This window comes from Arthrobacter sp. Edens01 (assembly GCF_001307035.1).
Lineage (GTDB): Bacteria > Actinomycetota > Actinomycetes > Actinomycetales > Micrococcaceae > Arthrobacter_B.
On record NZ_LKIU01000002.1, the window covers coordinates 681,919 to 737,557 of the forward strand.

General features: G+C 63.0%; 59 protein-coding genes and 1 other RNA gene (2 of these 60 running past the window's edge). 39 read left to right on the plus strand and 21 right to left on the minus strand.

The window, feature by feature from the left end; all coding sequences use genetic code 11:
* From AO716_RS03565 to AO716_RS17880, 6 genes are all read left to right on the plus strand, one after another.
* Positions 1-1,005: the 3' portion of a glycosyltransferase gene (locus AO716_RS03565; RefSeq protein WP_055239757.1), read on the plus strand. The gene continues 927 nt to the left of window position 1, outside the view; only the last 1,005 of its 1,932 coding nucleotides appear in the window; its start codon lies beyond the left edge, outside the window; its stop codon occupies positions 1,003-1,005.
* Between the two features lie 2 nt (positions 1,006-1,007).
* A complete protein-coding gene (locus AO716_RS03570) occupies positions 1,008-1,880 on the plus strand; it encodes an ABC transporter permease (protein ID WP_055239555.1) in 873 nt (290 codons plus the stop codon).
* A gap of 3 nt (positions 1,881-1,883) precedes the next feature.
* Positions 1,884-2,612: an ABC transporter ATP-binding protein gene (locus tag AO716_RS03575; RefSeq protein WP_055239556.1), complete on the plus strand. Its 729-nt coding sequence runs from the start codon at positions 1,884-1,886 to the stop codon at positions 2,610-2,612.
* Between the two features lie 320 nt (positions 2,613-2,932).
* Positions 2,933-3,133, plus strand: coding sequence for a helix-turn-helix domain-containing protein (locus AO716_RS17875; RefSeq protein ID WP_414826575.1), 201 nt, complete (start codon positions 2,933-2,935; stop codon positions 3,131-3,133).
* A 25-nt stretch (positions 3,134-3,158) separates the two neighbouring features.
* Positions 3,159-3,419, plus strand: coding sequence for an IS3 family transposase (locus AO716_RS16910; RefSeq protein WP_160317904.1), 261 nt, complete (start codon positions 3,159-3,161; stop codon positions 3,417-3,419).
* 113 nt (positions 3,420-3,532) lie between these two features.
* Positions 3,533-3,616 (plus strand): IS3 family transposase, encoded by an 84-nt coding sequence (locus AO716_RS17880; protein WP_082413282.1) that lies wholly within the window; start codon positions 3,533-3,535, stop codon positions 3,614-3,616.
* A gap of 89 nt (positions 3,617-3,705) precedes the next feature.
* Here the strand turns inward: AO716_RS17880 and AO716_RS03590 are convergent, their stop codons facing one another.
* A complete protein-coding gene (locus AO716_RS03590; protein ID WP_321164360.1) occupies positions 3,706-5,667 on the minus strand; it encodes a DUF6541 family protein in 1,962 nt (653 codons plus the stop codon).
* Positions 5,668-5,798: 131 nt separating this feature from the next.
* Positions 5,799-6,668, minus strand: coding sequence for a glucose-1-phosphate thymidylyltransferase RfbA (rfbA, locus tag AO716_RS03595; protein WP_055239559.1), 870 nt, complete (start codon positions 6,666-6,668; stop codon positions 5,799-5,801).
* 94 nt (positions 6,669-6,762) lie between these two features.
* Between rfbA and AO716_RS03600 the strand changes: the two genes are divergently transcribed.
* From AO716_RS03600 to AO716_RS03625, 6 genes are all read left to right on the plus strand, one after another.
* Complete coding sequence (locus AO716_RS03600) at positions 6,763-8,034, plus strand: hypothetical protein (protein ID WP_055239560.1); 1,272 nt, start codon at positions 6,763-6,765, stop codon at positions 8,032-8,034.
* A 57-nt stretch (positions 8,035-8,091) separates the two neighbouring features.
* Complete coding sequence (gene rfbB / locus AO716_RS03605) at positions 8,092-9,090, plus strand: dTDP-glucose 4,6-dehydratase (RefSeq protein WP_055239561.1); 999 nt, start codon at positions 8,092-8,094, stop codon at positions 9,088-9,090.
* 5 nt (positions 9,091-9,095) lie between these two features.
* Positions 9,096-10,517 (plus strand): sugar nucleotide-binding protein, encoded by a 1,422-nt coding sequence (locus tag AO716_RS03610; protein WP_055239562.1) that lies wholly within the window; start codon positions 9,096-9,098, stop codon positions 10,515-10,517.
* On the plus strand, positions 10,504-11,406 hold the full coding sequence (locus AO716_RS03615; RefSeq protein WP_055239563.1) for a glycosyltransferase family 2 protein: 903 nt from the start codon (positions 10,504-10,506) through the stop codon (positions 11,404-11,406). The genes AO716_RS03610 and AO716_RS03615 overlap by 14 nt, the downstream gene beginning before the upstream one ends.
* A 310-nt stretch (positions 11,407-11,716) precedes the next feature.
* On the plus strand, positions 11,717-12,424 hold the full coding sequence (locus tag AO716_RS03620) for a glycosyltransferase family 2 protein (RefSeq protein WP_055239758.1): 708 nt from the start codon (positions 11,717-11,719) through the stop codon (positions 12,422-12,424).
* Positions 12,421-12,861 (plus strand): DUF2304 domain-containing protein, encoded by a 441-nt coding sequence (locus tag AO716_RS03625; protein WP_055239564.1) that lies wholly within the window; start codon positions 12,421-12,423, stop codon positions 12,859-12,861. The genes AO716_RS03620 and AO716_RS03625 overlap by 4 nt, the downstream gene beginning before the upstream one ends.
* A gap of 134 nt (positions 12,862-12,995) precedes the next feature.
* Here AO716_RS03625 and AO716_RS17495 read toward each other — a convergent pair whose 3' ends face one another.
* Both AO716_RS17495 and AO716_RS03635 read right to left on the minus strand, forming a co-directional pair.
* Complete coding sequence (locus AO716_RS17495) at positions 12,996-14,720, minus strand: GH25 family lysozyme (RefSeq protein WP_055239565.1); 1,725 nt, start codon at positions 14,718-14,720, stop codon at positions 12,996-12,998.
* A gap of 337 nt (positions 14,721-15,057) precedes the next feature.
* Entirely contained in the window at positions 15,058-15,945 is an 888-nt protein-coding gene (locus AO716_RS03635) for a glycosyltransferase family 2 protein (RefSeq protein ID WP_055239566.1), read from the minus strand.
* 342 nt (positions 15,946-16,287) lie between these two features.
* Between AO716_RS03635 and AO716_RS03640 the strand changes: the two genes are divergently transcribed.
* Genes AO716_RS03640 through AO716_RS03670 form a run of 7 tightly spaced genes read left to right on the plus strand, consistent with a single transcriptional unit; the run spans position 16,288 to position 20,866 of the window.
* Positions 16,288-17,514 carry a CpaF family protein gene (locus tag AO716_RS03640; protein WP_055239567.1) on the plus strand — a complete coding sequence of 409 codons (1,227 nt, stop codon included), beginning with the start codon at positions 16,288-16,290 and terminating at the stop codon, positions 17,512-17,514.
* Entirely contained in the window at positions 17,511-18,365 is an 855-nt protein-coding gene (locus AO716_RS03645) for a type II secretion system F family protein (protein WP_055239568.1), read from the plus strand. Before AO716_RS03640 ends, AO716_RS03645 begins: the two co-directional genes overlap by 4 nt.
* Positions 18,362-19,297, plus strand: coding sequence for a type II secretion system F family protein (locus AO716_RS03650; RefSeq protein WP_235471984.1), 936 nt, complete (start codon positions 18,362-18,364; stop codon positions 19,295-19,297). The genes AO716_RS03645 and AO716_RS03650 overlap by 4 nt, the downstream gene beginning before the upstream one ends.
* A 56-nt stretch (positions 19,298-19,353) precedes the next feature.
* Complete coding sequence (locus tag AO716_RS03655) at positions 19,354-19,584, plus strand: hypothetical protein (RefSeq protein ID WP_055239760.1); 231 nt, start codon at positions 19,354-19,356, stop codon at positions 19,582-19,584.
* Between the two features lie 46 nt (positions 19,585-19,630).
* A complete protein-coding gene (locus AO716_RS03660; RefSeq protein WP_055239569.1) occupies positions 19,631-19,963 on the plus strand; it encodes a TadE family protein in 333 nt (110 codons plus the stop codon).
* A complete protein-coding gene (locus AO716_RS03665; RefSeq protein ID WP_055239570.1) occupies positions 19,944-20,399 on the plus strand; it encodes a hypothetical protein in 456 nt (151 codons plus the stop codon). Before AO716_RS03660 ends, AO716_RS03665 begins: the two co-directional genes overlap by 20 nt.
* On the plus strand, positions 20,396-20,866 hold the full coding sequence (locus AO716_RS03670; RefSeq protein WP_152969840.1) for a pilus assembly protein TadG-related protein: 471 nt from the start codon (positions 20,396-20,398) through the stop codon (positions 20,864-20,866). The genes AO716_RS03665 and AO716_RS03670 overlap by 4 nt, the downstream gene beginning before the upstream one ends.
* Positions 20,867-20,908: 42 nt before the next feature.
* Here AO716_RS03670 and AO716_RS03675 read toward each other — a convergent pair whose 3' ends face one another.
* Positions 20,909-21,223, minus strand: a complete 315-nt coding sequence (locus AO716_RS03675; RefSeq protein ID WP_055239571.1) for a hypothetical protein — start codon at positions 21,221-21,223, stop codon at positions 20,909-20,911.
* A 157-nt stretch (positions 21,224-21,380) separates the two neighbouring features.
* On the opposite strand from AO716_RS03675, the gene prfB reads away from it, so the two are divergent.
* From prfB to ssrA, 8 genes are all read left to right on the plus strand, one after another.
* Positions 21,381-22,499, plus strand: coding sequence for a peptide chain release factor 2 (prfB, locus tag AO716_RS03680; protein WP_055239572.1), 1,119 nt, complete (start codon positions 21,381-21,383; stop codon positions 22,497-22,499).
* 227 nt (positions 22,500-22,726) lie between these two features.
* Positions 22,727-23,494 (plus strand): SDR family oxidoreductase, encoded by a 768-nt coding sequence (locus tag AO716_RS03685; protein ID WP_055239573.1) that lies wholly within the window; start codon positions 22,727-22,729, stop codon positions 23,492-23,494.
* 255 nt (positions 23,495-23,749) lie between these two features.
* Positions 23,750-24,553 (plus strand): cell division ATP-binding protein FtsE, encoded by an 804-nt coding sequence (ftsE, locus tag AO716_RS03690; protein ID WP_055239574.1) that lies wholly within the window; start codon positions 23,750-23,752, stop codon positions 24,551-24,553.
* Positions 24,550-25,461: a permease-like cell division protein FtsX gene (gene ftsX / locus AO716_RS03695; protein WP_055239575.1), complete on the plus strand. Its 912-nt coding sequence runs from the start codon at positions 24,550-24,552 to the stop codon at positions 25,459-25,461. The genes ftsE and ftsX overlap by 4 nt, the downstream gene beginning before the upstream one ends.
* 52 nt (positions 25,462-25,513) lie before the next feature.
* On the plus strand, positions 25,514-26,935 hold the full coding sequence (locus tag AO716_RS03700; protein WP_055239576.1) for a M23 family metallopeptidase: 1,422 nt from the start codon (positions 25,514-25,516) through the stop codon (positions 26,933-26,935).
* A gap of 82 nt (positions 26,936-27,017) precedes the next feature.
* Positions 27,018-27,491 carry an SsrA-binding protein SmpB gene (gene smpB / locus AO716_RS03705; RefSeq protein WP_055239577.1) on the plus strand — a complete coding sequence of 158 codons (474 nt, stop codon included), beginning with the start codon at positions 27,018-27,020 and terminating at the stop codon, positions 27,489-27,491.
* Positions 27,492-27,493: 2 nt separating this feature from the next.
* On the plus strand, positions 27,494-27,853 hold the full coding sequence (locus AO716_RS03710; RefSeq protein WP_055239578.1) for a hypothetical protein: 360 nt from the start codon (positions 27,494-27,496) through the stop codon (positions 27,851-27,853).
* A 67-nt stretch (positions 27,854-27,920) separates the two neighbouring features.
* Positions 27,921-28,290, plus strand: a transfer-messenger RNA (tmRNA) gene (gene ssrA, locus AO716_RS16920).
* A 69-nt stretch (positions 28,291-28,359) separates the two neighbouring features.
* On the opposite strand, the gene AO716_RS17810 is transcribed toward ssrA, so the two are convergent.
* From AO716_RS17810 to AO716_RS03725, 3 genes are read right to left on the minus strand one after another with little or no spacing between them, the layout of a single operon-like run.
* Positions 28,360-28,491 (minus strand): hypothetical protein, encoded by a 132-nt coding sequence (locus tag AO716_RS17810; protein WP_268753548.1) that lies wholly within the window; start codon positions 28,489-28,491, stop codon positions 28,360-28,362.
* A gap of 19 nt (positions 28,492-28,510) precedes the next feature.
* Positions 28,511-28,951 (minus strand): hypothetical protein, encoded by a 441-nt coding sequence (locus AO716_RS03720; RefSeq protein ID WP_152969841.1) that lies wholly within the window; start codon positions 28,949-28,951, stop codon positions 28,511-28,513.
* The gene (locus AO716_RS03725; protein WP_055239581.1) at positions 28,948-29,496 is read right to left on the minus strand and encodes a hypothetical protein; all 549 of its coding nucleotides are present in this window, start codon (positions 29,494-29,496) and stop codon (positions 28,948-28,950) included. Before AO716_RS03725 ends, AO716_RS03720 begins: the two co-directional genes overlap by 4 nt.
* Before the next feature lie 581 nt (positions 29,497-30,077).
* On the opposite strand from AO716_RS03725, the gene AO716_RS03735 reads away from it, so the two are divergent.
* Positions 30,078-30,773, plus strand: a complete 696-nt coding sequence (locus tag AO716_RS03735; protein WP_235471985.1) for a uracil-DNA glycosylase — start codon at positions 30,078-30,080, stop codon at positions 30,771-30,773.
* A 4-nt stretch (positions 30,774-30,777) separates the two neighbouring features.
* Here the strand turns inward: AO716_RS03735 and AO716_RS03740 are convergent, their stop codons facing one another.
* A complete protein-coding gene (locus AO716_RS03740) occupies positions 30,778-31,152 on the minus strand; it encodes a hypothetical protein (RefSeq protein WP_055239583.1) in 375 nt (124 codons plus the stop codon).
* 83 nt (positions 31,153-31,235) lie between these two features.
* A complete protein-coding gene (locus tag AO716_RS03745; RefSeq protein WP_055239584.1) occupies positions 31,236-31,733 on the minus strand; it encodes a DUF1269 domain-containing protein in 498 nt (165 codons plus the stop codon).
* 226 nt (positions 31,734-31,959) lie between these two features.
* Between AO716_RS03745 and AO716_RS03750 the strand changes: the two genes are divergently transcribed.
* Entirely contained in the window at positions 31,960-33,663 is a 1,704-nt protein-coding gene (locus AO716_RS03750) for an alpha-glucosidase (RefSeq protein WP_055239585.1), read from the plus strand.
* Positions 33,664-33,682: 19 nt separating this feature from the next.
* On the opposite strand, the gene AO716_RS03755 is transcribed toward AO716_RS03750, so the two are convergent.
* The 7 genes from AO716_RS03755 to AO716_RS03785 form a co-directional block, all read right to left on the minus strand.
* Positions 33,683-34,780, minus strand: a complete 1,098-nt coding sequence (locus AO716_RS03755) for a glutamate--cysteine ligase (protein ID WP_055239763.1) — start codon at positions 34,778-34,780, stop codon at positions 33,683-33,685.
* A 118-nt stretch (positions 34,781-34,898) separates the two neighbouring features.
* Entirely contained in the window at positions 34,899-35,996 is a 1,098-nt protein-coding gene (locus AO716_RS03760) for a YbdK family carboxylate-amine ligase (protein ID WP_055239586.1), read from the minus strand.
* 106 nt (positions 35,997-36,102) lie between these two features.
* Positions 36,103-36,885, minus strand: coding sequence for a class I SAM-dependent methyltransferase (locus AO716_RS03765; protein WP_055239587.1), 783 nt, complete (start codon positions 36,883-36,885; stop codon positions 36,103-36,105).
* Positions 36,886-36,893: 8 nt separating this feature from the next.
* Positions 36,894-37,703 (minus strand): histidinol-phosphatase, encoded by an 810-nt coding sequence (hisN, locus tag AO716_RS03770; protein ID WP_055239588.1) that lies wholly within the window; start codon positions 37,701-37,703, stop codon positions 36,894-36,896.
* A gap of 88 nt (positions 37,704-37,791) precedes the next feature.
* A complete protein-coding gene (locus tag AO716_RS03775) occupies positions 37,792-38,910 on the minus strand; it encodes a ribosome small subunit-dependent GTPase A (RefSeq protein ID WP_055239589.1) in 1,119 nt (372 codons plus the stop codon).
* A gap of 2 nt (positions 38,911-38,912) precedes the next feature.
* Positions 38,913-40,250, minus strand: coding sequence for a 3-phosphoshikimate 1-carboxyvinyltransferase (gene aroA, locus AO716_RS03780; protein ID WP_055239590.1), 1,338 nt, complete (start codon positions 40,248-40,250; stop codon positions 38,913-38,915).
* Between the two features lie 5 nt (positions 40,251-40,255).
* Positions 40,256-40,837 carry a DoxX family membrane protein gene (locus tag AO716_RS03785; protein WP_055239591.1) on the minus strand — a complete coding sequence of 194 codons (582 nt, stop codon included), beginning with the start codon at positions 40,835-40,837 and terminating at the stop codon, positions 40,256-40,258.
* A gap of 258 nt (positions 40,838-41,095) precedes the next feature.
* Between AO716_RS03785 and AO716_RS03790 the strand changes: the two genes are divergently transcribed.
* Together AO716_RS03790 and rsrA are read left to right on the plus strand one after the other, a co-directional pair.
* A complete protein-coding gene (locus AO716_RS03790) occupies positions 41,096-41,869 on the plus strand; it encodes a sigma-70 family RNA polymerase sigma factor (RefSeq protein WP_082413284.1) in 774 nt (257 codons plus the stop codon).
* Positions 41,866-42,126 (plus strand): mycothiol system anti-sigma-R factor, encoded by a 261-nt coding sequence (rsrA, locus tag AO716_RS03795; RefSeq protein ID WP_055239592.1) that lies wholly within the window; start codon positions 41,866-41,868, stop codon positions 42,124-42,126. Before AO716_RS03790 ends, rsrA begins: the two co-directional genes overlap by 4 nt.
* A 90-nt stretch (positions 42,127-42,216) precedes the next feature.
* Here the strand turns inward: rsrA and AO716_RS17885 are convergent, their stop codons facing one another.
* Entirely contained in the window at positions 42,217-42,291 is a 75-nt protein-coding gene (locus AO716_RS17885) for a 50S ribosomal protein bL37 (protein WP_369299106.1), read from the minus strand.
* Positions 42,292-42,440: 149 nt separating this feature from the next.
* Here AO716_RS17885 and AO716_RS03800 point away from each other — a divergent pair, with 149 nt between their 5' ends.
* Positions 42,441-43,406 carry a zinc-binding dehydrogenase gene (locus AO716_RS03800; RefSeq protein ID WP_055239593.1) on the plus strand — a complete coding sequence of 322 codons (966 nt, stop codon included), beginning with the start codon at positions 42,441-42,443 and terminating at the stop codon, positions 43,404-43,406.
* A gap of 71 nt (positions 43,407-43,477) precedes the next feature.
* On the opposite strand, the gene AO716_RS03805 is transcribed toward AO716_RS03800, so the two are convergent.
* Positions 43,478-44,077, minus strand: a complete 600-nt coding sequence (locus AO716_RS03805; protein ID WP_055239594.1) for a GDSL-type esterase/lipase family protein — start codon at positions 44,075-44,077, stop codon at positions 43,478-43,480.
* Between the two features lie 81 nt (positions 44,078-44,158).
* Positions 44,159-47,977: a multifunctional oxoglutarate decarboxylase/oxoglutarate dehydrogenase thiamine pyrophosphate-binding subunit/dihydrolipoyllysine-residue succinyltransferase subunit gene (locus AO716_RS03810; RefSeq protein ID WP_055239595.1), complete on the minus strand. Its 3,819-nt coding sequence runs from the start codon at positions 47,975-47,977 to the stop codon at positions 44,159-44,161.
* 493 nt (positions 47,978-48,470) lie between these two features.
* On the opposite strand from AO716_RS03810, the gene AO716_RS03815 reads away from it, so the two are divergent.
* The 5 genes from AO716_RS03815 to AO716_RS03835 all read left to right on the plus strand — a co-directional run bounded on the left by AO716_RS03815 (position 48,471) and on the right by AO716_RS03835 (position 53,728).
* Positions 48,471-49,925, plus strand: a complete 1,455-nt coding sequence (locus AO716_RS03815; RefSeq protein ID WP_082413285.1) for a hemolysin family protein — start codon at positions 48,471-48,473, stop codon at positions 49,923-49,925.
* Positions 49,922-50,992: a hemolysin family protein gene (locus tag AO716_RS03820; RefSeq protein WP_055239596.1), complete on the plus strand. Its 1,071-nt coding sequence runs from the start codon at positions 49,922-49,924 to the stop codon at positions 50,990-50,992. The genes AO716_RS03815 and AO716_RS03820 overlap by 4 nt, the downstream gene beginning before the upstream one ends.
* Positions 50,993-51,097: 105 nt before the next feature.
* Positions 51,098-52,063: a metal ABC transporter solute-binding protein, Zn/Mn family gene (locus AO716_RS03825; protein ID WP_055239597.1), complete on the plus strand. Its 966-nt coding sequence runs from the start codon at positions 51,098-51,100 to the stop codon at positions 52,061-52,063.
* A gap of 32 nt (positions 52,064-52,095) precedes the next feature.
* Positions 52,096-52,875, plus strand: coding sequence for a metal ABC transporter ATP-binding protein (locus AO716_RS03830; protein ID WP_200907587.1), 780 nt, complete (start codon positions 52,096-52,098; stop codon positions 52,873-52,875).
* Positions 52,862-53,728, plus strand: a complete 867-nt coding sequence (locus AO716_RS03835) for a metal ABC transporter permease (RefSeq protein WP_055239598.1) — start codon at positions 52,862-52,864, stop codon at positions 53,726-53,728. Before AO716_RS03830 ends, AO716_RS03835 begins: the two co-directional genes overlap by 14 nt.
* A 19-nt stretch (positions 53,729-53,747) precedes the next feature.
* On the opposite strand, the gene AO716_RS03840 is transcribed toward AO716_RS03835, so the two are convergent.
* Positions 53,748-54,167, minus strand: a complete 420-nt coding sequence (locus tag AO716_RS03840) for a Fur family transcriptional regulator (protein WP_055239599.1) — start codon at positions 54,165-54,167, stop codon at positions 53,748-53,750.
* Positions 54,168-54,272: 105 nt separating this feature from the next.
* On the opposite strand from AO716_RS03840, the gene AO716_RS03845 reads away from it, so the two are divergent.
* Positions 54,273-54,932, plus strand: coding sequence for an MBL fold metallo-hydrolase (locus tag AO716_RS03845; RefSeq protein WP_055239600.1), 660 nt, complete (start codon positions 54,273-54,275; stop codon positions 54,930-54,932).
* A protein-coding gene (locus AO716_RS03850) for a sulfurtransferase (protein ID WP_055239601.1) crosses the window boundary here: on the plus strand, positions 54,929-55,639 show its 5' portion. 129 nt of this gene lie beyond the right edge of the window; 711 of the gene's 840 nt are visible here — the first part of the coding sequence; it begins with the start codon at positions 54,929-54,931; its stop codon lies off the right edge, out of view. Before AO716_RS03845 ends, AO716_RS03850 begins: the two co-directional genes overlap by 4 nt.

Here is a 55,639-nt window from a genome sequence, read left to right on the forward strand (position 1 = left end):
ACGGTCAATCCTTACCGTTTCCAGCCCGACCATCCGATTAAGGATCAGGTTCTTGGGCACGACTTCGCCATGACGAACCTGAGGACAACCCCCTGGATGCACCGCCGCGTCGACGTGGACTACAACGGATGGTGGATGTGCCTCATCCCGACGAAGGTCATTCGGGACATCGGGCTCTCCCTTCCGGTTTTCATCAAGTGGGATGATGCAGAGTACGGCCTGCGCGCGAGGGCCGCCGGCTACAACACCGTTTCGCTTCCAGGTTCCGCCGTATGGCACATCACCTGGGCTGACAAAGACGACGCCGTGGACTGGCAGGCCTACTTCCATAGCCGCAACCGCATTATTACTGCACTTCTGCACAGCCCGTACCCTCACGGCGGACGCGTAGTCCGGGAAGGCAGCTTCATCGATGTGAAGCACCTGATCTCCATGCAGTACTTCACTGCCCAGACAAGGGTTATGGCCCTGCGGGACCTGCTGGCGGGACCTGAGAACCTGCACGGGATCCTCGCCCACAAGCTGCCCGAGATCCAATCAATGAGGAATGATTACTCAGAGGCCAAATTTGAGCCGGACCCCGACGCATTCCCCACACCCGGGGTTAGCAAGCCTCCGCGGCGAGGGCGTGGTTTCCAGGCACCTTCTTACGTAACGCTGGTCCCATGGGCAGCTAAAACGCTCGTTCGGCAGCTAACGAAGCCTGTCTCCAGCAGCAGTGTGGAGCGACCTGAAGCCCGGGTGGCTCACGTAGACAACAAGTGGTGGCGCATGTCGCAGTACGACAGTGCAATAGTCACCAACGCAGACGGAACGGCCGCATCCTGGTACCACCGGGATCCCGCGAAGCTCAGGGAACTGCTCGTTGAGGGCATGCGCCTGAACGCGATCGTTCTGAAGGACTGGCAGAAACTCAGCGAGATCTACCGTCAGGCGCTTCCTTCGATAACCTCACTGGAAGCCTGGGGCAAGACATTCGATGAATACTCGGAAGAGAGCAAATAAGGTTGTCTTCTGAACGGCTGGAGACTCCCGGTCGCGGAGCGGGTTTCGTTGACCTGGTCCGCTCCCGGTTTCTCCTCAAGCTCCTAGTCTCCAAGGAACTGAAAGTACGCTACCGCGGGTCCGTGCTGGGCTTGTTGTGGTCCTACGTCAAACCGGGCGTTCAGTTCGTTGTGTTCTACGTTGCCCTTGGGGTTTTCTTGAACCTCGAGCAGAGCGACAGTAATCCCAGAGGGCTGCCGAACTATGCCATCTACCTTTTCTCCGGCATCGTACTGATCAACTTCTTCACTGAAGCACTGGGCAACGCCTCCCGGTCAATCGTCGGTAACGGCGGCCTGATAAAGAAGATCTACCTTCCCCGCCAGCTGTTTCCCGTGGCATCTGTCTGGGTCTCGGGCGTGCATTTCGTGCCGCAGATACTGATCCTGTTGGTGGCATGCCTGTTTAACGGATGGCGTCCGGGAGTGCTGGAAGTGGCTGCTGCCCTTGGCGGGTTTGTGATCGTTGGTCTGCTGGCTACGGGTCTTGGCTTGTTGTTCGGTGCGGTCAACGTGTACTTCCGTGATGCGGAAAACCTTGTCGACATGCTGCTCATGATCGCCACCTGGGCATCCCCGGTTTTGTACTCATGGGTGATGGTACGGAACAAGCTGGGAGAGACCGCCTTCAACCTCTACCAGTTGAATCCCATAACCGTAGGTGTGGAGACTTTCCACTTCGCTTTCTGGCTGCCAACTACGGATGGGGCAGAGCAAATCCCTCCTCACCTCCTCTCCGTTTGGCTGCCCGTTGGGCTGGCCATTTCTGCAGCCGTGCTGCTCTTTGGCCAGTTCGTTTTCCGCCGCCTTGAAGGCCGATTCGCGCAGGAGCTCTAAGCCTTGGTCAATGCCATTGAAGTACGAAACGTCAACAAGCAGTTTGTCCTGCGGCATACGCGTTCCATGAAGGAAGCCTTCGTCTGGCTGGTCAAAGGACGCAAGGGGGACCTGTCAGAGAAGTTCCATGCGCTCAAAGGCGTGTCCCTTGATGTTGAACAGGGAGAGACCGTTGCCCTGCTGGGACTCAACGGTTCCGGCAAGTCCACCCTCCTGAAGCACATCTCAGGAGTTATGCGCCCTGATAGCGGGACCGTGGGCACCCGGGGGAGGGTCGCCGGACTCATCGAGGTGGGAGCAGGCTTTCACCACGATCTGAGCGGACGTGACAATGTGTACCTGAACGGGGCGATCCTTGGCATGTCTGAGGAAGAAATCAACGAGAAGTTCGATTCCATCGTTGAATTCTCCGAGATCGGTCAGTTCATCGACACGGAGGTGAAGTTCTATTCCTCCGGCATGTACCTTCGGCTGGCTTTCTCGGTGGCGGTGCATACGGATCCTGAGGTGTTTCTCGTCGACGAAATTCTTGCGGTCGGCGATGAACCGTTTCAGAAAAAGTGCATCAACAAGATCAAGGAGCTCGCCGCAGAGGGGAAAACCCTGGTGGTAGTCAGCCACGACCTAGACTTGGTGTCCCGCATCTGTGAGCGGGGAGTGCTGCTAGAGCACGGTGAAGTGATCATGGACGGTCCGGTTCATGACGTCGTTAGCCGGATGCGAGCAAACTGACGGAAGCTGCCTGGTCAGCCACTAACCGCAGACACAAAAAGAGCCCGGCCGGGTCAATCTGAACTGCTCCCCGAAGGTTGGACTGAGAAATCTGTTCACTCTCGGGGAGCAGTTCTATGTATGGCAGCTGTTCGTTATCGGAGGAGCAGCGTGAGGCAGCGGTAGCCCTGTTTGAGCTGGGTTGGGGGTACAAGGTAGCGACGAAGCTCGGCGTGGGCAAGAAGGCTATAGGCGGGTTATACGACAGGTGGAGAGTGCGCGGAGGGACAACACTATTGGCCAAGCCAACCGAGCGTAGGTTTTCGTTTGAGTTCAAGCTCATGTTTGTTCAGCGTTTCCTGGCAGGCGAAACGAAGGTCGCCTTGGCGCAGGAGTTTCAGCTGTCGTCACCGATTCTCATTAAGACGTGGGCCGGCCAGTACCGCAGTGACGGTGAAGAGGGCCTGCGCCCGAAACCCAAGGCCGCCCGAAAGCACCTGCCCGGGCCACGGAGTCCGCGCCGTCATTGCACTAAAGGCTGAGCACCGTCTGGATCTGCTCCTGGACGTGGCCGGCTTGGCTCGTTCAACGTTTTTCTGCCACCAGGCCCGCTTCCAGGACCCGGACCCGCAAGCGGAGCTCAAAGCCGCGGTCCGGGAAATCTTCGTGAAGAACCATGCCCGGTACGGGCACCGCCGTATCCACACGGTGCTGGTCAAGCAGGGCTGGACCGTGGCGAAGAAGACCATGTTGAAGCTGATGCGCTCTCTTCAGCTGGTCTGCAAGGTTCGACGCAGGAAACGCTACGCCTCTTACCGCGGTGAGTAGGGTGAAGTGGCACCGAATCTGCTGAACCGGGAATTCGAAGCTGCGGCACCAAACCAGAAATGGGTTACGGACGTGACCGAGTTCCGCGTCGGTGACCGCAAAACACCGATGCCTTGGCAACGCAGCTCAGCGCGTACATCGGCTGGTACAACCATGAACGCATCTCGACAAAGCTCGAGGGCCTGAGCCCGGTGTAATACCGTGCCCAAGCCCTCGCGGCTTAGGATCTTATTTGGCCAGTCCAACTTTCGGGGACCAGTTCAATCCGGACGGGCTCTTCCGTGTGTTAGTCACACCCGGTGATCCTGTAGAGGTTGGCATCGGGGCCTGTGGACTTGACCAGTTCAAAGCCGGGCTTTCCGGCGAGATCCATCACCCCGGCGTACTCAGGTCCGGTGTCGGACAGGGCACGGGTACCAAAGTCCAGAACGTACTCGACATCCTCATCCTGGAGGGCGGCACAGACATCGGCGTCGAATTCAGGAAGCTCCGCCGAGATGAGGATTCGTTCCGGGTCGGTGCTGGCAAACATGTGGGGTGTAAGGACTTCACGGCCGCCGAAGGCATAGGCCATGGAGCTGCCGTTCCAGGGGTTGTTCGCAATGACTGCGTCTTCCGGCACGTACTCGTCAATCACCTCGACCAGCTCGAGTTCCGTCGGGGTCAGCAGCGGCGAGGACTCATCGAAGGAGTACAAGGACATAGTGAACTGAATATAGGCCTTCACCGGGCCGAAGTAACCGAATAGAGCCAACGATGCCGTGAGGATAGTCAATGCCAGGACACGGAGTGACTGCGCATTCGCCCAGCGTACTTCCAACCGGCGGGCCGTACGCTCCGGCATGGCTTTGAGGATCCACTGCAGGATCGCCCAGGCTCCGACGGCGCCAAGGATAGTGGCGAATACGGGCAGGAACGCTGCCAGACGGTTGGTGTCCTGATACCAGTTGCCCGTAAGGAAGTTGCGGAGGAAACCGCGTTCCTGTGATGCGTCGACTACATAGAACCAGACGGCGAGCGCATAGCTGGCAATAAGCCAGCGGTTCGTCTTTGTCTGGAACAGGTAAACAGCGCCGGCAAGCACCAGTATGGTGACAAACCAGTTGGCGGGGGTGCCCATTGGGCTGTTGGTCAAGGCTTCACCTATGGCGCCGCCAGTGGTGTCGTGAGGTCCCCAGGAGTCATAGAACGCCGGACGCAGATAGAGCCAGACAAGAGTTGCGACTACCGCCCCCGCAGCAGTCAAGATACCGAAAAGTACCAGACTGGAGGGGGCCTCGGCACGATTCGTCCACCGCTGCTTGGCCACGCGCCACCATACGGTCAGGATGAGCGGAAGAGAGAACACCAGCAAGGCATTCACCACGCTCATGTGGGCTGTTGACGCGCCGGCAAGGGCGAGCAGGAAAGCTAACCACCACGACCGCTGGAGATGCTGGTCCTGATCGAGATCTGCCCCGCGGAACAGCCTGACTACTATGCCCAGGAGCAAGGGAAGCATGGCGGTGGCCAGCGTGTTGGGGAACAGCGGTCCCCAAACGAGCAGGAGGTACGGAAACGCGATCTGCGATGCGGACAGTATTCCGGCAGCCAAAGTGATCAGTGGATTGTTGCCAAAAACGCTGCGGGCGAAGAAAACGCACGCGAGAGTCCACACCACGCTGGCGGAAACGATGTTGATCGCGTTTTCAGCCAGGGGAACGCTGGCATCGGTCAGCTGGACCGTCAGCGCCGCAAATGAATGCCAAACAGCGGGATAGACGCCGACGCCGCCCTCACCCTGCAGCTCGCCAAGAGTCAGCGAAGAAGCATTCCCCGTCTCCAGCACATGGCGGATTGCGTTGAGATGGAACACATTGTCGAAGTTCTGGGCGAAATGCTCGGGCTGGCCGATGAGCTGCATAACGCGCCGGGAGATCATTGCGGCAGCCACTGCCACAGCCGCGAAGGGCACCAGGATCGTCCGCCAGCTGCTGGGAGCGGACTGGTTCACCGACCGCGCGCTCTTGACGTTCCTGGTCCAGAACGCCGTGGCGGCCCATGCAGCCGCACAAGTCAGAACGGTCCCCGCGGCGTAGACCCAAATCGACCACTCAACACCGAGGATTCCTCCAATGACGCCGAAGACGCCCACGACGGCGGCGGAGAAAGCGGGTGCGAGGGCAAGGACAGAGAACCCCCGAAATCGCAGCGTCAAGGCGACAATTAGTCCTGGTATAACCACCAGCCCGGCAGTCACCAAAAGCACGGGTAGTACGGGTATCCAGGACAAGTGGTCTCCTCAGAAGGGTTAAACGTTATGGCCGGGTAGGCCAATAAGAGTTTACTCGGAAGCAAATACCACTGTGCCCCGAGGGGCCGTCACGGGTCGGGCAGGCTCTAACGGCCGTGCTGCAAGAGTCCGGAAAGGTAGTTTCCGTACCCGCTCTTCGCAAGTTTTTCAGCACGTACCAAAAGTTCATCATCCGTAAGGAAGCCCATCCGCCACGCCACTTCCTCGGGAGAGCCGATCTTGAGTCCCTGGCGGTTCTCCACTGTGCGGATAAAGTTGGACGCTTCATTTAGTGAGTCGAAGGTCCCGGTGTCCAGCCAAGCAGTGCCGCGGGGGAGGATTTCCACTTGGAGCTTGCCGCGTTCGAGGTAGACCCGGTTGACGTCAGTGATCTCGAGTTCGCCGCGGGGCGAGGGCTTGAGGGACTTTGCTATCTCCAGAACCTCGTTGTCATAGAAATAGAGTCCCGGAACGGCAAAGTTGCTCTTGGGCTGCGCAGGCTTTTCCTCAAGCGAGAGCGCACGCCCTTCGCCGTCAAATTCGACGACGCCGTAGGCAGTCGGGTCCTGAACCCAGTAGCCGAAGATCGCTCCGCCGTCGACTTCGGAAAAGCGCCGCAACTGAGCGCCCATTCCGGGACCGTAGAAGATGTTGTCTCCCAGGACGAGTGCCACCGGACCGTCACCAATGTGGTCTGCTCCCAGGATGAAGGCCTGTGCCAGCCCATCAGGTGAAGGTTGTTCGACGTAGCTCAGCGATACCCCGAACTGGCTGCCATCCCCCAGCAGGCGCTGGAACTGTTCAGTGTCCTGGGGTGTTGTGACAATGAGGATGTCCTTGATGCCCGCTAGGATGAGTGTGGATAGCGGGTAGTAGATCATCGGCTTGTCATAAACGGGTACGAGCTGCTTGCTGATGCCCATTGTGATGGGGTGGAGCCGTGAACCCGTGCCCCCGGCCAAGATGATTCCGCGCATGGGATAATGATGTCTCACAGTGGCTACCGCACCAAATCCGCAGCCGCGGCATGCTGCCCCTGCGTTTGGACGGGGATCGACAGTTAGGCGGAACTTGAGTAAATCTCCACGGACGGCTTTCAGCGGTCCTGCTAACCGGTCCATCGGCGGCAAATCAGCTGCGGGAGTTGGAAGTGCATCACTGGTATCGGCGGCCGTCGGGTATGTCCTGCTCCTGGTCGCGGCGCGAACCCTGGACACGGAAGCGAACGCCGTATTCCTCGCCTTCTGGTCGTTCCTTTTCTTTATCTTTGGCGTGCTGGGCGGGATTACTGTCGAGACGACTCGTGCCACGAAAGCATCCGCAGATCTGCCTGAGGCTGACCGTGGTTCCCGTTTCGCCGGCCCGGCGCTGCTCATCGGCGCTGCCACCAGCGTCGTCCTTCTTGCAACCTCATTTTGGTGGGGCGGGGAGCTGTTCGGTCCGCTGGCACCGACTCTCGTTCCCGTCATCTGCATAGTTGCGGTCGTCTATGCCGGGCACGTTACTACTATCGGCGCTCTGGGAGGCACCGGACGGTGGAACAAATACTCGGTTGCTGTCTTTGCCGAGTCGGGAGTTCGCTTGGCAGCGGCTGGTGTGGTGTTCGCAGTAGGCGCCACCGTTGGCGGGCTAGCAGTGGCTTCTGCCCTGGCAGCGGCTGCCTGGCTGCTCATGCTCCTTTCTTCAAAGGATGTGCGTTCCGCTTTCTTCTCCCGTGCTGATGTAGGTGCCGGCCGGTATGTACGCAACGTCCTTCACGCCTGTATGGCGGCAATGGCGAGTGCCGCGCTGGTGGTGGGTTTTCCTGCCATGTTGAAATTCACCACGCCGGACCCGGTCTATCTTGCCTCAGCCCCGTTGCTGATGGCCCTGTCATTGACCAGGGCACCGCTGATGATTCCCCTGACTGCATTCCAAGGCGTTGCCATTACGCACTTCATGTCGCGCAAGGATGACGGGGCCAAGGCATACGTGCCCATCTTCCTGTCCGTTCTTGGCGTCGCCGTCGTAGGGGCAGCGGCCGCAGCCCTGATCGGTCCTTGGCTGATGGTCTTCCTGCTGGGTCCTGACTACCACGTCTCCGGCGCCGTCCTGGCTGCCCTAACTCTAGATTCTGGCTTCCTGGCGCTCCTGACGCTGACGGGGTCCCTTACGGTGGCGGCGGGCCGTCACCGGGCCTATTCATTGGGCTGGGTCTGCGCTGTTGTTGTCTCCCTCGCGGTGCTGCTGCTTCCTCTTGGCATTGAAGCGAAGACGGTGCTGAGCCTAGCCCTGGGGCCCATCTGCGGGATTACGGTACACACAGTCTTCGTCCAAAAGAGCTTGAAGCCAACGCGGGTGTGAGGCAACAGCGGTAGGGCCTCAACATGAGGGACCATGCAAAACCGGTAGGCTGGGTGCATGCAGAATCTCCTTGTGACCGGCGGCGCCGGCTTTATCGGTTCGAATTTTGTGCACTATGCACTGGCCAATACTGACGTCTCCATAACGGTCCTGGACAAGCTGACATATGCAGGCAACATGGCTTCGCTGCAGGGGTTGCCCGAGGAACGTTTCACTTTCGTCCAGGGCGACATCTGTGATGCTGACCTCGTAGACCGTCTGGTCGGAGAGACCGACGTCGTGGTGCACTACGCAGCGGAGTCCCATAACGACAACTCCCTGCACGATCCGCGTCCGTTCCTGGACACCAACATCATTGGCACCTACACGCTGATCGAAGCTGCCCGGAAGCACGGTAGGCGCTTCCATCACATCTCCACGGACGAGGTTTACGGCGACCTGGAACTCGATGCCCCTGAGAGGTTCACCGAATCCACCCCGTACAACCCCTCCAGCCCGTACTCCTCCACCAAAGCCGGCTCGGACCTGCTGGTGCGTGCCTGGGTCCGTTCCTTCGGTCTGCAGGCCACCATCAGCAACTGCTCGAACAACTACGGGCCGTACCAGCATGTGGAGAAATTCATCCCGCGGCAGATCACCAACGTGATCGACGGCATCCGGCCCAAGCTCTATGGTGCCGGGGAAAACGTCCGTGACTGGATCCATGCCAACGACCACTCCTCGGCTGTCCTGACCATCATCGAGCGGGGCGAGATCGGGCAGACCTATCTGATCGGCGCTGACGGTGAGAAGAACAACAAGGAAGTTGTGGAGCTGATACTGAAGCACATGGGTCAGCCGGCTGATGCCTATGACCAGGTCATTGACCGGCCGGGCCACGACCTGCGGTACGCCATCGACTCAACCCGCCTGCGCACAGAACTGGGCTGGGAGCCGAAGTTCTCCAACTTCGAGGCAGGCATCGAGGACACCATCGCCTGGTATCGGGAGAACGAAGCCTGGTGGCGGCCGCAGAAGGCCGAGACCGAAGCCAAGTACAAGGTCCAGGGCCAGTAACGGCGATGGTTGAATTCTCGAAGGCGCTTACCCCGCACGAAACCCCCATCCCCGGCGTCGTTCTCTACGACCTGCCTGTCCACGGCGACAACCGCGGCTGGTTCAAGGAGAACTGGCAGCGGGAAAAGATGCTGGCGCTGGGCCTGCCTGACTTCGGCCCCGTCCAGAACAACATCTCCTTCAACGAGAAGGCCGGCACAACCCGGGGCATCCACGCCGAACCGTGGGACAAGTACATTTCAGTTGCCACCGGACGGATCTTCGGCGCATGGGTGGACCTGCGCGAGGGCCCCAGCTTCGGAACCGTGTTCACGGCGGAGCTGGACCCCAGCCAGGCCATCTTCATTCCCCGCGGAGTAGGAAACGCCTTCCAGACGCTGGAAGACAACACCGCCTACACCTACTTGGTGAATGACCACTGGAGTGCTGACGCTCAGGGACAGTACACCTTTCTGAACCTCGCAGACGAGACGGCTGCCATCGAATGGCCGATCCCGCTGGATCAGGCTGAGCTCTCGGACAAGGACAAAGCGCATCCCCGTTTGGCGGACGTGGTGCCGATGAAGCCGCGCCGCATCCTCGTCCTGGGTGCCGACGGCCAGCTGGGCAAGGCCCTTCGCAACGCGTACGACGGCGATGCCTCCGTGGAGTTCGCCGGCCGCGCGGAGTTCGACCTGGCGGATCCTGCTTCCTATGAGCGGAACTGGAAGAACTACTCCGCGATCATCAACGCAGCTGCCTACACTGCCGTGGACGCGGCGGAATCTCCTGATGGCCGGCGCATGGCCTGGGAAATCAACGTCAGCGCCGTCGCTCGGCTGGCACGGGTGGCAGCCGCGAACCGCCTGACGCTGGTGCACGTCTCCAGCGACTACGTCTTCGACGGCACCCGCCACACCCACCCGGAGGACGAGCTCTTCTCGCCGCTGGGCGTCTACGGGCAGACCAAGGCCGCCGGCGACGCCGTTGTCTCCGTGGTCCCGCAACACTACATTGTGCGGACCAGCTGGGTGATTGGTGAAGGCAGTAACTTCGTGCGCACCATGGTGTCCCTCGCTAAGCGGGGAGTCAGCCCCTCGGTGGTCAACGACCAGATCGGCCGTCTGTCCTTCACGGAGGAGATTGCGGCGGGCATTGTGCACCTGCTCGCCAGCGGGGCGCCGTATGGAACTTACAACCTGAGCAACGCCGGCGAACCGGCAAGCTGGGCAGAGATCGCGGCCTCCGTCTTTGAACTGGCGGGACGGAAGCGCAGTGATGTCAGCGGAGTCTCAACGCAGGAGTACTTCGAGGGGAAGGAAAGTGCGCCCCGGCCGCTCAACAGCGCTTTCGATCTCAGCAAAATCAAGGGGACCGGCTTCGTTCCTGCCGACTATGCAGCCCGGTTGCCGGCCTACGTTTCTGGAGTGTCCAATGCAGCAATCTGATGCCACGGTTGGAATCTACATCCCCTTCTGGGGCGAGCTCGAATATCTTCGAGTAGCCGTGGACAGTGTCCTGGCCCAGACGAATCCAGACTGGACACTCACGGTAGTCAACGATGCGCATCCGGACTATTCAGTCGATGCCTACTTTGCGACGCTGGACGATCCGCGGATCAGATACATCCGCAACGAGTTGAACCGCGGAATTACAGAGAACTTCCGCAGATGCGTGCAAATGGCGGTGGAACCCCGCGTCGTCGTCATGGGCTGCGATGATTTCCTCCTTGAGGGATACGTTGAAGCCATCACCAAGGCCCACGCCGATCACCCGGAAGCTGATCTCATCCAGCCCGGCGTAGTGGTTGTGGACGAAGAAGGCACGGTGGTCGCGCCCTTGGTCGACAGGGTGAAACAGAGACTGCTGCGGCCCCGGCATGAGTCCCCGCTGCTGCTCTCCGGCGACAAGCTTGCAGCAAATCTAATGCATGGCAACTGGCTCTACTGGCCGTCTCTGGCCTTTAGGCGTGAAGCGGTCCAAAGACACGATTTCCGCGATGGATTCCCTGTTATCCAGGACCTGGCCCTGATCCTGGACGTCCTGTTAGACGGAGGGGACCTGCTGGTGGTTCCGGACGTTGTATTTGCCTACCGCAGGCACAACTCCAGTGCATCGTCGCTGGAGCTGCTGGACGGATCCCGGTTCGCCGGGGAACGGAAGTTCTTCGAACATGCGGCGCTGCTGGCCAAGGCCAAGGGCTGGCCCAGGACCGTCTCAGCAGCAAAGCTTCACGTTACTTCGCGGCTGCATGCCCTGGTACTCCTGCCCGGTGTGCTGGTGCGCCGGGATTTTCGAACGGCCAAGGTGCTCCTACGCCACGTTTTCGGAAGCTGACTTACGCGCAGAGGTTCAGATGCCTGGAACAGCGACTGGAATGGCGGCAGGAGCAGAGCACAGACATTTGGCCAGAGACGAGTATTTCTATAGCCTGTAAATGCGTATGCCCGGGTCTGGCACCCCGAACCGGGCGACATCGAACAGGATGGATACGGGCCCGCTTCCCGCTGGAATCGGTCGGAAGCCGCCCAACATCGCGGTCCTGGGGCATAGATACCCTGGACTGAAATTATGAACGACTGCAGAATGGTTTAGGACTCCCGTGGATAATGCTGAGTTTCTGTCGCAGGACCGGCTGCTGGTCATCATGCCTGCCTGGAACGAATCTGAGTCGGTGGGAAACACCGTCGCCGAAGTAATCCGCACAGTTCCGAACTGCGACGTCCTGGTTGTCGACGACGGGTCCACGGACAACACAGCGGACCTGGCTGCGGCTGCGGGGGCGACCGTCCTGCGGCTCCCATTCAATCTGGGCGTTGGCGGAGCGATGCGTTCCGGCTACAAGTACGCCAAACGGTGGAACTACACCCGTGCGATCCAAGTCGACGCTGACGGACAGCATGATCCCAAGGACCTCGTAAGCGTGGTGAAGGGCTTGGAAAAGGCGGATATCTCCATTGGTGCCAGGTTTGCGGAGAAGGGTAACTACGAGGTCCGGGGGCCGCGCAAATGGGCCATGTCATTCTTGGGCTGGTCCATTTCCCGTGTTGCGAAGACCCGTCTGACTGATGTCACATCGGGTTTCCGCGCAGCAAATTCCCGGGCCATCGCCCAGTATTGTGAGCACTATCCGGCTGAGTATTTGGGTGACACCATCGACTCGCTCGTGGTAGCCGTTCGGTCTGGGCTGACCGTGACTCAGGTTCCGGTTGAAATGCGGCCCAGGCAAGGCGGCCAGCCCAGCCATAACCCTGCCAAGGCAGCGCTTTACCTGGCACGCAGCGGGTTTGCTCTTGTGATAGCGATGACCCGAAAAAAAACCCGAACCCCAGAACAAAGCGGAGCAGCGAAATGACCAATACCCTGGTGCCGTTTATCATGGCGCTTCTAGTCGTCGGTGCGGTCGTGTGGCTCCTGCGCCAGCGGAAACTCAGGGAGAAGTACGCCGTACTATGGATCCTTGTCGGACTAGCCACACTGGTCCTTGCTGGATTTCCGCAACTGCTCACCATGGCCGCAGATCTGGCCGGATTTGCGCTTCCGTCGAATCTCCTGTTCCTGTTGGCTATTCTTTTGCCAATCGGCGTTTGCCTGCACCTTTCCCTGGAGATTTCAGTCGTTGAGGACGAAACCCGCGCCTTGGCCGAGGAAGCGGCGATCCTGCGGGCCCAGCTGGACGCGGTCCAGGCCCGGGTTGACCGGATGGATCCTGTCCAGAAGCTGCGCCACTCAGGTGACAAGGACGAAATGCACGGCAACAGTATCCCCGAGCATCACTCAGAGGAGCAGTAGAACACCAGCAACACGGACTAACTGCTGCAGCAGCGCCAGCGGCGGGACTCGAATAAACAGGGCTGCGGTACCTTAACAGCAATGGGACCGCCTTCATTATGAAGGCGGTCCCATTGCGATGGTTCCTCGAACGGTTAACGGATAACCCCAACCGAGGTTGCGGCTCCCCGGCTCCAGCGACCTGTCAGCGGACGGTCATCCGGGTTGCCGAAGGCGAATTTGCTGGTGACTGCGAGAGTCGCATGGTCATCGGTTAGGTACCACACGTTGTTCCGCTGAACCCCTGCCGTAGTGTGTCCGTCATTGTCCCAGTCACCGGATATTGCGGTGTCGCCGGCATTGCCATAGATGAAGGACTGGTGCACCCAGGGACGAATGTTGCTGTTGGTCAGGTAGAACCGTTTCCCGATGCCTTCCATCCGGGCTACACCGAGGGTGTCGTACCCATCGCCGTTCCAGTCCCCGACGATCGGGGTGTCGTAGGCCGCGCCGAAGGCAAAGGTTCCGTCCGCCCGGCCGGTGGTGTTCGAGTTTCGAAGATAGACCATCCCGTTACGGAAGACCCCCATGGTGTCGAATCCGTCGCCGTTCCAGTCCCCGCAGATGGGGCGGTCTCCCTTTTCGCCGTAGACAAGTCGAGTGACCGGCGATGTACCAGTGAGGCCGGTGCGGATGTACCAGACTCCGTCACGGAACGCCGCAGGCGTGGCGATGCCGTCACCGTCCCAGTCGCACGTGACAAACTCGTCGGTTGTGTGGCCGTAGCTGAGGCTGGCCACAGGACTGCTGTTGTAATAGAGCCTGGCGACACCGGAGACCCGGGAACCCCTGGCGAAGTCACGCAGCTTCTGCAGCGATCCGTTATAGACATTGGAGTCGCCCTCGAAAGGCCCGGTGCTGCTGTACTGCCAGAGGGTGTAGTTGCCCCAACCCTTCGGCAGGCTTCCGGCAGTTTTTCCATAGCTGGCGATGTGAAGGGGCTGGCTTGAGAAAGCGCTGGAGTTTCCGGTGCAGGTTTTCCACCAGTCCGTGGTCGTGTAGATCATTGGGGGCCGGCCCGTACGGGCCGCAACAGTCGCTGAGAAATCCCTGATCCACGAGACCATCTGGCTCGGAGTCATGTCGTAGCAGGTATTGCCCAGTTCGGGATAGGGGTTGTACTCGACATCCAGCAACGGGGGCAGAGTGTTGCCGTCCGCGGACCACCGCCCCCCGTTGTTCACAAAGTAATTCGCCTGCGCGGCACCGCTGGAGACGCTTGGAATCGCGAAATGGTACGCACCGTGCAGCATGCCTGAGCTGACGGCGCCGGAAGTCTGACGCGTATACAACGGGTTGACGTAGGATGTCGCCTCTGTGGCTTTGACATAGGCGTAACGAGCGCCCTGGGTCCACGCGCGGTTCCAGTTCACCGCCGGCTGGTGGCTGCTGACATCCATGCCCTGAAGCCCTGACGGCATCCAGGTCGACGCCAGTGAAATAGCCGGCTCCCTTGCAGCGATCCGTGCCATCGACGCGGGCCCAATGTGCAGCTGCTGAGCTGAAGCTAAGGTTTCCGCGGCGTTCGAAGGTGTGGCCAGTTCTGGGTCCGCCAGGTCTTCCTCGATCAGGGTTTGCTCTGCATCGACGCGCTCTGCGAGTTCGACGGCGCTTGGCACCTGGGGGTCCTGTGTGTCCTCGATCCGCTCGAGGCCCTGCCCCATTTTTGCGCCCAGGATGCCAATGATCGACTCAAGGTCGTCTTTGGCAGCGGCCGTGGCTTCCGGGGTGGCTTCCGGCGGTGCCGCGGGCTCACTGGGGGCAGCCGTGGTAGGGGCCGGTTCTGTCTGGACAGCGGCAGGATCACTGACGGCTGGCACTGGGGTGGGCTCAGCATCCGACGGTGACGGTGCCGCCGGGATCTGCTCAGGGGCCGTCGTGGCCGGCTCGGAGTGGGCTGGGGGTGCGGTTTCCCAAGGGAGGACCGCTGCATGGGCCGGCGCCGCGACTGCCATGACGGTAGTGAGAACGAGTGCCGGCAGGGACCATCTTCGAGAAAACACAGGAGCTCCAGAGCAAGGGGGACGAATGTCCAAAATGACAGACTGCCTAGGATTCTATCTCTGACATGTGACCCATGTGATTATTGGTGCTGGTGTGGCACGGAGCGGCGAGAAGTCTTACGGCACAGGACCACCGTGACAGAGCATGGGATTCTCACGTGAACGCATGGCGGGCGAGCATTAATGCCGTGCGGCGGTCAACCTTGCGCGTATTTTGCAGCAGAACGACCAGGGCGTGGAGCCTGGACGTCCAGTGCAGCTTCGCCGCCCAAGATGCATGGGGCCATCCCAGTGCCCGAAACCTCCTGGCTTCATTCTTGAAGAACCGTCTCTCCTCGGCGAATCTCCTTCCATCCACCGCACGGACGGAGGAATCCGAGGCCTTGTGCCGCCGGTATTGGAAGACAACGTCGTTCACTATGAGGAGGCTTCCGCCAGCCGCCGCTATGTCCAGCAGGAGCGCGAGATCCTGTACAACGTCGTATTCCGGGTTGAAGCCGTGCATCTGAATGCTGTCCCTCCGCCATGCGAGCGACGGAAAGTAGTGCCAGCCCGAATGGAGCAGGCTGCATGCCATGGTTTCGCCGGAGATGGCGTTCACGGTCCTGCGGAAGCCCGGCTGCGTCAGCTGTTTGACAGCATCCGTGAGGGTCCAGGTCCGGCGGCCGTTCTCATCTATGACCTGCACGCCCGGCTGCACGACTGAAGCAATGGGATGGGCGGCCATGGCTGCCGTTACGGACTTCAGGTAACCGGCCAGCATGACGTCGTCTGCGCCCATCATCACGACGATGGGCGATTCGGCCATACCCAGGGCTTTCTGGAAATTCCGGTTCGCGCCCAGGTTCTCCTGGTTCCTGACATACGTGATCCGGGGGTCCTGCAGCGATGCGGCCCACGCTATTGGCTCTTTGCTTGGATACGCGTCGTCTACGATAATCAGCCGCCAGTTTTCATAGTCCTGCTCCTGCACACTCCGGACTGCCGTCTGGAGCAGTCCTGGATCTCCAAAATAGGGGAGGAGGACATCCACCGCATCCATCACCCTGCACCAGCTCCTGCGGTTGGCGGCTGCGGCCAGGCAATCTAGTCACCGCCGAACGGAATAACCGGGTCTACGACGCTAGGTGTTGCCTTATCGTTCCGGCAAGGGAATCTGCTCCATTGGCCCCTGGTACGCAGGATTTGCTCAGCGCCCCGAGCAGCGTCCTCCCTTCAGTGCTAGGCAGTTGTCGCTGGCAACGGTTTTCCCCAACCGCGCAATTGCACTCTCGCCACGATCAAGGAAATCACCTATCCTCTCCCGCATGGCTGCACTGGCCTGCAGAAATAGTCTCGTTGCCGCCTCAGCCGAAGGCCGGGGAGGATAAACCGGGGGAGCCCAATGGACGCTGTGCGTATTGTCGAGGATGAGGTCAGGGAGCTCATCCGCGTACGCGGGCTGGACCCCGCCCGCCAAGCCGGAGAAGTGCGGCGGCTGGTGGAGGCGGCCGTCCAGGACTACGACCAGCGGTCACTGCTCGGCACCCTGCCCGCACTGGGACAGCTTGATAGAGCCAGGAAGCAGGTTTTCGACGCCGTCGCCGGATTCGGAGCCCTGCAGCCCCTGCTTGATGATCCGACGGTCGAGGAGATCTGGATTAACTCCCCAGGTGAGGTTTATGCGGCCAGAGACGGAAGATCCGAACTCACACCCCTGAACCTGACATCGGAGCAGGTGCGGGACCTGGTGGAACGCATGCTGAAATCCTCCGGCAGACGCCTGGACCTCTCGTCACCGTTCGTCGATGCGGCCCTGCCGGACGGTTCACGGCTTCACGTTGTCATCCCTGATGTGACCCGGAAGCACTGGGCCGTCAATATCCGCAAATTCATAGTCCGGGCCAGCCGCCTCGAACATCTCGTCGAGCTGGGAACACTGACCCCCCAGGCTGCACGCTTTCTTTCCGCGGCGGTGTCAGGCGGATTGAACATCCTTGTCTCCGGGGCAACCCAGGCCGGTAAAACGACGCTTCTGAATTGCCTTGCCGCATCCATCGGCGCCCGGGAACGCGTCGTCACGGTGGAGGAGATCTTCGAACTGCAGCTTCCCCTGCGCGACGTCGTGGGGCTGCAGTGCAGGCAGGCCAACCTGGAAGGAACCGGCGAAATTCCGCTGCGGCGCCTGGTTAAGGAAGCCCTTCGGATGCGGCCTGACAGGCTGATTGTGGGTGAGGTTCGGGAAGCCGAGAGCCTGGACATGTTGATTGCATTGAATTCCGGCCTTCCCGGCATGTGCACGGTTCACGCCAACAGCGCGCACGACGCCGTCACGAAGATCTCTACGCTGCCTCTGTTGGCGGGGGCCAACATTTCCAGTTCCTTCGTTGTTCCCACCGTGGCCTCCTGCATAGACCTGGTGGTCCATTGTGTCCGGACTCCTGCCGGGCGACGGGAAGTCACTGAAATCCTGGCTTTGGGGCGAAGGGTGGAAAACGGGGTTATAGAATCCACGCTCGTCTTTCAGCGTGTCGATGGCCGTTTGGAAGCTTCCCCGTCTGCGCTTCCATCTCCGGACAAGTTTGCCCGCGCCGGAATGAACCTGGCCGAACTGCTGGAGCCGGCAGCATGACGACCGTTGCGGGACTGACTCTTGGAATTGGCCTGTTCTTAGTCTGGTGGTCCTGCTGGGCACTTCCGGAACGCCCGCCCAAGCTGCGGCGTGCAGGCCGGCTCGCGGAGATGCTCAGCGCGTCCGGCATTAGACGCGTGACTCCCGCCGGCCTGGTTGCAAGCAGCGTCCTCCTGGGCGTCCTTGTCCTCCTGACCGGCTGGGTGCTGACAGGTTCCCTCCCCATCGCCGCTTGTTTCGGTGTCTTTGCCAGCGCCGTGCCGGTGAGCGCAGTCCGCTGGCAGGCCCACAGACGCAGCGCCTCCCTGATGGAGCTCTGGCCGGATGCTGTGGACCACTTACGTTCGGCTATCCGCGCTGGACTGTCGCTGCCGGAGGCGCTCATTCAACTCGGGGAGAACGGGCCGGCGGAGCTTCGTACACCATTTCGGGAATTCGGGGCAGACTACCGCTCCGGCGGCTCGTTTGAAGAAGCACTCGACAACCTGAAGGAGCGATTGGCAGATCCAGTCGGAGACCGGATCGTGGAATCCCTGCGCCTCACCCGGCAGGTGGGCGGATCCGATCTGGGGAGGCTGCTCGGCACTCTGGGGGAATTCCTGCGCGAGAACGCGCGGACCCGCAGCGAACTGCTGGCACGGCAGTCATGGACAATTAACGCGGCCCGGCTGGCTGTAGCTGCACCTTGGCTGGTGCTGGTGCTGATGTCGACCACGCCGGAGGCCGTTGAAGCATACAACTCCGCGGCCGGGGCTGCAGTTCTAGCCACGGGAATGGTGATGTCGGTTGGCTGCTACCGATTGATGCTGCGCATTGGTGCGCTGCCCGCGGAAAAGCGGGTACTGCGGTGAGCGGGCTGTGGCCGGCCGCCGTGCTGGTGGGAACTGGCCTCGGCATGGGGCTTTGGCTGACCGTCACCCGGCTTCCCTTCCTCCGGCCCGCTTCCTTTGCCGACCGGATCGCACCGCAGCTGCGCTCCGTAACGCATGGATCTCGGCTGCTCGAGCCCGCGGACACCACGCCGTTCGGTCCGCTGCAGCGGGTTTTCCGGCCCGTACTTCAGGAGCTGGTGCACAAGCTCGCCCGCATCAATCCCGCTAATTCGGCGCTGCAGCGACGGCTGGACCGTGCGGGCAACCGCATGACCGTCCTGGAGTTCCGTTCGGGACAGCTGCTGTTTGCCGGAGCGGGCCTCCTTATAGGCGGGGCAGCTGCAGTCTGGCTGGCGGCCAACGCGCTCATTTCTGTTCCGGCTGTTGCGCTTCTGGCTCTCACATCAGGGCTACTCGGCTTCCTCCTTAGGGACTATCTCCTGACCAGGGAAGTCCGCCGGCGGGAAGCAGTGATGCTTACAGAGTTTCCCAGCATGGCAGAAATGATGGCGTTGGCTGTTGGGGCAGGGGAGAGCGCCGGCGGTGCGCTGGAACGTGTCGCGCGTACGTCCCGAGGCGAACTGGCCCGGGAGTTCGGGCATGCGTTGGCCGAAACCCGTTCCGGCGCACCATTGCTGACGGCCCTGCGCAACCTGTCCAAGCGCACCCAGCTGGCCCCATTGTCCAGATTCGTGGACGGGGTCTCGGTCGCTATCGAGCGTGGCACGCCACTGGCGGACGTTCTCCGGGCCCAGGCCCAGGATGTCCGGGACATGGCCAAGCGTGAACTCATGGAAGAGGCAGGAAAGAAGGAGATCGCCATGATGGTGCCGCTGGTCTTCGGCGTCCTGCCGCTTACCGTCCTCTTCGCCATCTTCCCGGGACTTTCCCTGCTCAGCATCGGCCTATGAGGATGCCTGCAAAGACCGCAACCCTGATTCCGTTCACCATCGAAGAGAGGACCCCAATGAAGTCGCTAACTGCCCTTCGTCACCTGCCGGCCTTCGTAGCAGCCAGTCTCCTGGTGAGGCTCACGGCCGCCCTGCATCCGCGTGCCTCCGAGAGGGAACGCGGAGACGTGCCCGGATGGGTCATGATCACGCTGATGTCGGCGGTTCTCGTGGCAGCCATTCTCGTAGTTGCGCGGACTGCGCTCGTCGACCTCTTCAATTCAGCCATTGACCAGGTCCGGCAGTAAAGCCCGGTCCGAACGCGAGGACGGGTCGGCGGTCGTTGACTTCGTCATGGTTGGCGCCCTGCTGACCGTTATCGTCGTCGCGATCGTGCAGCTCGCGCTGGTTCTGCATGTCCGCAATACGCTCATCGATGCTGCGGCATCAGGTGCGCGGTATGGAACCCTGGCCGACCGAAGCCCGCAGGACGGACTTGAGCGGACACGGCAGCTTATCTCGGGGTCACTGTCCGAAGGGTTCGCCCAGGACATCAGCTACTCCCGGACGGGGGAGCCCGGTGCGCCCATGCTGCAGATGAGGGTGCGTGCACCGCTTCCGCTGATAGGACTGATTGGTCCGAGAGGGGGAATGGAGGTGGCCGGACATGCTTACTGGCCTGACTGACCGGCTGAAGCATGCGGCGAAATCCGGTGGCGAGGACGGCAGCGCCGCCGTCGAATTCGTCTTCCTCGGCGTGCTCCTGCTGGTACCGCTGGTTTACCTCATAGTTGCCGTGGGCCAGGTCCAGGGAGCAGCCTATGCTGTGGTCGGCGCAGCCGACCATGCCGCGAAAATCTACGCAGCGGCTCCTGCCGGAACTGCACCGGAGTCGCAGGCAAGGGCCGCTGCCGAACTTGCCCTGTCTGACTTTGGCTTCGACCCGAATGGACTTGAATTACAAATTTCCTGCAGCCCGGAATGCAGCGCACCCGGCTCAACCGTGACGGTCACTGCGGCACTGGACGTACCGCTCCCTGTTGTGGGCGCCATGCCGGGCATGAACCTGGCACCGGTGCGGGTGGATTCAACGTCCATGCAAACCGTTGAGAGGTTCGGATGAGTGCATCTGACTCACACGAGGTAGTGCACGACGGCGGTGACTCCGGTCAGGTGGGGGTGCTCATCATCGGGTACGTGCTGCTCGCCCTGCTGGTAATCACTGTGGTTGCCGGTGCATCGTCGGTCTATCTGGGGCACAAGAAGCTTCTCTCCGCAGCCGACGGCGCCGCGCTCGCAGCGGCAGACACGTTCTCACTGGCACAGGTGCAGGGGAGCGGCGCAGGCGTGCCGGCGGCCGCGCTGGAAACCTCCCGGGTTGTTTCCGAAGTGGAGCGTTACCTGCAGGAAAGCCGGGCGGGTGAGCGCATTCACGGACTGCAGATCTCGCCCGAGACCGGGACACCGGATGGCCGGACAGCGAGGGTGGTCCTGGTCGCCGTCGTCCACCCGCCGATCGTGAACGTTCTGGTTCCCGGCGGCATCCCGATTACCGCTGAGAGTGACGCCCGGGCGCGGCTGACGCGCTAGCTGCGGCACTCACGTACCGGGCATAAGGCTGAGCCCGATGGGTTAGGAGGCCTTCGCCTGCGTCCGGGACGGGTAGTGGCTCCAATCCCCGTGGTCGATCTCCAGCAGGGTGCCGTCATCGGCATAGCAAAGCGTCACCCGTTCGCCGTAAAGGTCGCAGTCCGGGTCGGGGCAGCGGTCCCGGCCGGACCCGATGTAGTCAGCGGCGTCGAACTGGTCCCAGTCGTCAAGCTTGCCCAATGCCCAGGGATCGCCCTGCTCAGCCAGTTCCTCGAGCTCCTCACGGCCATACCTTCGGCCACGCTCGGGATGGCGGACATCAGAGGGAGACTGCCGGGAGGCGGAAGTGGCGTTCATTGAAATGACGGGCTCCTTTCCGGTTCTGACACCACTTAATGTACTCCCGGGCACCGGCACGCCCACTGTCATTTCCCGGCGTGCCGCCGGTCTGAATCCTGGGTCCGGGTCTTAACCAGACGGGGGAAACCGGGCCATGGCGTAGTCTGTAATCACCATGGCTGAAATCGATTTTCCCGCAGAAATCCGCGCTCTCCGCTCCACGTTCGCCTCCATCGAGGACGTCTCCGACGTTGCGGCGATGAAGGAGGACATTGCCGAACTGAGCGAGATGGCCGGTGAACCCAACCTATGGGATGACCCGGACGCTGCGCAGAAGATCACGTCCAAGCTCTCGCACCGCCAGAGCGCGCTGGAACGGCTGCAGAAGCTCGAGGCCCGGATCGACGACCTTGAAGTCCTGGTGGAACTCGCCCAGGACGAGTCCGATGCCGACAGCAAGGAAGAGGCAGCCAAGGAATTGCAGTCACTGCGCAAGGCCCTCTCCGAGCTGGAAGTGGTCACCCTGCTCTCCGGTGAATACGACGAACGTGAAGCCGTGGTAACCATTCGCGCCGGCGCCGGCGGAGTGGACGCAGCCGATTTCGCCGACATGCTCCTGCGCATGTACCTACGCTGGGCTGAGCGCCACGGCTACCCCACACAGGTCCTGGACACCTCCTACGCCGAAGAGGCCGGCCTCAAGTCTGCCACCTTCGAGGTCAAGGCCCCTTATGCCTTCGGCACCCTGGTGGTGGAAGCCGGAACGCACCGGCTTGTGCGCATCAGCCCGTTCGACAACCAGGGACGCCGCCAGACCTCGTTCGCTGCCGTGGAGGTCATTCCGCTGATTGAGGCCACCGACCACATCGACATCCCGGACAACGAAATCCGCGTGGATGTGTTCCGCTCTTCCGGCCCGGGCGGCCAGTCCGTGAACACCACCGACTCGGCGGTGCGCCTGACACACATCCCCACCGGAACCGTGGTCTCCATGCAGAACGAGAAGTCGCAGCTCCAGAACCGCGCGGCCGCCATGCGGGTTCTCCAGTCCCGCCTCCTGCTGCTGAAGAAGGAGCAGGAAGACGCCGAGAAGAAGGCCTTCGCCGGGGACGTCAAGGCATCCTGGGGTGACCAGATGCGTTCCTACGTGCTGAATCCGTACCAGATGGTCAAGGATCTGCGCACAGAACACGAGGTGGGAAATACATCGGCGGTATTCGACGGTGAGATCGATGACTTCATCGATGCAGGCATCCGCTGGCGCGCCAACGGAAGCGTTTCCGCCCGCAAATAGAGCGAGACCCGCGCCGCCAAATACAAAAGCCCGGATCCCAGTGGGATCCGGGCTTTTGCGTGCCCGCCGAGTTTCGGGTCTTTTTCGATGGTCGTGCGGCGGATCTTACGGCGCGCCGTCCGTTCCGGCGGAGACTGCGCCGGATATACCTGAAGCTGGATCAAGGAAATGATGCGCTTTATCGAACGTGGACTGGTGCCCGAGGTACCGGGAAAGGGAGGCAAAGCATGAGCACGGAGGCGTTTCTTCCGGCGGACCTGGACGGCCGGCGGGCGGTGGTAACCGGGGGAGGATCAGGAATTGGCGAGGCCTGTGCCCGAATGTTCGCTGCCCTTGGCGCGAAGGTGGTGGTGGCGGACGTCAACGGAGAAGCCGCTGAACGGGTCGCCGCTGACACGGGCGGAACCGCGTGGACGGTGGACCTGAGCGATACCCGTTCCTTGGAGGAACTGTCGCTTAAGACGGACATCCTAGTCAACAACGCGGGGATTCAGCGGATCAATCCCATTCAGGACTTCGACCCGGACACCTTCCGCCTGATCCACCGGCTGATGGTTGAATCGCCGTTCCTGTTGATGCGCGCGGCGCTGCCGGGCATGTACGAACGGGGTTTTGGCCGGATCATCAACATCTCTTCCGTCCACGGACTGCGTGCCTCTGCCTTCAAGAGCGCCTACGTGAGTGCCAAGCACGCGCTCGAGGGGTTGAGCAAGGTGGCAGCTCTGGAAGGCGGACCGCACGGCGTGACGTCAAACTGCATCAACCCCGCCTATGTGCGCACCCCGCTGGTGGAAGCACAGATCGCAGACCAGGCCCGGATCCATTCGATTCCCCCCGACGAAGTGGTCTCTTCAATCATGCTCACCGAGTCCGCTGTCAAACGCCTGGTGGAGCCGGAGGAAGTCGCATCCCTCGCTGCCTGGTTGGCCGGAGCGGGCGCCGGTATGGTTACCGCTGCTTCCTACACCATGGACGGCGGGTGGAGCGCACGCTGAGCAGATACACCAGTTTGGGATTGCGGACCTCGTCGCTGCGGTCCTTGCAGGTGAGGCAGCCGCACTGCGAATGCCGGCGGAGGAGGCCCCCGGCGGCTGAGGCGCTGCCTGCACCGGTCCGGCCATCCGGCGACACACCACTGGGTGCTCAGCCGGGCGGCTGGGTCTGCTGGCTATAGTCAGAAGGCCGGTTCCCTGCTCCCAAGCTCAAAGGCCCTTGCCGTTCCGGCTGTTACGCGAGGGCATGAAACAGCAATGATCACTTTCGACAACGTCACCAAGGTCTATGACCGGAACTCCAGGCCAGCCTTGAACTCGGTCAGCCTGGACGTGGACCGCGGTGAATTCGTGTTTCTGGTGGGCGCGTCCGGCTCGGGCAAATCCACGCTCATCCGCCTTGTACTCAAGGAAGAGCACGCCACACGCGGAACCGTGTACGTGGCGGGTTCCAACGTGGCCAAGATTCCCAGCTGGCGCGTGCCGCGGCTGCGCCGGGGCATCGGCGTCGTGTTCCAGGATTTCCGCCTGCTGCCCAACAAAACAGTCTTCGCCAACGTAGCCTTCGCCATGCAGGTGATCGGCCGCAGCCGTGCGGTAATCAGGGACTCCGTACCCGAGGTGCTGAAGACCGTCGGGCTGGAAGGCAAGGACAACCGCCTGCCCCACGAACTCTCCGGCGGAGAGCAGCAGCGCGTGGCCATTGCCCGCGCCATTGTGAACCGCCCGGGAATCCTCCTGGCAGACGAGCCCACCGGCAACCTCGATCCCACCACCTCGCTGGGCATCATGAAGGTCCTGGACCGGATTAACCAGAACGGCACCACCGTGGTGATGGCCACCCACGACCATGACATCGTCAACGCAATGCGCAAGCGTGTCATTGAACTGCGCAACGGCAAGGTTGTCCGTGACGAACGCGAGGGAATCTACCTGGCTACTGCCATGCAGCCCGTGGTTCCGGCTGCAGGCACTGAAAACCCGGCGGCTGACTCCAACGACGCGGCGGCCGGCGATGCTTTGAGACAGGGCAGCCCGGCCGGATCGGAGGTCTCCGAATGAGGATGGCCTTCGTCCTGGGCGAGATCGGCTCAGGCATCCGCCGCAACCTGTCCATGGTGGTCTCCGTCATCCTGGTCACCTTTGTGTCCCTGACTTTCGTGGGTGCCGCCGGCCTGCTGCAAATGCAGATCAACCAGATGAAGGGCTACTGGTACGACCGTGTGCAGGTAGCCGTCTTCCTCTGCGTGGACAATGATGTCTCTCCGTCCTGTGCCTCCGGCGCGGTTACGGATGAACAGCGCAGCGCTATCGAGACGAAGCTGAACTCTGCGGAGTTCGAGCAGTACATCGACACAGTGCATTTCGAAGACCAGGCAACCGCCCTGGGCCACTTCCGCGAACAGTTCGCGAATTCCCCCATTGTGGACAGCGTGACCGCGGACCAGCTGCCGGAAACTTTCCGCGTCTCCCTCGTGGACCCGGAGAAGTACGAAGTCATTAACGAGGCCTTCTCCTCGATGCCCGGTGTGGAATCCGTGAGCGACCAGCGTGAACTGCTGGAAAAGGTCTTCTCCTTTATGAATATCGCGTCCCTGGTGGCATTGATCATCGCTGTGCTGATGCTGGTCTGCGCGATCCTCCTGATCGCCACCACCATTAGGCTCTCCGCCTTCAGCCGGCGCCGGGAAACCGGCATCATGCGCCTGGTCGGAGCGTCGAAGGCCGTCATCCAGCTGCCGTTTGTGCTCGAAGGCGTGATTGCTGCGCTCATTGGCGCGGTCCTCGCTTCCGGAACCCTCTGGGCCGTGGCACACTTCTTCATCGGGATGCTGGCCCGCCAGTATCCCGCAACTGCGTTCATTTCCGCACGTGAAGTACTTCTTTTGAGCCCCATACTGCTCATATTGGGTACATTACTGGCGGGGGTGTCATCGCTGCTGACGCTCAGACGGTATATCAAGGTTTAGAGTGTGGGCACGGGTCAAAGGAAAGCAGAACGTTTCATGGATAGTCTCGCCAATGGATAGCCGCCGCTCGCTGCCGCGGAACGCAGCGGCCGTGCCGTTTGATGCTGTGCGGAAAACCGCTGCCACGGCAGCCGCTGTGCTGCTCGCCCTGGTGCTCGCCTTTATCTCCGTAAACCCTGCTGCAAGGGCGGACGAACTGAACGACCGCAAGAATGCCCTGGAAGCAGAGCAGCAGCGGGTCCAGGAAGAATACGAATACCTGGACGCGGACATCGCCCAGACCGTAGCCCAGCTGAATATCTACCAGAACGAAGAACTGCCCGCCGCACAGGCTGTCCTGTCCGAGGCCGAAGGCCGTGTGAGCTCGGCTTCAGCAAAGGTCGGTGCGCTCACGGACCGGGTGGCACTCGCGCAGGAAAGCCGCAACAAGATCGCCGCGCAGATCGAAGAAGACCGCAAGGCACTCGACGAAACCCAGAAGGTTATTGGGCAGATCGCCAGCCAGGCATACAAAAGCGGGGGAGTGCCTTCCAGCCTCACCCTGATGTTCGGGGCAGACGGCGCCGACTCCCTGACCGATTCGATGGGCATGGCCGGACAGGCCCTGCGCGGGCAGAACGCCGCCGTCGAACGCCTCTCCCAGCAGGCAGCTACCAACGTTAACTCCGAAGCCCGCCTGACCGCGGTGGAGGAAGAGATCTCCTCGCTTAAGGCACAGGCCGAGGAAGCGCTCAAGGCTGAGCAGACAGCCCGGGACGAAGCCGCGGCTGAGAAGGAGAAGGTCGACGGCCTCATTGCCAGTGCCGAAGCCCTCAACGGCGAACTCGAGGCCAAGAAGCCGGTCATCCAGGCAAAGCTGGCATCCATCCAGTCCGAACAGGCAGCCGTCCAGGCTGAGATTGCCGAGCGCCAGCGGATCCTTCTCGAGGAAGCACGCCGCGCCGAGGAAGCACGGATTGCCGAGGCCAACCGCAGGGCCGCGGAAGAGGCCGCCCGCAACAACCAGCCGGCACCGCCGCCACAGACCGTGCAGCCGACCAACCCGTCGGCGTTTGGGCTGCGCTACCCGGTCAGTGCCCCGCTGACCTCAGGCTTTGGCTGGCGCGCGACGCCGGCAGGCACCATCGATTTCTCCGGCACCGGCGGCTACCTCCACTCGGGAATCGACTTCGGAGCCCAGTGCGGGACCCCCGTCTACGCTCCGGCGTCCGGCGAAGTCTGGCGTTCGGATACGGGCGGCGGAGAAATGATCGGCACCGGCAACCGGATTGTGCTGAACCACGGCGTCATCGGAACATCTGCCCTGGCTACGAACTACTACCACTTGAGCAGCAGGGTGGTTTCGGCAGGACAGTGGGTCAATGCCGGCCAGCTCATTGGCTACGTTGGCACCACCGGAAACTCGACCGGCTGCCACCTGCACTTCGAGACGATGCTCAACGGACAGCTCGTGAATCCCATGGGATTGCTCTAGGGCCTAGAATGGGTGTTTCGCGTCCGGGAATACCCGGAACGCGCGAAGCGAACTTCATCGAGCAATAAAGGAGAGTTGAACCGTGCCGAAAGAAAGTGGCCGAAAAGTTGTGGCCACCAACCGCAAGGCCCGGCACAACTACGAAATCCTCGATACCTACGAGGCCGGGATGGTGCTAATGGGCACCGAGGTGAAATCCCTGCGAGAGGGCCGGGCGTCGCTGGTGGATGGCTTTGCCACGTTTTACAACGACGAACTGTGGCTGGAAGCGGTCTACATTCCGGAGTACCTCAACGGCAGCTGGACCAACCATGCCGCACGCCGGCGCCGGAAGCTGCTGCTGCACCGCGAGCAGCTGGACAAGATCGCGCAGAAGATCCGGGAGTCCGGCTTCACGATTGTTCCGCTGCAGCTCTACTTCCTGGACGGACGCGCCAAGGTGGAGATCGCCGTCGCACGCGGCAAGCGTGACTATGACAAGCGCCAGACCCTGCGGGAGAAGCAGGACAACCGTGAGGCGCTGCGCGAAATGCGGGCCAAGAACCGCGGAGCATAGGAATGAGCGGTACCTTCTGGGAACCGCAGACCGAGGAAGAGGCTGCCGCAGAGACGCGCAAGCCGGCCTGGGCCTGGGTCATCGCAGCTGTTGACCTGCTGATTGTCCTTGCAGTTGTTCCGGTGGTCATCCTGGTGGTGGTCCCCTTCTTCGTGGTCTTCTACGTGTACCTGGCCCAGCTGCTCGTCTGGGTTTCGCCTGTGCTGCTGGCCGCCAACGGTCTGCTGTTCACCTGGGCGTTCCGCCGCAAGTTCGCCGGCATGACTGCACTGGCGATCCTCTCGGTCCTGTTCGTACTGCTCTCCGCGCTGGTGCTGGTGCTGTGGGGAGCGCCGGTCACGGTGTTCGGCCTGACGTTCTAGCGCTTATGCGTTATAGTTAACGGTCCGGCCGGTTGCGGGCGGACAAATCAGTTTGGTAACTGAATACGGGGATGACAGGTTTCGACGATGTTAGTCGCGACAGGTGAAGCGGGCCGAGGATGCAGGGTTATCTCGTAAACGCTCTCTGCAAACCAATAAGTGCCGATTCTAAGCGCACTGACTTCGCTCTCGCTGCCTAAGCAGCGGGCATAGTCCGTCAGACCGGGAATGCTCTCGTCCCGGATCCTGGCGTCATTTAGAGGGCCACTGCTGAGTACTCTTGCCGTTGGAGTGCTCGGGACTTTTAGACGGCTGGGCCCGGATCAGCCACTTGTTCACATGATGGCTGGGGCCGAGAAAATCCGACGTGAACTGCGCCCGGAGAAGCCCTGACAACACGACATCGGACGGGGGTTCAATTCCCCCCATCTCCACCATTGAAAAGCACCTCGGCCTTCCGGCCGGGGTGCTTTTTGTGTTCCGGATGCTTTGCACCGCCTGTGGAACTAACGGGCTGGAGCCTGCTCCCCGTCCTGGTAGTACTGGCTGGAGATGCCGTAATCCGGATCCAGCTCGGAGCGCTGCATCTGGTGTTCCGGAGGGTTTTCCCGGCAGCTGGATGTCAGCAGGATTTCCACCCACGCACGCTCGCTTTGGCTATACGTAGCTGTGACACCGATGCTGTCCTTGAGACATGAGGACCCGCACGTCGCCGCCTTCTTCGGGCGGATAGGAGACCTCGTTCTGGCGTTCCCAGCCTTCCTCGTCCAGCCATGCTCCTATGCGGTCCAACACGGTGTTGGCTGTTTCGGTATCGGCTACGGGGCTCGACGCCTTACCGAGCCATCTGGTCTCGAGCTGCTGTTCCTCAATCTCCGGGCGCAGGCAGGATTCCTCCCTCAGGTCCTCGATCTGGAGTCCGGCCCCGGCCTGCTCCACCATCGCAGGCAGCAGCTCCTCAAACTGCGTGAGATAGTCCGGTGACTCCTGCGCAGCGGCAGAATCAGGGGGTGTTTCGGTGTTCAAGGCACAGCCTCCCAGGGATACGGCGAAGATCATGGCTCCGGCCATTGCGGCAGCCGAACGTCGGGGCGTCACTTTTCAAGACTCTCTGTGGTCACGGTCTGCAGCTTCATGTTGGCGTAGTCTTCCGGTCGTTCTTCAATGGGACTCTCCGAATAGGCGTAGCCAAATCCGTAGTGGAACACTTCTTCAACGTACATGCTCACACGGTTTCCATTGATCACCGCTTGGATGTTGGCCGCGGAGGTCGACCCCTCGGCAAAATAGTCCGTGTGCCCGCGCATGAGGGAATCCGGTTTCTTCGGATCCACAAAACCGGATTCCAGCCGCACGGCACCCATTTGCGTTTTGGGGCTGCCGCCGGTCCAGAATGAACCGCTGTGGAAACCGCCGCCTCCTACCTGCGCCACTGAAATCGGATCGTCCCTGGTCTGGATCCAGTACCGGTTGGCGTCCGGGCTGGCTGTGTCGCTGGGACTGGAGACTTCGTGTCCGGAGCCTGCCGGGGCGACATAAAGGATGTTCGACGCCGTCAGCCCCTCCCGCTCTGCGGTCCCGAGCAGGGAGCCACCGGCACTGTAGCCAATGCAGGTGCTGCGCGTATCCTGCGGAACTTCCAAGTCCAGGGCATGGTCGAATGCAGCGAGCAGGGGCCCGCCGTTCTCGTTGTAACTGCTGGTGAGGTTGTGGTGCAGCTCGATGGGAAGATCGGTGCCCTGCCAGTAAAAGGAGACCTTCTGCTGCTCGGGTTTTCCCTCTACGGCATCGAGCCGCTCCAGATATCCTGCAAGAGACCCGAGGTCCGCGCATGTTCCCCCTGGAGATGACGGACATCATCGTTACTGCAGACGCTGCTGCATCTCCCGCCGGAAGTCGATGGGCAGAACTACCCATGTCAGACCCAGCCCGCCCCGGGCCGCCAGCCGTTCCCAACTGACGGCCGCCGCTGGCGAACCGTCCGGCGCAGCTCCCTGGCACCGGCCCCGGCCAGCCCTTGGTAAGCTTGGAAGAAGCCCTTCGCCCGCCGCCCTGCCCCACAGCAGTGTCCGGCTTCCAGTGCGGAGGCGCCCCTTTCCACCGCACCCACCACTGACCTGCTGCTCCGTACTTCACGCTCCCCGCGTGAGTCCGGAACGCTGCGACGTGCCCCCACGCCCCGCGGAGGGAAGACACGCAATACCGTAGGAGAAGCGCCACCCCCATGCAGTCCGCCCCCGCTGAAACGTCCGCAGAAACCCCCGTTGATACCCTCACGGAAACCCCCGCAGAAACTCCCGCAGATTCCAGCGCGCTGTCCCTGTTTGACCGCCGCTACGAACCTAACGTCGCTGAGGTCAACCAGCTGTGCGACACCCTTGCTGACCTGAAGCCCGGTAGCGAAGTTCCCTACATTGATCCGCAGCATGACGTGGACGAGGCACGGATAGTCAGCCTGTTCTCCAACAACGGTGCCGCCCACCCGTCGGGCTTCATCACGGCAGGCAGCGACGAAGCCGTCACCCGCCTCCTCGGCGTGCACTGGCAGGTGGGCCTTCAGCCCAAGTACGTGATGCCGTGGAACGTCCACCCCTGGTACACCCCGGGCGAGCCGCACACCAAGCTCACCAAGGAAGAAGTCGCCGAGGGCCTGAAACCCCTGCTGCGGTTCCTCGCACTGGTTCCGCGCGTCTCGGTGATCGTGGCCCACGGCACCGAAGCCCAGCGGCTCGCGGCAGCCTTCCTGAAGACTGAGAACCGGATGATTTACCGACGCAGCTTCAAGGTTTACAAGGCCCGCTCGGCAGAAGGACGTTCGTTCGGCGCCACCGAGGAACGCCAGCAGGAATCTCTGGCGGAAATGCGGATCGTCTACAAGGACGCCATGGCCCGCACCGGACTGGCCGCCACGGGCCGCTAGGAAACTAGTTCGCGCCGCTCACCGGAACATCGACGATTCCGGTGAAGCGGGAGCCGACGCCCTCATATTCACTGCGCACGCTTCCTTCGGGAACTGCGGGGAGTTCGCAGGCACGGTGGTCCTCACAGGCTACAAACGAAAACTCAGGCCACCACTTTTTGGGCCTGGCTGTTTCGCGGAAGCCGCAGACCTCACACTCCAGCTGAACCCAGACCGGACGCTTGCCGGTGCGGTTGGCGCGCGACTGCACCAGCCAGGCCGGGGGGTTGGCGTCGAGCTCGTTGAGCTCGGCCTGTTCCAGCCGCGCCGGGATGCCGTGCTTGGCAGCCATTTCGAGCGGAATATCAAGGTACTGGGCTGCTTGGCGTCGAGTAATCATCAGTTAAACGATACGGCAGGGCACGACGGCGGTTTCCCGCCGTCGTGCCCTGCCGTTTGTCCGCCCCGAAAACCTGGCGGGTATTAGTCCGCCTCGGCGAACGCCTTCCGCAGATTCGCTTCCTGATCCTTGGAGAGGTTCGTGGCGATCAGTGAAGCGCCCGGGAAGCTGTCCTTAAAGGCATCAAGGACACGGTCCTCAACAGCGTCGGAGGAGAGCACGAACAGGGCTGAGGTCCCCGGCGTAACTTCCTGCCTAATCTGCTTGATGAAATTGTCATCGATGCCAACGTCCACCATGGAACCGGACAGGGCTCCGATGGCAGCGCCGACAGCCGCGCCGATAAGCGGGATGAAGAAGATCAGGCCAAACAGCAGCCCCCAGAAGCCGCCGCCCAGGGCGCCGGCGCCGGCCATATTGTGTTCCTGAATGGTCCGGGGCTTCTTCTTGTCCCGCGGCCAGGTGACGATTGCCTCATCCTGTACGTTGATGAGGTTCTGGGACTCGAGGCTGGCGAGGGTCTGTGTCGCCCTTTCAGCAGCGTCTGCGTCGGGGAATTTCCATACGGTAAGTGTTGCCATGGCAGATACTCCAAACAGTTGGGATCCAGGCACTAAACGGCGTGTGCCGGGCACACGGACGGTTAGAGTAGGTGCCACGCTAGCCAGCCCCGGCCACCGTCGGCAAGGGAACAGGGCCCAGGGGGCCCTCTGCCGCCCAAGTCTGCCCGCCGTCTCTGTCCCGCGGCGTTCCACAGCCGTAGACTCGGGTCTGCGGCACGCTCGGACCGCCGACCCAGGAGCCTGAATGAGGGACCTCTCCCGCCCGGCATGGTGGACCAACGCGGTGGTCTACCAGATCTATCCGCGCAGTTTCCAGGACACCACGGGTGACGGCATCGGCGACCTGACGGGCATCATCAGGCGGCTGGATTACCTGCGGGAACTCGGAGTTGACGTTCTTTGGCTCTCTCCCATCCATCAGTCTCCCCAGCGGGACAACGGGTACGACATCAGCAACTACCGGAGAGTTGATGCGGTGTTCGGCACCGAAGAGGAATTCGACCGTTTGCTTGCCGAGGTTCATGCGCGCGGGATGAAGATGATTATGGACCTGGTTATCAACCACACCTCCACTGACCACGAGGCCTTCAAAAGGTCCATTTCCTCCCGCGACAATGTCTCCCGCGATTCCTACTACTGGCGTGATCCGCGCCGGGGGTTCCGCGGTGGAGAGCCCGGCGCGGAACCCAACAACTGGGGATCCTTGTTCGGCGGATCCGCGTGGACGTGGCATGAGCCGACCCAGCAGTACTACCTGCACATCTTTTCCCGTCACCAACCGGACCTGAACTGGGCGAGTACCCGCGTCCGCAACCGGATCTACACCATGATGAACTGGTGGATGGACAGGGGGATCGACGGTTTCCGGATGGACGCCGTGAACTACATCTCAAAGGACCAGCGCTTCCCTGACAGCATGATCCAGTTCGGCGGCGTATGGGGAGACGGTTCTCCTTTCTTCACCTCCGGCCCGCGGGTGCATGAGTTCGTGCAGGAGATGATGCGCGCGGTCTTCGCACACCGCAGCGAGGATTATCTGGTTGTCGGGGAAACCACCGGAGCAACGGTCGAGGAAGCCCGGCTCTTCACGGACCCCTACCGGAATGAACTGGACATGCTGTTCCAGTTCGAGCACGTGAACCTGGACCACGGTCCGGGCGGCAAGTGGGATCCGCGTCCGGTCAATCTCCGGGACCTGAAGACCAGTTGGAACCGCTGGCAGCGCGGTTTGGCCGAACGGGGCTGGAACAGCCTGTACCTGAGCAACCACGATCAGCCCCGCCACGTTTCCCGGTACGGAAATGACGGTGCATTCCGGTATGAGTCAGCCACTTTGTGGGCGACCCTGCTGCATATGCAGCGGGGAACGCCGTTTATCTACCAAGGGGAAGAGATCGGCATGACGAACGCCGGTTTCACCAGCATTGACCAGTACCGGGACGTCGAATCACTGAACTACTACGCGGATTCGACCGCCCGCGGGATGAACCCTGAGACTGTCCTGGAGATCCTGGGACATGCCAGCCGCGACAACGCCAGGACACCCATGCAGTGGACTCCTGGGCCGGGGGCAGGGTTTACGGAGGGTGTGCCCTGGATCGGGCTGGGCCCGAGGTATTCAGAAATCAACGTTGAACAGGATCTGGCCGCACCGAAATCCATCTTCCGCTACTACCAGCAGCTGATCCGTCTGCGCCATGAGCTGCCGGTGATCGCGACCGGCGACTTCCAGCTGCTCCATGCCAATCATCCGGCCCTCTTCGCCTTCCGCCGAAGCCTGGGCGAGATGAATCTGGCGGTGATGGGCAACCTCTCTAACCGGGACCTGGCCGTGCCGGAGGACCTGCAGAAGGGTGAGCTGATCCTCAGCAATTACGGCACCGGCCGGCAGAAGACAACACTGGGGCCCTGGGAAGCCCGGGTGATGGACATCAGCGGGCTTCCCTAGGCGCCGTGTTCTCCAGCCGCTACTCTCCGGTCAGAGTGGTGCCGTAAAGCCCCAGCAGCCGGGCCGTTCCTCCCTCAGCCATGGCACGCCGCTGCCGCTCGGCTCCGGTGCCGGATTCCCGGACGTCCTGCAGCCCGGCGTGAACCCATTCGGTGTCATTCTCGGCGTCAAGCGCCTCGGCAACGAAGTCCAGCAGGGCCTGGACGCGGTCCTGCGCCGGTACCAGTTTGGCACTGACGGGATCCACCAGGTGGCCGGTCAACCCCTCGCGGGCAGCCTGCCACATGGCGGCGTCAAGCAGTTCGGCTTCGGGTACCGGGCGGTCGATTCCCCGGCCTGCTTCCTCGACCGCTGTGCTCACCAGTCCGCGGACCAGGGCCGCGATCAGCACCGAGTCCCGCGCGCGCAGCTGGGCATCGCCTGCCCGGACCTCCAGGGTGGGATATGAATCCGACAACCGCGCCATCCAGGTCAGTACGCCGCGGTCAATAATCGCCCCGGTGGACACCAGCTGCGCCACGCGCCGTTCGTAGTCTGCCGCGTCCTTGAAGGTGGGAGGGCAGCCCTGCACCGGCCAGCGGCGGTAGTGGACCACGCGCCAGCTGCCAAAACCGCTGTCCCGCCCCAGCCAATAGGGAGAGTTGCAGCTCAGTGCCACGATGGCAGGCAGCCACTCGCGGATCCGGTTCAGCGCCTGCACGCCGGCCTCGCGATCCGGAATCGAAACATGGACGTGGAGTCCGTTGACGAACTGGTCTCCCACGATCCCGGGTGCGCTGTCCCGCAGCTCCCGGTAGCGTTCCTTGTCCGTCAGCTCCGGGTAATGGTCTTCTATGAACGGCGCAGAGGCCGTTCCTGACGCTACGACGGCGGTCTTTCGTGCAGCGGCTTCAAGCTGGCTTCGGAAGTTCAGCAGGTACTCTTCCGCCTCAGTCAGCGTGGCAGAGACCGGGGTAGCGGTCTCGATCTGGCAGCTGAGCAGTTCACGCTGGATTTCGCCGTCGGTCACCCGCGGCGAACGGTGCAGATAGCCTGCAACCTCCTCCGCCTTGTGCACCGGGAGCCCGGAAACCGGGTCCAGCAGCAGGTACTCTTCCTCGATGCCCAGTGTCGCCATGCATCCCTCCACATATTCCACGGCCGCAGGCATCCACCCGCAGCACTTCCTCAAAAAGACTAGGGCCGAAGGGTGCTCCGAAGCCAAATGAGAAGCTTGCTGAGGTTTTGTTGCGTGCCTAGGAGCCTGCGGTCAGCGCCGACTCATACAACCCGGTCAGGCCGTTCCAGCCCCCGGCAGCGTAGGCGGCACGCTGGCGTACGGCGCCTGTCCCTTCGGTAAGCATTCGCTGCACACCTGCCAGCACGTAGGCAAGATCGCCGTTCTCGTCCAGAACCGGACGGATGTGATCAACGAGCGCATCGACCTGCTCGGCGGCCGCGGAGGAGTCACCAAGTACTCCCATCAGCCGTCCGCCAAGTCCGTACCGGGCGGCCTGCCACAGTCCGGCATCGAGCAGCTCCGGGTCCGGATGCGAATCGGGCGCAGCGGAGTTGCTTAGGACCAGTCCGCGGACCACGGCTGCGAGGAGGACGGAGTCGGCTGCCTCCAGCTGCGCATCTCCCACTCGCACCTCAACTGTGGGGTAGTGCTCGGACAGTCGCGCAGCCCAGCCAATATGGCCGGAATCCAGGACCGCGTCAGAGCCAAGGAGCCGGGCAAGCCTGCGGTCGTAATCTGACGCATCGGCAAACTCGGGCGGGCAGCCCTGCACAGACCAGCGGCGGTAATGGATCAGGCGCCAGCTGGAGAAGTCAGTGTCAAGTCCCCGCCAGAAGGGAGAGTTGCCGGCTAGGGCTGCCAGTGTGGAGAGCCACGGACGGAGCTTGTTCAGGGCATTGATCCCGCTGTCGCGGCCAGGAACCGCAACGTGGATGTGGGTCCCGTTGACGTAATGCTCCCCGGCCACGGCACCGGTGAGCTTACCCATGGCGCGGTAGCGTTCGGTGCCCGTGACTTCGGCGGGAGTATCCGCAATTCGGGGAGCAGCACCGGAAGGCACGACGCCGATGCCGGTTGAAGCGGCCGCGGCGGCTATGGCGGTGCGGGCGCCGAGCAGCGACACTGCAGCGTCGTCCAGGGTGTCGCAGATAATGGTGGAGGTTTCGAGCTGGCAGGCGAGGAATTCCGACTGCCCAACGGGAACAGGAGGATCCGTGGCGGGAAAGGCCGGCTGCGCTGCCAGCGCCCTCGACATTTCCTCGGCCCGCGGCGTGGGAAGGCCCGTAGCCGGGTCCACCAGCAGGAACTCTTCCTCAATGCCAAATGTAGCCATGCATTCCCCTGGTTGCCGATCCGGGAGCTGCCCGCCCTTCGTTCAGTCTAGGACAGGGCCGGGTACCCCCGGGAGGGGGCCGTGCCAAGTAGCCTGGCTGATCTTCCTAGGCCCGCACAGCACGCCAGGTGAAGGTGAGGTAGGGCAGCTGCAGTTCTTGTCCCGGTGCGTGTCCAAGATGCTCGTAGAGGTACCAGGAGAGGTTGGCCAGGACCTTGGCGCGGGTGGATTCAGACGCGGACAGGTAGTAGGCGCGGGACTTGGCCAGCTCAGCGAGGTCTTCGGGAGTCATGGCAACGGACCACGAGGTGGTGTGGAATTCCTGCAGCTGCAGCTGCGGTCCCAGCTCCGGACGGAATCCCGGGCGCAGGACGTCCCCGGCATGGATGATCCGGGAAAACCGGTGGACCCAGGGCACGTTCACGTCCAGCTGGTTCCAGACCAGGCCGGCGAAGCCGTCCGGGGTGAGGATCCGGGCGAACTCCGCGGAGGCGGCAGCCGGATCGCACCAGTGCCAGGCCTGGGCTACGGTCACGGCGTCAAACGAAGTATCCGGAAGCCCTGTGTGCTCGGCCGTTCCCTCCGTGACAGGGACATCCGGCAGAGTCCGGGAGAGCTGGGCGAGCATGTCCGCGGAAGGTTCCACGGCATGGACCCGGAAACCTGCGGAAAGAAGAGCCGCAGTGTATTTTCCCGTTCCCGCGCCGACGTCCGCCACCGATATGGACGCGGCAGGGCGTTCGGCAAGGGACGGAACGCCAAAGAGCCAGTCCACCGCTTCCGCCGGGTAGCCGGGACGGATCCGGTCATAGTGTTCGGCGCCGGTGCGGTAGCTGCCGCCCAGCTGCCGGCGGCGCAGACCGTCAAGCTTGGGTCCGCTGGAAGCCACTTGGAGTCCTAGAAGAGGTCGTCGAGATCGGGGTTGAGACGCTGCAGCACTTCGTTGTGAAGCGTGCCGTTGGTAGCCAGGGCATTGCCGCCGAACGGTCCGTCCTCGCCTTCCAGGGAGGTGAAGCGCCCGCCGGCTTCGGTGACGATCGGAACCAGTGCAGCCATGTCGTAAAGGTTCAGCTCAGGTTCGCAGGCAATGTCCACGGCTCCTTCGGCAACCATGCAGTAGGACCAGAAGTCCCCGTAGGCGCGAGTGCGCCAGACGGACTCGGTCAGGCCCAGGAACTCGTCGAGGTTCCCGCGCTGCTTCCACCCGGTGAGGCTGGAATAGGACATGGAGGCATCATCCAGGCTGGAGACATTGGAGACCTTCAGGCGCGTAGCGGAGGCCAGTGAACGTCCCATGTAGGCTCCTGTGCCGGTGGCTGCCCACCACCGCTTGCCCAGCGCCGGCGCACTGACGAGACCGACTACCGGAACGCCGTCGTCCACCAGGGCGATGAGCGTGGCCCAGACCGGAACGCCGCGTACGAAGTTCTTGGTGCCGTCGATCGGATCGATGATCCAGCGGCGCGGCCCGGAACCGGTGGAACCGAATTCCTCGCCCAGCACGGCGTCACGCGGCCGTGCCCGGGAAAGCTGGCCGCGGATGGCGTCTTCGGCAGCCTTGTCTGCGTCCGTGACCGGAGTCAGGTCCGGCTTGGTCTCGATGCGGAGGTCCTGGGCCTTGAACCTGGACATGGTCTGGTCGTCCACGGAGTCGGCCATTACATGGGCGAGACGCAGATCATCGTTGTAGTTCTGAACGAACGGCATACTTCAACTTATCGCTAATGCCGGGACACTGCCCACGTTTACGCAGGTAAACGGCGTGTGCCGGCTGTGGAGGCTGCGGATTCTCCGCTTACTGGGTTCCGAGTTCCTTGGCCTGGGCACGGTTCTCGGTGCGCAGTCCGCCAGAGCCCAGCAGGCGCCGCAAAGAGGCCAGGCGTGCCGGTCCGGCCGCGCCGGCGCTGCCGGACTCAACCCAGGGATCCAGCCCGCAGTTCACGGCGTCGTCGTCATGGCGGCAGCCGCGTTCGCAGGCTTCGGTTCCCGGCTCCAGGTCCGGGAAGGCACTGAGGATACGGTCCGGGTCCACATGGGCCAGTCCGAAGGACCGGATGCCCGGTGTATCAATGATCCAGCTGCCTGCCGGGGCATCCTGCACCTTGAGCGCCAGGGCCGAAGAAGAAGTGTGCCGGCCGCGGCCGGTAACAGCGTTGACGCCGCCGGTTGCCCGCCGGGAACCGGTCAGGGCGTTGACGAGTGTGGACTTTCCGACGCCGGAGTGGCCCACCAGCACGCTCACCTTGCCGAGCAGGTGTTCGTGCAGGGCTGCGACTGCGCCGCCAGCCAGCCGGGCCGAGAGGCCGTCGTCGGATTCAGAGTCGATGCCCGCGTCCTCTGCGTCCGCGGTCCGGCTGATGAGCACTTCCAGGTCCAGGTGCTCATAGTTGGCCAGCAGCTCGGACGGGTCCTTCAGGTCTGCCTTGGTGATGCACAGCAGGGGAGAGATGCCGGCGTCGTAGGCAGCCACGAGGGCGCGGTCGATGAAGCCTGTGCGCGGCTCGGGGTTGGCAGCAGCCACCACAATCACCAGCTGGTCCGCGTTGGCCACCACTACCCGTTCCACCGGGTCGGTATCGTCTGCGGAGCGGCGCAGCAGGGTGGCGCGCTCGTTCACCTTAACCAGCCGGGCGAGGCTGTCCGGTGACCCGCTGACATCTCCGACGAGGCCGACGAGGTCTCCGGCGACCACGGGGGTCCGGCGCAGTTCCCGCGCCCGGGCAGCCGTGACGATCCGTTCCCGGGGAGTGTCCTCGTCCACGATCGCGGTGTAGCGTCCGCGGTCCACGGTGATGATCCGCCCGGTAACGGCATCTTCATGGGCAGGCCGGTCCTTGGTCCGGGGACGGGAGCCCTTTTTGTTGGGACGGATGCGGACGTCGGATTCATCCCAGCCTGCCGTACCCCGTGCCACAGCTAGCCTTCCTCCGCGCCGGGAGCGGCGCCGGTCACCAAGGCGGTCCAGAGCTCAGCGAACTCCGGCATGGTCTTGGAGGTAGCCGCGATGTCCTCAACGATGACGCCGGGAACCACCAGGCCGAGAATGGCCCCGGCGGTGGCCATGCGGTGGTCGGCATAAGTGCCGAACATGCCGCCGTGCAGCGGTGCAGGCTCGATCCGCAGTCCGTCAGCGGTTTCCGACACCGCTCCGCCCAGAGAGTTGATCTCGGTCTTCAGGGCCGCGAGGCGGTCTGTTTCATGGCCGCGGAGGTGGGCTATGCCCGTAAGGACCGACGGCGAATCGGCCAGCGCGCACAGCGCAGCGACCGTCGGGGCGAGTTCGCTGGTGTCCGCAAAGACGCCCCCGCGGATTCTCCCGGTGCCCGTAACGGTCAGTACGCCGTCGGACAGCTCAGCCGTGGCGCCCATCTGCGGCAGGATCTGCCTCCACTTGTCGCCCACCTGGGTGGTCTTCGCAGGCCACCCGGGAATGCTGACGCTTCCTCCGGTTGCGACTGCTGCAGCGAGGAAGGGCCCGGCGTTGGACAGATCGGGTTCGATTTCGACGTCGAAGGCCCTAATGGCGCCGGGCGCAACACGCCATTCGCTGGCGGTTGAATCATCCACGGCGACTCCGCACTGGCGCAGCACCTGCACGGTCATGGCGATGTGGTCCAGGCTGGGAACGTTCTCACCGGTGTGGACCAGGTGCAGGCCCTCGGTGAAGCGTGCTCCTGCCAGGAGCAGGGCCGAGACGAATTGTGAGGAGGCACCGGCGTCGATCTCCAGCCGTCCGCCGGGTACTTCCCCTCGGCCGGTGACAGTGAAAGGCAGCGCACCGCGGCCATCGTCGTCGACAGTGATACCGAGTCCTCGCAGGGCATCAATGGTGGCGCCCATGGGCCGCAGCCGCGCATGGGGATCACCGTCGAAGCCTGTTGTTCCAGAGCGGAGCGCAGCCAGGGGCGGGACGAAGCGCATCACCGTGCCGGCGAGTCCGCAGTCAACTGCGGCGTCCCCGGAGGCCGCGGCCGGAATCGGCTCCACCAGCAGGTCCGGACCGAACGGGCCTGAGCCCGGAGCCTCGGTAATCGTCGCACCCAGTGACCGGAGTGCAGCCATCATCAGTGCGGAGTCCCGTGAATGCAGCGGAGCGCGGAGCCTCGAAGGCCCGTCCGCCAGGGCGGCGAGCACAAGGTAGCGGTTGGTCAGGGATTTGGAGCCGGGGACCCTGGCCACCCCGGAAACGGGGCGGCCAGGGGTGGGGGCCGGCCAGCCTTCAGTGACAGGCTGGAGCGCGGGAGTTGGTGTCATGGTGCTTAGGAACCTGTGATGTCTGATGCTGCGCTGCGGACAGCGCGGTCTGCCTTGGCGATCTGCTTGCGTGTCTGCTTGGTGACTTTGCGGGAGCGGCGGCCGGCATCCTTGCCCATGGCCCGCACGCTGCGCTGCGTGTCGGAGACGAGGTGTTCTGCACGCCAGGCAAGGCCGGGCCGGCCGTTGGTATCCACTGCGGCGAGCAGCACTCCGCCGATCAGGGAGAGGTTCTTGAGCAGCTGGGTGCGCCGTTCCTTGCGCCCCTCCTGGGTTGAGGCGTCCGCATTGCGGTACTCCACGAACGTGTTGACCCCGGCCGTTGCCGCCAGCACCAGGCCGGCCAGGCGGGAGAACTTGCCCAGGCCCAGCATGGCAGCAGCGCCAAGCTGTGTGGCGCCCAGGACGCGGGCTACGGCGACGGGGTTCTCTGCAAGCCCTGCTGCCGAAGGAACAGTGGCGCCCAGGCGGTTGAGGGTGGGGGTGAGCTGCTGGGCGGTCTGGTCGGCGTTGCGCAGCCGTTCCACACCCGCTGCCACGAAACCGGCAGCGAGGAGCGGTCGGGCTAGGGTTCGGACAATCGTCATGCGTGCCTCCTGTTTGACGCCGGTCAGGCGTGCGGTTTGCGGGTGATGCGGCTGCGCCGGCCGCGGAACGTGACCGTGCGCAGCGACACCCCTAGTCTGGCACTTTTGGTGACCTTGTACACCTCGGGGGCTTTAACTGTCTACTGCCCGGCTCCGAGGAATATCCGCAGGCGGGCAGGGGTTATGGCTGGTACCGCCGCGGGGCCGGAAGCCCGGAGCCGCCGGCGGCCAGGGAACTCTCGACGAAAGCGGAGGCAGATGGCGGGCTTGTTGCTGCAGGACCGAAACACGGCTGGGCCCCCGGAGCCCGGGTTGCTGGCGAGCACACGCCCCTTACACTTGGACGTAATGAGAACTGATGTGCCGGAAGGCAGCCCACAGGTGGAAGATCCGGGCCTCGACGTCGCAGCTGAGTCCGAACAGGCCCGCAAACTCAGGTTTGAGCGCGATGCCATGCAGTACGTGGACCAGCTGTATTCAGCAGCCATGCGCATGGCCCGCAACCCTGCCGACGCGGAGGACCTGGTGCAGGAGGCCTACACGAAGGCCTTCTCCGCTTTCCACCAGTACAAGCCAGGGACAAACCTCAAGGCCTGGCTGTACCGCATCCTGACCAACACGTACATCAACCTGTACCGCAAGCGGCAGCGTGAGCCGCTGCAGGCCAACTCCGACGGGGTGGAGGACTGGCAGCTGGCCCGTGCGGCTGAGCACAGCTCGTCCGGGCTGCGGTCGGCCGAGGCCGAAGCGCTGGACCACCTCCCGGATTCGGACGTGAAAAGCGCGCTGCAGGCCATTCCCGAGGAATTCCGCCTGGCGGTCTATTTCTCCGACGTCGAGGGTTTTGCGTACAAGGAAATTTCCGAAATCATGAACACGCCGATCGGCACTGTGATGTCCCGGCTGCACCGCGGCCGCAAGATGCTCCGCGAACTGCTGGCGGAGTACGCCCACGAACGGGGCATCAAGGGCAAGGCACAAAAAGCCGCAGCCGGCGCGGCGGAGACCAAGAATCAGGGGAACACACTATGAGCGATTGCCAGAGCCTGGGTGATTGCGACGACGCGCGCATCGAGCGGCTGTATGAATACCTCGACGGCGCCCTCTCGCATAAGGACCTCGTGGAGATCAAGGAACACCTTGAAGGCTGCCCGGAGTGCGCCGAAGAACACGACCTGGAATGCGTGATCCGCTCTGTCGTGAAGAGGTGCTGTACCGAAGAGGCACCCCAGACGCTGAAGGCAAGCATCCTCGCCCGGATCAGCCAGATCCAGTCTGTGGATCACTAGCTCCCCAGGCCAAGAGAAAACCCCCGCCGCCGTTGGAGGTTGCGGGGGTTTTCTGCGTTAGCGCGGATAATCCGGCTACACGTCCCTGATTTAGGTGTTGGGACGCTTGCCGTGGTTTGCGCCGCCGCGCTTACGGTCACGACGCTTGCGTGCTCGCTTGCTCATGGCTGCCTCCTTCGTTCGCTTTCAAGTTCTGCCCTTCAGTCTCCCACACACTGCACCGATGGCGTAAATGCGCCAAATCCGCTCTCCCGGGCACACTCCACGGGCCTTCGCCTAGGATGGGTCCAACCAAGCGACCAAAGGAGTTCCGCATGCGTGCCGTGTACGCCCAGTCCCAGTCCCAGGAGGATCCGCTCAGCGGCCTAGTGGTGGGGGAACTGCCCGTTAGCGAACCGGAGCCGGGATTCCGCCGCGTCCGTGTCCTGGCCTCTGCCCTGAACCAGCACGATCTCTGGTCCCTGCGGGGAGTGGGCCTGCCTGCAGAACGGCTGCCGATGGTGCTGGGATGCGACGGCGCCGGCGTCGACGACGAAGGCAGGGATGTCATTATCCACTCGGTAGTCTCCAGCCCGGGCTGGGAAGGGGACGAAACACTTGACCCGCGCAGGACGCTGCTCTCGGAACGCTATGCCGGAACCATGGCGGACGAAGTCTGGGTTCCGGAACGCAACCTGATTCCAAAACCCGCGCAGCTGAGCTTCGAAGAAGCGGCATGCCTTTCCACGGCGTGGCTGACGGCCTACCGCATGCTCTTTACCGTCTCGCCCGCGGCGCCGGGCTCCACCGTACTGGTCCAGGGAGCCGGGGGAGGCGTCGCAACAGCGCTGGTCTCCCTCGCATCAGCCGCCGGTTACCGCGTGTGGGTAGCCGGCCGAAACCCCGGCAAACTGGAGCACGCCCGCAGTCTGGGTGCCGAGGCCGTTTTTGAGATCGGTGCCAGGCTCCCGGAGCGGGTGGACACGGTTTTTGATTCAGTGGGTGAGGCTACCTGGTCCCACTCCCTGAAGGCGCTGAAACCCGGAGGCGCCCTGGTGACCTGCGGAGCCACGAGTGGAGGGAACCCGCCCGCAGACCTGAACCGGATCTTCTTCCTGCAGCTCAAGGTCCTGGGGTCCACCATGGGCACCAAGGCCGAACTTCAAAGACTGATCGGGTTTCTGCTCGCCACCGGAGTCCGGCCGGAAATCGACTCGGTACTGCCTTTGGAAGAGGCGGCAAAGGGTTTCCGGCGCCTGAATGACGGTGAGGCAACCGGCAAAATCGTGTTCCGGCACTAGCGGGGTTTGGATCCGCAGACAGGAAAGGCGTCCGCCGGAGCGGACGCCTTTCCTGTCTGGCTGGTAAATCCCTAGTTCATGTCCGGAAGGTCGAGCCAGCGGAACCAGCCGCGGTGCAGGACCAGCCAGGCGATAAGCCCGTAGCCGGCCTGGCCGGGAGTGCCGCCGTTGGAAGCAAGGTCGGTACGCCACTGCTCGTGGTTCAGGAGCGGGGTCAGAGTATCGACGTAGACGTGTTTGCGGCGCGTGGTGACGTCGCCGAAGGCGGCGGACAGGTCGGCCAGTTTCCGGTTGCGCTCGGCATCGAGTCCTGGCGGAGGGCCGACGACCAGCACCTTGATGCTCATCTGGGCGGCGCCGTCCAGGATGTTGGCAAGGTTGAGGCGGCTGCGGGCCGTGGACAGTTCCAGGTCGAGATCACGGTCTGAAAGTCCAATAACCAGCCTGTTCTCGCAGGTCTCATCGAACCTCCGGCCGGCTTCCATCAGCCAGCGGTTGGCGAGGGCCTCTGTCCCCTCGCCGGGGGCGGCAAGGCTGTAGGCCTGAAGGGTTGCGTTTTCCGGCGTAGTGCGGGCCAGTACGCGTCCCAGCCAGCCGAGGGCACGGGGGTCACCGTGACCGGCGAGCAGTTCGTCACCGACCGCAGCGAGCCTGATTCTGCGTTGTTCCACGAATTCCCTTTTCAGTTGCGAATGTCGAAGGGGTTAAAAGCCGGGTGGGGCACCATCCGGTGCCCCACCCAACCTAGCCTATTAGCGGCGTTCGAACGCCTTCTTGACCAGGATGTCCTGCTCCACGGCGTGGCGCTTGGCCGAGCCGGTCGCCGTCGAAGCCGACGCCGGACGGGAGACCAGCCGCAGCGGACGGTCCAGTTCCGGCGGCAGGTTCAGGCCGATGAACGGCCACGGACCCTGGTTTGCGGGCTCATCCTGTGCCCAGATGAGTTCCGCGTTCGGGTACTTCGCGACAGCCTCCTGGATCTCCTTGTAGGGCAGCGGGTAAAGCTGCTCGACGCGGATGATCGCCGTCTTCTCATCACCGGACTTCTGGCGGTTGGCCAGCAGGTCGTAGTAGAGACGGCCGGAGACCAGCAGCACCTTGTCCACGGCGCTGCCGTCCAGCTCGGCATGTTCGCCAATGACCGGCTGGAACGAGCCCTGGGTAAAGTCCTCGACCGACGTAGCTGCTGCCTTGAGGCGCAGCAGCTGCTTCGGGGTGAAGACCACCAGCGGCTTGCGGGGACGGCTGTATGCCTGGCGGCGCAGCAGGTGGAAGTGCGAGGCACCGGTCGTGGGGTTGGCCACGATCATGTTGTCTTCGGCGCACAGCTGCAGGAAGCGCTCAATGCGGGCGGACGAATGATCCGGTCCCTGGCCTTCGTAACCGTGCGGCAGCATCATGACCAGCGAGGAACGCTGGCCCCACTTCTGCTCAGCCGAGGAGATGAACTCGTCGATGATCGTCTGTGCGCCGTTGACGAAGTCGCCGAACTGCGCCTCCCACAGCACAAGGGCGTCCGGGCGTTCCACCGAGTAGCCGTATTCGAAGCCGAGGGCAGCGAATTCGGAGAGCAGCGAGTCGTAGATCCACAGCTTGGCCTGGTTCGGATCCAGATCGCCCAGCGGAGTCCACTCTGCGCCGGTGGCGCGGTCGTGGAAGACAGCGTGGCGCTGGGTGAACGTGCCGCGGCGGGAGTCCTGGCCGGCCAGGCGAACGGGAACACCTTCCATCAGCAGCGAGCCGAAGGCGGCGATCTCGGCGAAGCCCCAGTCGATGTTGCCCTCACGGGACATCTGCTCGCGCTTCTCCAGCAGGGACTTCAGCTTCGGATGGACCGTGAACCCTTCGGGAATGGTCACATGGGCCTTGCCGATGCGGCCAAGGGTGTCCGCGGAGATCGCGGTGCTGGCCGGTGCCACGACGGTGGAACCTTCCTGCTGCGCCGCGGGGCGCTCCAGGTCGGAGACAGCCTCGGAGTCCTTGGTGATGACCGGGATCGGAGAAGTCTGGGCGGCATGCGTTTCCGCGAAGACCCGCTCAAGGCGGCTCTGGTAATCGCGAAGTGCCTGCTCGGCTTCTTCCTGGCTGATGTCACCGCGGCCAATCAGCGACTCGGTGTAGAGCTTGCGCACCGAGCGCTTGGCCTCGATCAGGGAGTACATCATCGGCTGCGTCATCGAGGGATCGTCGCCCTCGTTGTGGCCGCGGCGGCGGTAGCAGACCATGTCGATGACGACGTCCTTGTTGAACCGCTGGCGGTAGTCGAAGGCCAGCTGGGCCATCCGCACAACCTGCTCGGGATCGTCGCCGTTTACATGGAAGATCGGTGCCTGGACCATCTTCGCGACGTCGGTGGCGTACACGGAGGAACGCGAGGACGTCGGAGCGGTGGTGAAGCCGACCTGGTTGTTCACGATCACGTGGATCGTGCCGCCCGTGCGGTAGCCGCGCAGCTGGGAGAGGTTCAGCGTTTCCGCCACCACGCCCTGGCCTGCGAAGGCTGCGTCGCCGTGGATGAGGATCGGCAGGACGGGGAACTCATCCCCGCGGTCCAGCCGGTCCTGCTTGGCCCGGACAATGCCCTCGAGCACGGAGTCGCCGGCCTCAAGGTGGGACGGGTTCGCGGCAAGGTAGACCTTGGTCTGGTTGCCGTTGTCCGAAGTGAAGGTGCCCTCGGTGCCGAGGTGGTACTTCACGTCGCCGGAGCCCTGCACGGAGCGCGGGTCCTGGGTGCCTTCAAACTCGCGGAAGACCTGGGCATAGGTCTTCCCGGCGATGTTGGTGAGCACGTTGAGGCGGCCGCGGTGGGCCATGCCAATGCCGACCTCTTCCATGCCTTCGTCAGCGGCACCGGAAATGATGGCATCCAGCAGCGGAATCAGGGACTCGCCGCCTTCCAGCGAGAAGCGCTTCTGGCCGACGAACTTCGTCTGCAGGAACGTTTCGAATGCCTCTGCGGCGTTGAGCTTGCTCAGGATGCGCAGCTGCTCTTCGCGGGAGGGCTTGCTGTACGGAGCCTCGAGGCGGTCCTGGAACCAGGAACGTTCTTCCGGGTCCTGGATGTGCATGTACTCGATGCCTGCGGTACGGCAGTAGGCATCCCGCAGCACGCCGAGGATCTTGCGCAGCTTCAGCATCGGCTTGCCGCCGAATCCACCGGTGGGCCACTCGCGGTCCAGATCCCACAGGGTGAGGCCGTGGTTCAGGACGTCGAGGTCCGCGTGGCGGCGCTGGACGTACTCCAGCGGGTTGGTGTCCGCCATCAGATGGCCGCGCACGCGGTAAGCGTGGATCAGCTGCTGGATCCGGGCAACCTTGTTGATCTGCTCATCCGGGTTGACCTGGATGTCAGGGCTCCAGCGGACCGGCTCATACGGGATGCGCAGGGATTCGAAGATGTCATCGTAGAAGTTCTGCTCGCCCAGCAGGAGCTGGTGGATGATGCGCAGGAACTCGCCGCTGCCTGCACCCTGGATGACCCGGTGGTCATAGGTGGAGGTCAGCGTGATGATCTTGGAGATGGCGTTGCGTGCGAGGATCTTCTCATTCGCGCCCTGGAACTCAGCCGGGTATTCAAGGGCGCCGGCACCGATGATGCAGGCCTGGCCCTTGGACAGACGGGGTACGGAGTGAACCGTACCGATGCCGCCCGGGTTGGTCAGGGAGATCGTGGTGCCCTTGTAGTCATCCGCGGTGAGCTTGCCGGCGCGGGTGCGCTTGACCAGGTCTTCGTAGGCGTGCCAGAACTCCGAGAAGTTCAGCGTCTCAGCCTTCTTGATGTTCGGAACCACCAGCAGGCGGGTGCCGTCCGGCTTGGGCATGTCGATGGCCAGGCCGAAGTTGATGTGTGCGGGCTGGACTGCAACGGGCTTGCCGTCCACCTCGTCGTAGTACACGTTCTGGGACGGGAACTGGGCAGCGGCACGGATGATGGCGTAGCCGAGGAGGTGGGTGAAGGAAACCTTGCCGCCCCGGGCACGCTCCAGGTGGCTGTTGATGACAATCCGGTTGTCGATCAGGAGCTTGGCAGGAACAGCCCGCACGGTGGTGGCCGTGGGAACGCTCAGGCTGAGGTCCATGTTGGTGGCAATAGCCTTTGCCGGACCGCGCAGGACGGTTACGGTGTCCTCTTCAGTCTCGGTGTTGGGCTTGGTCTTGGGCAGCTGTGCCGGGATGGGCGCGGACTTGGTTTCCGGCTTGGCAGCGGCGGCGGCCGATTTGGGCTCATCCTTCGGAGAGGATGCTTCCTTGGCCACGGGGGGCTTTCCTGACTGCTGGGTTGCTGCCGGGGACTCCGCGGAAGCCTTGGGTGCCTGTGCCTCGGTGTTCACGACGGGCAGCTGGCGGGTTGCCGGATTGGCGCCGAGTTCGCTCGGCGGAGTTGAGCCGTTCCCGGAGGCTGAGTTGCCGGACGCCTGCTTGGCGTCCTCCGCCTTGAACGAGTCGAAAATGCTCCACCACTTCTTGTCAACAGAATTCTTGTCCTTGAGGTACTGCTCGTACAATTCGTCGACAAGCCATTCGTTCCCGCCGAATTCCTCCGGCAGGCGGTGGTTGGGTTGGTCTGGCACTAGATATACGCCTCTTCCATGAGTTGCCGTTTGCCCTGATGGCACCATGATCTGAGCGCTTCCGCCTCAAGACTTGCTGGTGCGGCCCGGTGCGCAGTGACCGAGACTTGGTTGCAAGTCTAGTTACAGATGGACGGAAGTGGCCAATCTCCACGCTGTGCGCTTGTGGCATTGGACACACTTTGGATTCGCGGACACGTGGGACAATACGCCCGTGCGGCGGCTCATTTTCTATCTGGCGCAGGCTGGTCAAACCTGTAAACTTGAAATTCTATGGACAGCAACTCTAGGCGCCGGCCTGCATCCTGTGCGGTAAAACCTGCACGGACGCACAGAGCCGGCAACGCCCGCACAAGATCCCCGCATTCTCCGGCAGCGTCATCGGAGCCTTCCAGTCCGGCTTCTGCCGACCACCCTCCTTCGGGCGCTAATCCGCCAACCGGCTCCCCGGGAACCGTAAACCCCAGCATGTGTGCGGGGGTGCTTTCCTGACATGGAGTGGCTATTCCTGCTCGCCGGACTGCTGCTTATCTGCGGTACCGGTTTTTTCGTAGCCGTTGAGTTTTCACTGGTTGCCCTCGACCAGCCCACCGTGCGCCGCGCGGTGGAAGAGGGGGACACCCGCGCGGAACCGCTGCTTCGCTGCCTGACCACGCTCTCAACCCAGCTCTCCAGCTGTCAGCTGGGGATTACCCTCACCACCCTGCTGACCGGCTACGTGATGGAGCCGTCGGTCGGGAGGCTGCTGCAGGGCCCGCTGGCATCGCTTGGCCTGCCTCCGGCAGCTTCGCTGTCCGTTTCCGTTGTCGCGGCGATGGTCCTGGCTACTCTGCTCTCGATGCTGCTGGGCGAACTGATCCCCAAGAACATGTCGATTGCGCTGCCCTTTACAGTAGGGCGGGCGCTGGCACGGCCGCAGCTGGCCTTCACCTTTGTGTTCAAGCCGGCCATCCTGCTCCTGAACGGCTTCTCCAACAAGGTGCTGAACCTTTTCGGCCTCGAAGCCAAGGAAGAAGTCTCCGGCGCACGAACCCCGGCAGAGCTGTCCTCGATGGTGCGCCGCTCGGCTGAGATGGGCACCCTGGACGCGGGGACGGCGAACTTCCTGGCCCGGACGCTCTCCTTTTCCGAGCGTACGGCGGCGGACGTGATGACGCCCCGTATCCGCCTCGAGACAATCGACGCAGACCAGCCGGTCTCCGACGTTATTGAGGCGGCCCGCCGTACCGGCTACTCGCGCTTTCCCATCCTGGGCGACTCTCCGGATGACATCCGCGGTGTTGTGCACGTCAAGAAGGCAGTGGCCGTGCCGCGCCGGAAACGTTCCGAACTGCCAGCTGCCGCCATCATGAGCGAGATCCTCCGTGTGCCGGAGACGGTGCACCTGGACTCCCTGCTCTCGGAACTGCGCAGCGCGAACCTGCAGCTCGCCGTCGTCCTTGATGAATACGGGGGAACGGCGGGGGTTGCCACGCTTGAGGACCTGGTGGAAGAGATCGTCGGCGAGGTTTCCGACGAACACGACAAGCTCAAGCCCGGCGTGCTGCAGAGTGCATCCGGCTACTGGTACTTCCCGGGCATTATGCGGCCCGATGAAGTCTCCGTCCTGATCCCGTCGCTGCATGTGCCGGACGAATCCGGCTACGAGACGGTCGGCGGTTACATCATGGCCGAACTCGGCCGCATCGCCGAGGTAGGGGACACCGTTCCCGTGCCGGACGGACTGCTTGAAGTAGAACGAATGGACGGACGGCGCATTGACCGGATCTGCTTCGTTCCCAGTGAACCTTCCAATGCAGGCAGCGTGCCGGAGACAGCAGCGCCGGAGACAGCAGCGCCGCAGGCCGGCGTCCGGACAGGCCGGCAGTCTTCGCAGGCTGCGGTCCACGGAGCGCGTGCCGTTAATAGAGCCGGTGCTTCCCCGGCACCCAAGGAGGGGGCACGATGAGTGACCTTGCCGGAATTTTTTGGCTGGTAGTCCTGCTCCTGGGCAACGCCTTCTTCGTCGGCGCGGAGTTCGCGGTGATGTCCGCCCGCCGCAGCCAGATCGAGCCACTGGCCGATGCCGGTTCCAAACGGGCAAAGACCACGCTCTGGGCCATGGAACACGTCTCGCTTATGCTCGCCTGCGCCCAGCTGGGCATCACGGTGTGCTCGCTGCTGATCCTGTACGTAGCTGAACCTGCAATCCATCACCTCCTCGCCGCGCCGCTCGAAGCGGTGGGTGTCCCGGCGGAGGTGGCCAACCTCGCGGGCTTCCTTGCCGCGCTGCTGTTCGTGACCTTCCTGCACGTGACCATTGGCGAGATGGTGCCCAAGAACATTTCCGTGTCCGTGGCGGACCGGGCTGCGCTGGCCCTGGCCCCGCCGCTGGTGATGGTCTCCCGGGTGGTCCGTCCGATCACCGCAAGCCTGAACTGGGTTGCCAACCACTCCCTGCGGCTTGTTGGCGTCACTCCCAAGGACGAGGTCACCTCGTCCTTCACCCTCCAGGAAGTGCAGTCGATCGTCCAGGAATCCACCCGGCACGGTTTGGTGGCGGATGATTCCGGTGTCATTTCCGGTGCTCTGGAGTTCTCCGGGCAGACCGCAGGGGAAGTCATGGTCCCGCTTGATGAGCTGGTTACGCTGCGCACCGACTGCACGCCGGCCGAGTTCGAAAAAGCGGTGGGCCGCACCGGGTTCTCACGTTTTGTGCTGATGGACGAGGCCGGGAACTTTACCGGCTACATGCATCTGAAGGACGTTATGGCCATCCCGGAAGAGGCCTATGAACGGCCGATCACCGAGAACAAGGTCCGCACCCTAGCCAACCTGCGCCTCGCCGACGGGATTGAAGATGCCCTGGCGGTCATGCAGCGGACCGGTTCCCATGTGGCCCGTGTCCTCGGCGAGGACTCACAGACCCGGGGCGTGCTGTTCCTTGAAGACATCATTGAACAGCTGGTGGGCGAAATCCGTGATGCCACCCAGGCCCAGGGGCTTCGCCGGTCAGGAGAGAGTTTCACCGGCTGAAATCCATCCGCCGCTTAGATGCGAATGATTCGCGTTTAGGTTATGCTGGTCAAGCCCCGGTGCCGCCGGAGGCTGCACCAATACTTGAATGGGGATACTGACACTATGCGCCGACTGCCCTTCCGCGTGGCTGGAATTCTGACTGCCGCAGCCCTGGCACTCTCTGCCTGCTCGGCATCAGAAGACGGCGGAGACAGCGGCGACGGGACCATCCGCGTGGTGGCGTCCACCAACGTCTACGGGAACATCCTGGAGACCGTGGGCGGAGAGTACGTCAGCGTTGAATCGATCATCAACCGCCCGTCACAGGATCCGCATTCCTATGAGGCGACGGCACGGGACAAGCTCGCGGTCTCCGAAGCTTCCGTGGTGGTCCTCAACGGCGGCGGCTATGACGCCTTCATGGAGACCCTGGTCAAGGAGGAGTCCGTCGCCTCCGAAAACGTGCTTAATGCCGTCCAGATCTCGGGTCTTGAGGAAGAAAGCCACGCGGACGAGGACCACGCTGAAGAGGAAACCGGAGGGGACCACGCCGGGCACTCCCACGGCGCGTTCAACGAACATGTCTGGTACGACCCGGAAGCGATGGGCCTGCTGGCAGAAGCGGCAGCCGAGCGGCTCGCCGAGCTTGATCCGGAAAACGAACAGGTCTTCCGTGACAACGCCGCGGACTTCAGTGCCGGAATCCAGGAGCTGGAGCAGCGGCTGGAGGGCCTGCGTGACCAGGCCTCCGGCCGCGACGTGGCGATGACCGAACCGGTGCCCGCATACCTCCTGGAAGACGCCGGCCTGCACAACGTCACTCCGGACGACTTCACGGAATCCGTTGAAGAGGGACAGGACGTTCCGCCGGCCGTACTGAAGACGATGCAGGACCTGATGGCCTCCGGCAGCATCGCCTTCCTGGCCTACAACGAACAGACTTCCACTGCCCAGACGGAAGCCGTCCGCAGGACTGCCGAGGACGCCGGAGTCCCCGTGGTCGACTTCTCCGAAACCCTGCCGGAAAACGAAGACTACCTGGCCTGGATGAACCGCAACGTGACGGCAGTCCAGGACGTCCTGAAGTGAGCCGCGCCGTCGTGCAGCTGCGGGGGGCCTCTATGGCCTTCGGCAGCCGTACGCTTTGGCAGGGACTTGACCTGGACATCAACGCAGGAGAGTTCCTGGCAGTGCTCGGCCCCAACGGCACAGGCAAGACCACCCTGCTGAAGGTGCTGCTCGGCCTGCAGCCGCTCAGTTCCGGCACGGTGCGGATCAACGGACACAAGGCCGAACGCGGCAGCAAGGACATTGGCTACATTCCGCAGCAGAAGACCTTTGCTGCCGGCACGCCGCTGCGGGCCCGGGACCTGGTGGGCATGGGGGTCGACGGCGACAAATGGGGGATCCGCCTGCGGCGCGCCCCTGTGCGTGCCCGGGTGGATGAACTCCTGGCCCAGGTCGGTGCCGAAAGCTACGCTGATGCGCCGGTTGGGAAGCTCTCCGGCGGCGAGCTTCAGCGGCTGCGTGCTGCCCAGGCCCTGGCCACCGATCCCGACCTCCTGCTTTGCGACGAGCCCCTGCTTTCCCTTGACCTGCACCACCAGCAGGCCATTAGCGCCCTGATTGACGCCCGTGCGCACGTCCATGATTCCGCCGTCGTGTTTGTCACCCACGAAATCAATCCGATAATCGACTACGTTGACCGGGTGCTGTACCTGGCCGGCGGGCAGTTCCGGACGGGCACGCCGTCGGAAGTCCTGCGCTCCGATGTCCTCTCCGATATGTACGGCTCACACGTTGAAGTGCTGCGCAGCCACGGCAGGATAGTGGTTCTGGGCGTACCGGATGCAACAACGCACCACCACGGCGAAGGCGAGGCCGACCTTGGAACTTTCTGATTTTCTGTCCTCGGTCTTCGACTTCAGCGACTACAGCCAGCTGCTGCCCCTGGTCACGAATTCACTGTGGGCTGCCGCCATCCTTGGCCTGGTTGGCGGGCTGATCGGCGTGTTCGTGATGATGCGGGACCTGGCATTCGCCGTCCACGGCATCGCCGAGCTCTCCTTCGCCGGCGCCGCGCTGGCCCTGCTCCTGGGCGTCAACGTGGTGCTGGGATCACTGGTCGGCTCCGTCGCCGCCGCCCTGATCCTGGCACTGCTGGGTCTGAAGGCACGGGACCGGAATTCAATCACCGGTGTCCTGATGCCCTTCGGCCTTGGCCTGGGCATCCTGTTCCTGGCGCTGTACGAAGGCCGATCGGCCAACAAGTTCGGACTGCTGACAGGGCAGATCGTTGCCGTTGACAGCGTTCAGCTGAACCTGCTGGCGGTCTGCGCCGCGGTGGTGGTTGTGGGCCTGGTCGCCGTGTGGCGGCCGCTGACCTTTGCCAGCGCGGATCCGGAGCTTGCCCAGGCCCGCGGCGTCCCCGTGGGCGGCCTGTCAATTGTCTTTATGTTCCTGCTTGGGCTCTCAGTTGCACTGTCCATCCAGGTGGTGGGTGCGCTGCTGGTGCTCTCCCTGCTGATCACGCCCGCGGCAGCGGCACTGCTGGTGACCTCATCGCCGAGGCTCGTGGTTGGGCTAAGCGTGCTCTTTGCGCTGGCCTCCGCTGTGGGAGGCATCCTTCTGGCACTGGGCGGCCGTATTCCGATCAGCCCGTACGTCACCACGATTTCCTTCGCGATCTACGTCATTTGCCGGATCATCATGGCAATCCGCGGACGTACCCGCCGCCTGGCCACCGCAGCCTAGGCTGCGCACCCGGCCGGAATCAGCGGGAGCAGTCAGGGCACAGCCCAAAGACCTCAACTGTGTGCGCGACTTCCGTAAACCCATGTTCACGGCCCAGGCGCGCCGCCCAGCTCTCGACGGCCGGCGCTTCGATTTCCACGGCCTTGCCGCAGTTCCGGCAGACAAGGTGGTGGTGGTGATGCTCGGCCTGACAGCGCCGGTACAGCACCTCACCGTCGATCCCGCGGAGTACATCAACCTGCTCCTCATCGGCCATGGACTGCAGAATCCGGTAGGTGGTGGCCAGGGAGACTTTCTCACCGCGGTCCTGAAGCAGGCGGTGCAGTTCCTGGGTACTCACAAAGTCATCCAGCGAATCCAGGGTGCGGCCCACGGCCAGCCGCTGCCGGGTCACCCGGGGCTCGGCAGGCCGCCGCGGGGACGATGGCTGCGCAGACATTCAAGCCTCCTGGGCTGACGGGGATCGGACCTCAACCCAGATTATCAGCGTTGGCACGCCGTGGCCTGCCCCGGCCCGGTCCGGGGCCCGGAGTATCGTGACCGTATGAAAATGACCAAGTACACCCATTCCTGTGTCAGGTTCGAAAAAGAGGGCTCAGTGCTGGTGCTGGATCCCGGCAACTTTTCGGAGGTCGAAGAGGCCCTCAGGAACGCCGACGCCATCCTGCTTACCCACGAGCACGCAGACCATATTGACCGTGAGCAGGTGCTGCCCATCCTCGCTGACCGCGCCGGCCTGCAGCTTTACGCCCCCGCGGCCCTGGCGGCCTCGCTGCGGGAGGAAACGGGCGACGACGCCCGGACCCGCATCCACGACGTCGAGCCCAACACTGTCCAGGACGTCGCCGGGTTTTCAGTGCGCTCCTTTGGCGGCCAGCATGCCCTGATCCACCCGCTGATTCCCATGGTGGAGAACCTCGCGTACCTGATCGAGGACCGCATTTACCACCCGGGAGATTCCTTCGTTGTGCCGAATGGGCTGAAGGCCGAGGTCCTGCTCGTCCCGATCCATGCACCCTGGTCCAAGGTCGGAGAAGTGATCGACTTTGTCATCGCGGTTGGAGCACGGACCGCCCATCCCATCCATGACGCACTGCTGAACGGGAAGGGCCGCGGGATCGTCGAGAAACACCTTGAACGCTTCGGCGCGATGTACGGCACCAGCTACCAGCAGCTGGCGCCGGGAGACGTGGTGGAGCTGTGACCGGAGTGCTGATCAGCGCAGCCGGGCTGCAGCAGGCGCTGGCAGGCGGGACGCCGGTGCGGCTGCTCGACGTGCGCTGGGAACTGGGCCGCAGCGACGGGTACCTGCGCTATCGGACCGGTCATCTTCCCGGCGCGGTCTACGTTGACCTGGATACCGAACTTTCGGCACCGGCAGGGGCAGGCGGGCGTCATCCGCTGCCTTCCCCGGCAGTGTTCGCAGCACTGGCCCAGGGCTGGGGAATCAACGACGGCGACCTGGTAGTTGCGTACGATGCCTCGGGTGGCGGCGCCGCTGCCCGGGCCTGGTGGCTGCTCCGCCACGCGGGTTTCGCGGATGTCCGGCTGCTCGACGGCGGCCTGCAGGCATGGCAGGAAGCCGGGGGAGAACTCGAAACTGCCGACGTTACTGCTGTCCCGGGCAACGTGGTCCTTTCCTGGGGGCACATGCCCGTGCTGGACATCGACCGCGCCGCGGACCTGGCGCGGGTGGGAGTCCTTCTCGACGCCCGGGCCCCCGAACGCTACCGCGGAGACAGCGAACCCGTGGACCCGCAGGCTGGCCATATCCCCGGCGCCGTCAGCCTCCCCGCTGCGGGAAACCAGGACGAACGCGGCCGGTACCTGCCGGCCGGGGAACTCAGGGAGAGATTCGCCGGCGCCGGCGCAGACGGCAGCAAGCCTGTGGGCACATACTGCGGCTCGGGC

Excerpts from the sequence above, each read along its gene's own strand:
- AO716_RS03830 (WP_200907587.1), top strand. The coding sequence starts at position 52,096 with ATGGCCTTCGGCAGCCGTACGCTTTGGCAGGGACTTGACCTGGACATC.
- ftsX (WP_055239575.1), top strand. The coding sequence starts at position 24,550 with ATGAGGATGGCCTTCGTCCTGGGCGAGATCGGCTCAGGCATCCGCCGC.
- AO716_RS03825 (WP_055239597.1), top strand. The coding sequence starts at position 51,098 with ATGCGCCGACTGCCCTTCCGCGTGGCTGGAATTCTGACTGCCGCAGCC.
- AO716_RS17875 (WP_414826575.1), top strand. The coding sequence starts at position 2,933 with ATGTTTGTTCAGCGTTTCCTGGCAGGCGAAACGAAGGTCGCCTTGGCG.
- rfbA (WP_055239559.1), bottom strand. The coding sequence starts at position 6,668 with ATGCGCGGAATCATCTTGGCCGGGGGCACGGGTTCACGGCTCCACCCC.
- AO716_RS03735 (WP_235471985.1), top strand. The coding sequence starts at position 30,078 with ATGCAGTCCGCCCCCGCTGAAACGTCCGCAGAAACCCCCGTTGATACC.
- AO716_RS03740 (WP_055239583.1), bottom strand. The coding sequence starts at position 31,152 with ATGATTACTCGACGCCAAGCAGCCCAGTACCTTGATATTCCGCTCGAA.
- aroA (WP_055239590.1), bottom strand. The coding sequence starts at position 40,250 with ATGACACCAACTCCCGCGCTCCAGCCTGTCACTGAAGGCTGGCCGGCC.
- AO716_RS03710 (WP_055239578.1), top strand. The coding sequence starts at position 27,494 with ATGAGCGGTACCTTCTGGGAACCGCAGACCGAGGAAGAGGCTGCCGCA.
- AO716_RS03755 (WP_055239763.1), bottom strand. The coding sequence starts at position 34,780 with ATGGCGACACTGGGCATCGAGGAAGAGTACCTGCTGCTGGACCCGGTT.
- AO716_RS03665 (WP_055239570.1), top strand. The coding sequence starts at position 19,944 with ATGCTTACTGGCCTGACTGACCGGCTGAAGCATGCGGCGAAATCCGGT.
- AO716_RS03845 (WP_055239600.1), top strand. The coding sequence starts at position 54,273 with ATGAAAATGACCAAGTACACCCATTCCTGTGTCAGGTTCGAAAAAGAG.
- AO716_RS03640 (WP_055239567.1), top strand. The coding sequence starts at position 16,288 with ATGGACGCTGTGCGTATTGTCGAGGATGAGGTCAGGGAGCTCATCCGC.
- AO716_RS03670 (WP_152969840.1), top strand. The coding sequence starts at position 20,396 with ATGAGTGCATCTGACTCACACGAGGTAGTGCACGACGGCGGTGACTCC.
- AO716_RS03785 (WP_055239591.1), bottom strand. The coding sequence starts at position 40,837 with ATGACGATTGTCCGAACCCTAGCCCGACCGCTCCTCGCTGCCGGTTTC.
- AO716_RS03675 (WP_055239571.1), bottom strand. The coding sequence starts at position 21,223 with ATGAACGCCACTTCCGCCTCCCGGCAGTCTCCCTCTGATGTCCGCCAT.
- AO716_RS03700 (WP_055239576.1), top strand. The coding sequence starts at position 25,514 with ATGGATAGCCGCCGCTCGCTGCCGCGGAACGCAGCGGCCGTGCCGTTT.
- AO716_RS03645 (WP_055239568.1), top strand. The coding sequence starts at position 17,511 with ATGACGACCGTTGCGGGACTGACTCTTGGAATTGGCCTGTTCTTAGTC.
- AO716_RS03820 (WP_055239596.1), top strand. The coding sequence starts at position 49,922 with ATGAGTGACCTTGCCGGAATTTTTTGGCTGGTAGTCCTGCTCCTGGGC.
- AO716_RS03790 (WP_082413284.1), top strand. The coding sequence starts at position 41,096 with ATGGCGGGCTTGTTGCTGCAGGACCGAAACACGGCTGGGCCCCCGGAG.
- AO716_RS03745 (WP_055239584.1), bottom strand. The coding sequence starts at position 31,733 with ATGGCAACACTTACCGTATGGAAATTCCCCGACGCAGACGCTGCTGAA.
- AO716_RS03610 (WP_055239562.1), top strand. The coding sequence starts at position 9,096 with ATGGTTGAATTCTCGAAGGCGCTTACCCCGCACGAAACCCCCATCCCC.
- AO716_RS03625 (WP_055239564.1), top strand. The coding sequence starts at position 12,421 with ATGACCAATACCCTGGTGCCGTTTATCATGGCGCTTCTAGTCGTCGGT.
- rsrA (WP_055239592.1), top strand. The coding sequence starts at position 41,866 with ATGAGCGATTGCCAGAGCCTGGGTGATTGCGACGACGCGCGCATCGAG.
- rfbB (WP_055239561.1), top strand. The coding sequence starts at position 8,092 with ATGCAGAATCTCCTTGTGACCGGCGGCGCCGGCTTTATCGGTTCGAAT.
- AO716_RS03615 (WP_055239563.1), top strand. The coding sequence starts at position 10,504 with ATGCAGCAATCTGATGCCACGGTTGGAATCTACATCCCCTTCTGGGGC.
- AO716_RS03635 (WP_055239566.1), bottom strand. The coding sequence starts at position 15,945 with ATGGATGCGGTGGATGTCCTCCTCCCCTATTTTGGAGATCCAGGACTG.
- AO716_RS03655 (WP_055239760.1), top strand. The coding sequence starts at position 19,354 with ATGAAGTCGCTAACTGCCCTTCGTCACCTGCCGGCCTTCGTAGCAGCC.
- AO716_RS03620 (WP_055239758.1), top strand. The coding sequence starts at position 11,717 with ATGCCTGCCTGGAACGAATCTGAGTCGGTGGGAAACACCGTCGCCGAA.
- prfB (WP_055239572.1), top strand. The coding sequence starts at position 21,381 with ATGGCTGAAATCGATTTTCCCGCAGAAATCCGCGCTCTCCGCTCCACG.
- AO716_RS03660 (WP_055239569.1), top strand. The coding sequence starts at position 19,631 with ATGGTTGGCGCCCTGCTGACCGTTATCGTCGTCGCGATCGTGCAGCTC.
- AO716_RS03685 (WP_055239573.1), top strand. The coding sequence starts at position 22,727 with ATGAGCACGGAGGCGTTTCTTCCGGCGGACCTGGACGGCCGGCGGGCG.
- hisN (WP_055239588.1), bottom strand. The coding sequence starts at position 37,703 with ATGCCGTTCGTTCAGAACTACAACGATGATCTGCGTCTCGCCCATGTA.
- ftsE (WP_055239574.1), top strand. The coding sequence starts at position 23,750 with ATGATCACTTTCGACAACGTCACCAAGGTCTATGACCGGAACTCCAGG.
- AO716_RS03840 (WP_055239599.1), bottom strand. The coding sequence starts at position 54,167 with ATGTCTGCGCAGCCATCGTCCCCGCGGCGGCCTGCCGAGCCCCGGGTG.
- AO716_RS03760 (WP_055239586.1), bottom strand. The coding sequence starts at position 35,996 with ATGGCTACATTTGGCATTGAGGAAGAGTTCCTGCTGGTGGACCCGGCT.
- AO716_RS03815 (WP_082413285.1), top strand. The coding sequence starts at position 48,471 with ATGGAGTGGCTATTCCTGCTCGCCGGACTGCTGCTTATCTGCGGTACC.
- AO716_RS03750 (WP_055239585.1), top strand. The coding sequence starts at position 31,960 with ATGAGGGACCTCTCCCGCCCGGCATGGTGGACCAACGCGGTGGTCTAC.
- AO716_RS03800 (WP_055239593.1), top strand. The coding sequence starts at position 42,441 with ATGCGTGCCGTGTACGCCCAGTCCCAGTCCCAGGAGGATCCGCTCAGC.